The organism is Hymenobacter montanus (assembly GCF_014699115.1).
Classification (GTDB): Bacteria; Bacteroidota; Bacteroidia; order Cytophagales; family Hymenobacteraceae; genus Hymenobacter; species Hymenobacter montanus.
Genome location: NZ_JACXAD010000002.1, coordinates 57,672 through 115,342, shown reverse-complemented (window position 1 = coordinate 115,342; position 57,671 = coordinate 57,672). Strand labels below are relative to the sequence as shown.

The window sequence follows — 57,671 nt, the reverse complement described above, 5'->3', positions numbered from 1 at the left end:
AGCGCGCCCAGCTTGTGGTGCACTTCCTCCAGCTCCGACTGCACATTGGAAGCCGCTACCACCCCGGCGCCGGCCTGGAAGTACAGCTGGTTACCAGTACTCAAAAAGGAGCGAATCATGATGGCGTGGTTGAAGTTGCCGTCGAAGCCCAGGTGCCCGATGCAACCGCCGTAGTAGCCCCGGGCGGTGGGCTCCAGGCCGTCGATAAGCTGCAGCGCCCGGTGCTTGGGCGCACCCGACAACGTGCCCGCCGGGAAAGTGTCGGCGACCACTTGCAGGGTATCGGTGCCGGCATCAAGCTCCGCCGTCACGTGGCTCACGAGGTGGATGACATGCGAGTAAAACTGAATTTCGCGCAGCGTGCGCACCCGGACCTGGGTGCCGTGGCGGGCCAGGTCGTTGCGGGCCAGGTCCACCAGCATCACGTGCTCGGCGTTTTCCTTGGGGTCGGCGGCCAGGCGCTGGGCGGCGGCGGCATCGGCCGCGTCGTCGCCCGTGCGGCGGTAGGTGCCGGCTATGGGGTAGAGACTGGCTTCGCGGCCCTGCACCAGCACCTGGGCCTCGGGCGAGGAGCCGAAGATTTTGTAGTCGCCGTAATCAAAGTAAAACAAGTACGGCGAGGGGTTGATGGACCGCAGCGCCCGGTACACGTTGAATTCATCCCCCGTAAAACCTTGCTCAAAACGCCGTGAGAGCACAATCTGAAACACATCGCCGCGTCGGCAGTGGGCCTGGCCCTGGGCCAGACGCGCCCGGAACTCGGCGTCGGTCTGGTTGCTGATCTCCTCTCCTACCGTGGCAAACTGAAACGTCGGCACGCTGGGGTTGCGCACCAGGTTTTCGAGACGGTCGAGGCCGTCGGTTTCGGCGGCTTGCCCGGTTACACCGTGTTCAAACAGGTACAGCTCCTGCCGGAAGTGGTTGAAGGCAATTACGTAGCGGTACACGCCGTAGCGGATGAGCGGCACGTCGCCGGCGGGGACCTTGGCTGCGTCAAAAGTTACGTCCTCAAAGCTCTGCACGGCTTCGTAGCCCAGGTAGCCAAACAGGCCGGTGCTGATGAAAGGCATTTTCGCGGCGGCCTCGTCGGGCACGAAAGCGGCAGCGAACTGCCGCAGCTCTTCCAGGGCTTGGCGCGGGGCGCTCAGCTGAGCCTGGGTACGGCGCCCATCGGGAAACGACTGCCGCAGTTCGCCCCCGCGCCGCAGCTCAAACGTGCCCAGCGGCTCGCATACCAGGTAGCTGAAGGCGTTTTGCTGGCCGTGGTAGTCGGCACTTTCCAGCAGCAGGCAGTTGGCGTATTGGTCGCGCAGGCGCAGGTACAAGCCCACGGGCGTAACGGTGTCGGCGAGCAAGCGGCGGTGGCGGGTGGTGAGGTGGTAAGACACGGGAGCGAGGAATAAGCAATAAGGCAAAGCCGACGGCGCAGCCAGGGATAAAATGCAAAAAGCCCGGCGAGCGGCCGGGCTTTCGTGTTCAAAGGTAAAATCAAGGGTGACTTCACCAGGCGCACAGACAGTCCGGTCCGAATTTTCGGAGCTGCCACCACCAAGCCTGCGAAGTACGAAGAGAAGCCATTACAGAAAAGCGTTGGATGAGAACGCCCCGCAAAGATATAGCATCATCTTTAAAATTCCGGCAAGAGATTCATATTTTTACTGCGAGCCTGCTAACGTAATGATCATAAATGAAAAAATTCACCAGAGCAGAGATAGAAGCACTTATTAACACGGTTGGTACGGAGGACGACGGCACTCTCGGGGCGAGTATTGATTTAGCTGGTGCGGATTTGAGCCACGTGGATTTGTCTGGTTTAAATCTGAGCCGGGCCAACTTAGATGATGCCAGGTTATGTCATACCCTCCTTCGCGAGTGCAATCTGCAGGGCGTTAGTTTGGTGGGGGCCGACCTGTCGGGGGCGATCTGTACCGACGCCAATATGAGAGGAGGGTGGCTGAGGTGGATGACGTGCCAGGGAACAGACTTTACGGGCGTTGACTTTAGCTTTGCCCTGCTGACATCCACCGATTTGAGCACGGCTACTTTTGGTAACAACAATTTTAGGGGAACGGAATTAAGCGGTTTGACGCTCCCACCGGGAGGCGTGGCAGGCATCAGCTAGTTTTTAATGCGTCGAGACGCTCTCTATTACTTGGCTCTGGCCGCCCGACGAGTCTCTTGGGCTGCTGCCCCAAATAGAAACTGGTACGCGGCCGGGAATTCACGTTGCCAAAACCATTCGCGGTGCTGCCCATCCGCCGGGGCGTGAAACGATATGTTGGGCGCGGGTACCCCCTGGGCCCGCAGTTCCGCGCGCCAGGCCGCCATCAAGGGCAGCATGGTTTCCGATTCCTTGGGCCCGCACACGAAGTAGAACCGGGCAGTTGGGGCCGCCGGGTGGGTTTTGGCAAACACCTTCAACGAATCGTTGCACACCCAAAAGGCGGGCGAGAAGACCCCGATGCGGCCATACACCCGCGGGTATTTCAAGGCCGCGTACACCGATATCAGGCCGCCCAGGCTGGAGCCGGCCAGGCCCGTGTGCGCGGCATCGGGCTTGGTACGGTAGTGCGCATCGATGTAGGGCTTAAGGGTGAGCGCCAGAAAGTCGACGTACGCGCCCCCTTGCCCGCCGGCTTTCAGCTCTGCGTTGCGCCAGGGGATGTATTCATCGGCGCGGTATTGGTTGCCGTGGTCCACGGCGACTACGATGCTGGGAACCGGGCTCCGACCAGCACCCGGAAGGTGGTCGAGGGTTTCGTCGACGCCCCACTCGCCGCCGAAGCTGGTGGCCTCGTCAAATACGTTCTGGCCGTCGTGCATGTACAGCACCGGGTAGCGCTGCTGGGGATTTTGGCCATAATCGGCGGGCAAATACACCCACACCCGCCGCGTGCGGCCGAGCTGCGGCAGGCGAAAGGACTCGCTGATAACGTGTACCCGCGGGCTGGCCGTGGGCTTTCTGAGCGCGGGGGCACCGGGTTCAGCCCAGCCTGCTATTTCGTGCGTAACCGCCGCTGCTTGTCGCAGGTCGGCTTGGCGGTTGCCTATGGGCTGCTTGTCGGGTCCGGCTTCCACCTTTGCCCAACTGCCCCGCGTGAACTTGTACTCAATGGCTCCTAAGCCGGCAGGCAGGCTGATGTGGTAGGTGCCGTCGGGGTTCCTGGTCAGGGCGTACGCGGCGCTGTGCGGGTTCCAACCATTAAAAGATCCCGCCACAAAAATGGTATCTGCGGCGGGGGTGTTAGGCGGAACTCGAGTAATGCTGAGTACAGTTTGCGCCCCCGCCGGCCGGGCCGCTCCCCCGGTTAGCAGAACCAACAGCAAGAGGCGATTCACGGCGTTCATCGGGCGCGTACTCAGCGAATAGTTTCGCCGGTGCCGGCGTCACGCTCCGCCGCGCTTAATTTGCGCAAGGTGTACGCGGCTCGCACCGAATCGATTCCGGGCAACCCATTGGCTTGAAAATTAAGCGCCGCTCCTTTTTTCTGGGGGCCTTTCACAAAGTGCCGGTATTCTTCGGCCGGTTCGAGCACGACGTAAAGCAGCCCCGGCGACGGCACCTTCAGCCGCGAGTAGAAGCAGCGGCCGTCGCCGGCGGGGCGGCGCGTTTCTTCTGCCACGAGGCTGGTGCCTAGCAGGCGGTACTTGGAAGCGTCGGTGCCTGGCAAGGGGAAGTTACCCAAGCCGTCGACAAACACCTCCCGCCGCTCCATAAGCTGTTCGAGATTCAGGATTTTGAGGAGGCGCAGGTTTTCCTCGGCCATAACGAGTTGCTGCACCGACTTGCCCGGCTCGGGCTCCTGGTAGTACACCAAAACCGGTTTCTTCAGCTTGACTTTTCCCACATACGACGGCGCCTTGGGGCCTTCGGGCTCGCTGCTGGTCGGCACGGTAGTAATGGGCGTGTACTCCGGTGGCGGCTTCGGGCTCCCTTTACCCGTTGGCGCCGAGTTACCGCGGCCCGTCGGAGTAAGTTTGCGAGGGCTGGGCCGGGACTGAGCTACGGCACTGGCCAAGGTAGCGGCCAGTAGCACGATAACGAGTAGTAAGGTCTTTTTCATTTCCTAGAGAAAAGCCAAAAGTAGCGAGCAAATATTGGCTCCGCAAGGTGCATTCACGCCGGCGGAGCAACCGTATTACCCTTGCCAGCGGCCCTGTAGAAGCATTTGGCGGCCTTTCCGGTCAAGGTCACGGCTGGAAAGGCCGCCGGGAAAATAAAGCCCTGGCTTACCGTCGGGATAGCAGGCCCTACCCGGGGCTTGGGACCAATAAGCGGCAAGGACTGTCAGTTATTCCTTTACAACTACAACCTCGCAACTCATTCGAGGGGTTACTGATCCTAACACATGTAGTTATCTTACCCTGAGGCACTCCCCTCTCTGCTAACTACCCGCGGCTAATCTGGTGCGCCATACCCATCACAAGCGCAAGACGGCAGTATTTGATAGTTCTTTATACTCATAATTTATAATTTACGACCAGTTTTAGCACCGAGTCCGTTGCTCATCCGCGGCCAGAAAGAGCTAGATTTTTTTCACTCTTACAGGTTTTTATTGTTCAATATATACTACTACCATTCACTATCATACCTGGCAAATATCCCTGGTTTAAGCTCTAAACAACCGTAGAATAACTCCTTAGTGAAGGTCAGTTCTGGGTTAGGCTTTTAGTACTTTAAAAGCCCGACAACATCTGGCTTTAATGCCGGTTCTTTCGGTATATTGCAGCCGCTTTTTTGCGCATTTTTAACTTTTTCGCACTACCCTCACCTCTCACCCCATTTTGTTTTCCATGAAACATCACTATCTAGCGAAATTATTGTTTCTGCTACTGTTCGCGGCCTTTGGCTTCCCCTCAGGGGCCTTTGCGCAAACCGGCTCCGTTAGCGGCCGGGTAACCGACGGTAAGAAGGAGGGCATTCCCGGTGCTACTGTGCTTATCGATGGTACTACGCTGGGTAGCTCGTCTAATGTAGACGGTACTTATAGCATTCAGAATGTACCGGCCGGGGCGAGAACCCTGGTTTTTTCATTTGTGGGCTACAACACGGTCCGCCTTCCGGTGACCGTGGTGGCCGGTCAAAACGTGGAGATATCAACCAGCTTGATTGAAAACACGACTCAACTGTCCGAAGCGGTTGTCGTGGCCTACGGCACGCAGGAACGCCGGGAGGTAACCGGCTCGATATCCACCGTCAAAGCCGACCGCATCGCGAACAACTCGGTGCCGAGCTTCGACGCCGCATTACAAGGCCGCGCTGCGGGCTTGCAAGTGGTGCAATCGAATGCCGCCGCCGGCTCGGCCGTTCGCATCCGGGTGCGCGGCACAGCTTCTATTACCGCTTCGGGCGAGCCGCTGTATGTTATCGACGGCGTACCCGTCGATAACTCCGACATCAGCGACCAGGACTTTAGTCGCAACAGCGTAAAAGCCAACAACCTGAACCCCTTAGCAGCCATCAACCCCAACGATATCGAATCGATTTCGGTGTTGAAAGACGCTTCGGCGACTGCCCTGTATGGTTCGCGCGGCGCCAACGGGGTGGTGCTCGTAACCACCAAGCGCGGCAAGACCGGTAAAACCACGTTTAACGTGAGCTATTACACCGGGGTGAGCGAGGCCACCCGCAAGCTCCCCCTCCTCAACGCCCAGGAGTGGCTGCAACTTTACAACGAAGCACGGGTAAACGACGGCTTGGCGCCACTGGGCCCGAACGAAACCGTTTCCGTCAATGGCATTGGGTTTACCCCTAATTCGGTGGCTGGCGTCAACACGAACTGGGTTGACGAGGCCCTGCGCACCGGCTCCGTGAACGATGCCTCGGTATCGGCTTCGGGGGGCAACGAGAAAACCCGCTTCTTCGTGGGCACGGGCTACCGCCAGGAAAAAGGTATCCTGAAAGGCAATGATTTTCTGCGGCTCAGCGGCCGCATCAACCTCGACCACAGTGCCAACGAAAAGCTGGACCTGGGCACCCAAATCAACCTGAACTACGTGGATAACGACCAAGTGCCGACCTCCTTCAACGGCGGTATTGGCACCGCCCAGTCCTCGGCACTACCCATTTTCCCGGTTTATAACCCCGACGGCACCTTCTTCGGTACACAATTCGGCAACACTGGCACCAACATCGTGGCCCAGCGCGAAAATACTTACGTGTCGAAGGGCCTGCGTACGCTAGCCAATCTCTACGCCCAGTATAAAATCGTAAAGGGCTTGACCTTCCGCTCGGAGCTGGGGCTGGACCTGTTCAACCAATTGGAGCGCCGCTACGAGTCGCCGGTCAACCGCTACTTTACCGGCGTCGACGCCAGCGGCAACAACCTGCCCCGTATCGGGCTGGGGACCACCAGCGAACGCCAGTCGAACCGCTTCAACTACAACAGCAACAACCTGCTCACTTACGAGAAGTCGCTAAACGAGGAAAACCAGTTGAAAGTGCTGCTCGGGTTCAACGCGCAGAAATTCAACAACCATGATCTGGCCGCCAGCGCTTCGGGCTCGGCCGTGGGCTTCGTGAACCCATACTTCACGCAAGGCCTCAACAACCTGGCCTTCGCGCCCGGCGCCCCGGCCGGCGGCGGCCAGCCGGTTACGGGCACCAGTAGCCGTGACTACTACACCTTCCTTTCCTACCTGGGCCGGGTGAACTACGTATTTAAAAACCGCTATCTGCTGGAAGCCAGCGCCCGTATCGACGGCTCATCCCTGTTCGGCCCGAACAACCGCTATGGCTTTTTCCCCGGCGCGTCGGCCGGCTGGATTATCAGCGAAGAGTCCTTCATGGAGAATCTGTCGGTTGTTAGCTTCCTGAAGCTGCACTCCAGCTTCGGTATCACCGGCAATGCCAACATCCCGAGTTTTCAGTACCTGGGACGCTACCAGCAGACGGGCAACTACATCGGCCAGCCCGCCAGCGGCCGTAGTGTGTTGGAAAACCCCGACCTGTCGTGGGAGAAAAACCGCGCCGTGGATCTAGGCCTGGATTATGGCTTCCTGCAAGGCCGCATTTCGGGTACCATTGCCGTGTACCAGAAAACCAGCTCCGACCTCCTGCTGAGCCGCAAGGTCCAGGCTTCGGCCGCGGGTTTCAACCCCAGCAATGAAGTTCTGAACGTGTTTATCAACTCCGGCGTGGTGGTTCGCAACCGCGGTATTGAGTTCGACGTGACTTCTAAAAACCTGGTGGGCCCTCTTACTTGGACGACCAGCTTCAATATTGCTCACAACTCGAACATCGTGACCAATAACGGCGGCTTCGACAGCCCCGACTTTTTTGGCCAGGGCGAAGGCGATACCCGAATTATTCAGGGCCAGCCCATTGGCATTTCTTACATACCCCGCTACGCCGGGGTGGATCCCGCAACGGGCGACGAACTGATTTACGACAAAAACACGGGCGAGAAAATTAAGCTCACGGCGGCTAGCCAGGATGTTAACCGCGTGGCCATTGGCCATCCGTTCCCCAACTACACGGGCGGCCTGGAAAACATCTTTGGCTACAAAGGCTTTGACTTCAGCGTGCTGCTCACCTTCTCGCAGGGTAACCAGATCTACGATGACGGCGCTAAATACCAGCAAGGTGGCCGGCTCGGCTCCTGGAACCAGCGCCGCGAGGTGCTCAACCGCTGGCAGAAGCCGGGCGACATCACCGAAGTCCCCCGCGTATCACTAATAGAGGGCGGCCGCGCCGATCAGAGTAACTCCTCGCGCTACCTCTACGATGCGTCGTTCCTGCGCGTGCGCACTGCCTCTATCGGGTACACCCTGCCGGCGGCCATCTCTGGGGCGGCCCACATCGCCTCGGCCCGCATTTTCGTGAGCGGCCAGAACCTGTTTGTGTTCACCAAATACGCCGGCTGGGACCCCGAGGTAGTGCGCTACAACTTCAGCAACGGCCAGGGCAATACTTCCTTCGGGGCGCCTTACCTGCCCACGCCGCAGCAACGCGTCGTAACGGCGGGTGTGAACCTAAGCTTATAAGTTTTCCTTTGTCTGACTTCCGACTGACTTTCTTATGAAAAAAATATTTCTGCTGGCCCTGGGCCTTAGTACGGGCCTGCTCACGGGCTGCAAAGACTTCCTGGACCTGAAGTCAACCAACAGCCAGCCCGACATTGAATTTCTGAAAAGCGCCAGCAACGTCGAATCGGTGCTGGTGGGCGCCTACGCCCAATTATGTGACACTAAATTTCTCGGTGGCGAGGTAATACGCACCAGCGAGGAATACGGCGATAACATCGACCTGAGCCGGGTGACGGCTGGTGGCGGAGCCGGTGCCCAGTTTACCACCCGCGGCTTCAGCCTGTTTAACTCGCAGGGCCGCGACCTCTGGAACAAGGGCTACACGGCTATTGCCCGGGCCAATACGGTTATCGCGGCCATTGATCAGAATACGTTTGCCGCCGACCAAAACGTGAAAACCCGGCTCAAAGCCGAAGCGTTGTTCGTGCGGGCCGTGGCCCATTTCGAGTTGGTACGGCTGTTTGCTAAGCCTTACACAAGCAATGCTGGCACGGAGCCGGGTATTCCGCTTCGCATTACTTCCGTTACCACGGAGCAGGCTGCTGATCGGACTCCTCGCAGTCCGGTAGGGGTTATCTATAATCAGGTTATCGACGACCTGAAAGCGGCGGAGGCTGCTCTGCCGTCCAATAACGGCAATCGAGCCACTAAATGGGCCGCCAAGGCTTACCTGGCCCGGGTGTATTTCAACAAGGAGGATTACACCAACGCCTTTACTTATTCGGATGATGTTATCAGGAATGGTGGCTTCAACCTCGGCTCTTCTTCCAACCCGACGGCCGTAACCATTCCCTTCCGACAGGCTGGCGACACCAGCCCCAACGGCACGCCCGTTATCTTCCAAGCGGTTGGTACCCCGACGAACGATGTGAGCGACATCGCCCGGAACAATTTCTTCAATACCAATTCTGAGTCGGTCACCCTGCCGCTTAGCGCTTCCTTGAGCGACTTGCTGCGCAACCAGGGCGGCCGCCGCGATTTGCTGCTGGTGAGCCGGCCAGCCTCTACGCTGCCCTTCTCGCTCAAGTACCAGGGAGGAAACCCCATTAATATTCCAGTCATCCGCCTGGCAGAAATGCACTTGACCCGTGCCGAATCGGCCGTGCGGAAGGGCGCTTTCGTGCCCGCCGAAGTTCGCGCCGATTACAACATCCTGCGCACCCTGGCCGACGTGCCCGTTGATGCTATCACCACGAGCCAGGCCGCGTTGCTCACGGCCATTCAGGATGAGCGCCGCATTGAGCTGTTCACGGAAAATGACCGGTTCCATGAATTGCGCCGTCTTAAGCAGAATATCCGGGGCCTGCCCTACAACGACTCCCGGATGCTGCTGAAAATCCCGGACATTGAAGTTCAAGCAAATCCAGACATCGTACAGAATTAAGACAACCTGGTTTGCCGTAAGTTGAGTGGCTTCCGGTGAACGCGTTGGTCGTTTTTCCTCTTGTGCGTAGCACCGTTAAACAGCAATCAAATGAATAAGAAATTTTTTCCATTTTTAGGGGCCCTCGCCTTGCTTGGCGCGGCTTCTTGCCAGCCCGAAGAGAAATTTGGGGAAATCGGCCAAGCTTTTGCCACCGCCGAAGGCACCATCGGTGATTTTCAGCTCACGCAAGTGGTTCAGGTCGACAACGATGCCGTCGACAATAACTACCCGGCCGAGGTGCAGCGGATGGACCTGACGAGTGACTATCCTTTCAACCAGGTCGTGTTCTCGTTTCAGGCCAATGGTAATGAGCCGTCTAACTTCGTGGTTACGAACCCCGGCAACGCCCCCGTTTTCCTGGCCAATGGTACCTGGAAGTTCGACGATTCGAAAGGGCCCCGTAAAATCATTATTTCCCAGGCCAATGGCCGCCGCGACACCCTGCAGTATGGGCAATCGTATCGGGCCGCAGATAACAGACTCGGCTTGAAGCTATTGCGCCGCAATGGGCCTAAGACTCTGGTGACTTACGAGTTGAACTTCGTACGCAAATAATCTCCACCCTTGACCAGCATTTCCATGAAGCGCTACTTCTTTCTTTTATTTCTCCTGCTGACCTGTACCCAGGTGGTTTTGGCGCAGGGGGTTGTCACGACCCGGCCAACCGTATTCACGGCCAAGGACCGAGTAGTTATTACGGTTGACGTGACGGGCACCCCAGTTGAAGGCATTAGCCCGCTCTATATCTGGGCGTTTATTCCCGGCGGTGGCGGCGATGCCATTACCAATGGCCCGAACTTCAACTCTTCTCTCCCGGCGGCTAGAATGACCCAGGACCCCACTAACCCCAATAAATGGTCCTTTACGGTAAGCTCTTCCGTTGATTTTTTTGCCAAGCCGGCAGGGGCTGTCACCGCCTTTGGTTTCCTGGTTAAGAACCAAGACGGCACCAAGCAGACGGCTGACTTCACGCTGCCTGTAAAGCCCTTGGAATACATTGCCAAGCGCGTCGAAACCTTCCCCTCCAATTTCAGTGAAGCCGACGTGGTGACTATCAAGTATAACCAATCCAAGGAGACGGTAGATGCGCTTAAGTACGTAGATGCGTCGGCAACCCCTCAAGTTCTGTATACGGGCAACCTATTCATCTACCTGGAAGCCCGCGCCAAGAACGCGGCTGGTGTTGAAACCGTGTACCGGACGGCAACCAGTGTGAACACAGTAGACGTCTCGGTCGACACCTACAAGATGAGAAACACAAGCCCAGGCATCTATACGTTCCGGCTCATTCCGCGGCGACTGTTCACAGGGGTCGGCCTGCAAGCCAACGAAACCATCACGGATATTACCGTTAACATCCGCAAAGAAAATGCTGCTCAGGCACGCCGGGGTCAAACAGGCCCCGTGGTCCTGACGCCTTTCACGGCTAACTAATCAGTTTGGCTTACTAGTTGCCTTAGGGCATAAAAAAACGCCGGAGGGTATCCGGCGTTTTTTTATGCCCTAAGGCAAGCATAACGGCTCGTAAAGCCATCCATAGCTAATGTAGCACCGTCAGGATTACTTTAAGCATCCCGTACAGAAGGCCGTATGGGGTTCTCTTAGTAGGAACATAACGCAAACCCAGCACTGGGTCTAAACAACGTTTTTTCCTTATTAGCTGGCCCAGGATCTGTTCTAGCACCGAACGCCCTAACACCAGCTACAATCAGTCGAACTTCACTTCCAGGGCATAGAAAGCCGGCTTCTGATCGATATCAATGGCGCTTAACTCGTCGTACCGCGCGGCGAGCGCCAGAAAAGAGGAAAGCCTAAATGGTAACCCAAGCGCGTAGTTTTGAATTACACCTACGCTATCTCATTTTATCGAAAAACCGTAACCTACTCTTTTTCATAATAAGAGCTATCGTCACCCCCATTTCGATAGTAGATAACTATTTTGTTAAACCTTCTCTTTATTGGTAAAAAAGCCGCAACTGTGCCCACACCAAGAATTTCCTGGGGCATATGTTTTTCATCTTCGTCCATAAGATATTCATATAATATTATCCTATCTGCAGCACATTTCCATTTATTAGAATTATGAAATAATAGACGTTTGCCCATTTTTGAATAAAGCACTCTCGTGTACTTCCCACCAGGTAATATTCTGAGGGTGTCCACATTATTACTAAGGCCTTTCATCGTGTAAATGCCTATAATGTCTTCTTCGCTCACATTGCAAGAGCTGATAAAGAACAATATGACTATCGCAAACGTAAGTTTTAAAGCTCTCATTTTACTTTTTTCAGACGGTAGCACCCAGAGATAGGTTTGGCGTGTCGCGGATTGAGGTGGACCAAGATTATTTAAGCGGTATATTTATTCCATCACCATCAGGTCAAAGAGTCCAAGAAGAGACTGATTTACTGTCCGCAGCCAATACACCAACTTTGTCACCAACGGTATAAAAACTGTATTCTGCACTGCCCAACATCTGAGCAGTCATATTTGCACCAACTCACAAGGCGTGGGCAATGTAGCTCAGTGTTTAGCTACGCCTCTAGGAATACAGCACAGCTACGGCTATCACATACAGTTCGTCGGGATTCCCAAGAAAAAAGGCCTGTAAATACAGGCCTTTTTTCTTGGGAATCCCGAGATAACTTACTCAACCACTACCTTCTGAGTAGCTATATAGTTACCGGCCTGTACTTTTAGTACATAAGTACCGGCGGCGAGTTTAGCCCCTGCGAGGCTTAGTTCGTGCTGGCCTACAGCCTGCCGGCCCACGTTGAATTGGCGAACTTCCTGACCGAGCAAATTTTTGAGTGAAATCTCCACATCCGAAGCGCGGTCGGCTACCGTGTAATGGATTTTAGCGGCATCGCTCATTGGGTTGGGGGCTACCTGTAGGTTTAGCTTAGCGGCATCCTGCGCATTCCGGACACTGGTTACTACCGTGGTACTCACGAACTGCGTACCGGGCAGGGTTACGAAGTTGGGGCTAGCCCCTAAATTGCTGGTATTGCCGGTTACTTCCGGAATAGCGTCAGTGGAATAGTAATCACCTTTCTGGTTGCTCTGAACAGCAAAGAGCTGCAATACATCACCCGGCAGGATGTTCATCGAGGCTTTGTCAAGCTCGATCTCCCAGCCTTCTATCCCCGTGTGTAGTGGCGTGGCAGGAACCGGGCCCACCAGAAAGAACACGTTCTTAAATGCCATGCGGGTTAACTGCAACCCGCCCGTCGTAGAGGCCGGAACCGCGAGGGCCGTACCCGTTATGGGCAGGTCGCCAGTGACCTGGTCAGTAGCCAAACCACCTGCGACACGGGTATAGTCGATAATGCTGCTAGCCGAGACGGTAGCACCGCCTTTCACCCCAAAGCCATAGTCGACCTCAAAGTCCATCTTGGGGTCGTTGATCTCAAAAGAAGTACCCGTCAGGCTGCTCACCGGCAAGGTGGTATTTGCTGCGACCCCAGTTTTGCGGGGCTGGTTCAGGTATATTTGAAAGGAATTCCCGTTCTGCTCCAGCGCACCGGTCAGGGCGATGTAATACTTGGTCGCCGTATTGCGCACGTAGAGCTTCACTAAACCGTGGTCGCCAAACCCGTGGGGGCCAGAATACATCCCAAGCTGAACGTAGCCTTCCGCGGGCAATACCTGGCCGTCGAGCGTAACCTGAGCATTAGCATTCAGGGCAGCGGCCGACAGTAGAGAAAGCGCTGTTATAGTAAGTAGTTTTTTCATGTAACCTAAAGGGGAATGGGTGAATGTAATAGTACAAATATGGTGACTTTGTCCGAACCAGCAAATCCGTATCAGAAAAAGCGAGCAAATTACCCCCATCAGCCAAAATTCTCTAAGAATCATCATTATAATCTGTAAAATTCAGATTGTCGGAAAATTATTTTTCCGCTGGATCAGCATTTAGCACTGCGCCCGATTACTCGGCTATTTACTACTTTCGTCCTTACTCTCAACCAATCCTATCCTTATGATTCTAATTGCCGACGGCGGCTCCACGAAATGCAACTGGTGCCAGCTCGACGATGCTCACCAGCGCGTGTACTTCAACACCGAAGGGTACAACCCCGACTTTATGAACACCGAGGCCATCGCGGCGTCGCTGGCCCAGAACCTGCCCGCCACCTTACCGCGGGAGCAGGTGAGCGACGTGTACTTTTACGGGGCGGGCGTGTCCTCGGCGTCGAAGGCGGAAATAATCGCGGCGGCCCTGCGCCAGCAGTTTCCGCAGGCCAAGGCGCACGTAACCGAAGACTTATTGGCGGCGGCCCGCGCCCTGCTGGGGCGCCAGGCCGGCTTTGCCGCTATTCTGGGGACCGGTACCAACTCGTGCCTGTACGACGGCGCGAAAATCACTTACAACGTGGATTCGCTCGGTTATTTCCTGGGCGATGAAGGGTCGGGGTCGTTCTTCGGCAAGCGGCTGCTGCGCGACTACCTGCGCGGGCTGCTGCCCGATGGGCTCCAGGACGTGTTTCGCGAGACCTACTCGCTGGGCTCCCGCAACGACATCTTGGATCGGCTTTATAATCAACCCCTCCCCAACCGCTTCCTGGCCAGCTTTGCCAAGTTCGCCTACGATCATAACAACGTTGGCTACTGCCGCACCATCGTTTTGGAAGGCTTTGAGGCGTTCTTCCAGAACCTGGTGCGGCACTACCCCCGCTTCCAGGAGTATTCATTCAATTGCGTGGGGTCGGTGGGCTACAATTTCCGCGACGTACTGACGCAAGTGGCCCGCAGCTACGGCATGGAGGTCGGCAAAATTATCCGGTCACCCATTGATGACTTAGTAAAATACCACGAGGAGGGCTAATCCGAAAGCCCGGAGGTAGCACAAAAAGGCCCGCCTAAATTATTAGGCGGGCCTTTTTGTGCTACCTCCGGGCTTGTTTATTCTACTACCAGCCGGAGGTTCTGCTGCTGGTTCTCAGCTCGCAGCTGCACGATGTACACACCGGGCGCGAGCTTGCTTAGCGGGAGTTCGCGGGTATGCATCCCGAGCGCTTCACGCACCGCGGGGAGCACCAGCACACTTTGACCCAATACGTTGCGCACCGTTAGCTGCACGGACCCGGTAACGGGCAACTCGTACTCCACGGTGGCGGTGCCGCGGGCAGGGTTAGGGGCCACGCGCAAGTGCAAGGCGCTGGCGGCCTGCTGCCCGGCGCGGGCTCCTAATACTACGACCCGCTCCACCCGGCGGTCGGTGTACACGGCATACTCGCCGGGTTGCAGCAAAATAAGCTCGTTGGGGTTAGTTACCATGATGCTTTGGTCCCTCAAGTAGTTGTACCACCTGCCGGTGCTTTGGAAAGCCGGGTTGATGGTGGCCGCCGTGACGCCAAAATTACCGATGATGGTGACATTCAGGCTCGGATCGCTGAGGTGTATAGACTTGGTGAGGCCGCTCAGCTGCTGCGTATACGTACCGGTTCTGAACACGGGCTGCGTCTTCTTCAGGTTGATCAGGTTGCGGTACACGTTGTAGAGGTTGCGGCGATTCACGTTGTTGTAGTAGTTCCAGAGAATGGGCTTGTTACCCACCCGGCCATTCTGCTCGATGCTGATATCGTAGCCTAATTCGCCGAACTGCCAAATCATTTTGGGTCCCGGCACGGTGAAGAAGAACGCGGCGGCGGCTTCGTTGCGGGCCAGGGCCGTGTTGAGGTCGCGCACGTTGTACACGGGGTTGGTCTGGTTGCCAAAGGTGAGATTTTTATACATGAGGCGCTCCTCATCGTGGCTTTCCATGTAAGTCACCAGGTTGGGGTTAAGCCAGTTACGCGCTCTGTAGTAGCCGCCGCTAAAGTCCGAGCCATCCACATAGCCCATGGTAGCTTGGTTGTAGTTGTAGTTCTGGTTGCCCCACAGCATCATGCCGTAGTCAGCCAGGACCTTTTCCTCCGCGTTATCGGCGAAGTGCTCTAAAATGCAGTACACATTAGCATCAACGGTTTTCATGAAGTCATAATAATCCTTCCAAATGTCGATGCGCGACTGGTCGTAAGCGCTCCAGGCCCCTACATCAGAAGTATTACGCTGGGTGAAGCCCTTGGACAAGTCGAACCGGTACCCGTCGATGCGGTATTCCCGCAGCCAGAACTCCATGACCCGCTTCGAGAAATATTTGGTAAACGCGCTTTCGTGGTTGAAGTCGTAGCCCACGTTGAACGGGTGGGTAGCGTCGACGTTAAACCAAGGGCTGTTGGGGGCGGGCTTGCCGTTCTGGAAATACAACTGCACCATGGGCGACTGGCCGAACGAGTGGTTGAGCACCATGTCGAGCACCACGGCGATGCCGCGCCGGTGGCACTCGTCGATAAGGCGCTTCAGCTCGTCCTTGGTGCCGTAGTATTTGTCGGGCGCGAAATAAAAAGACGGGTTGTAGCCCCAGCTCTCGTTGCCCTCGAACTCGTTAATGGGCATCAGCTCGATGGTATTCACGCCCAGGCGCTGCAGGTAGTTAAGCGTGTCGCGCAGGGTTTGGTAGTCGTGGCGGGCCACGAAGTCGCGCAGGTGCAACTCATAAATCACCATGTCGCTGCGATTGGGCCGGGTAAAAGCAGTCGTTTGCCACTGGAATGGGGTCTGGTTGGTTTGCAGCACCGCCACGTTGCCGGTAGTCTTGCCCACCGGGTAAGGCTTTAAGTTGGGGTAGGTAATGCTGGGGATGAACGCATCGTCATTGGCTTGCAGAATCTTTTCCGAATATGGGTCTGCCACGCGTAGAGTACCATCAACCAGGTACTGATAAGCGTACTCGCGGCCCGGGGTGAGGCCGTTAATCTGCACCCACCAGCGGGTGCCGTCAGGCGTGCGGTTCATGTAGCTGCCGTTGTCGGTCTGCCAGTTGTTAAACTCGCCCAGCACGTAGATAAACTGCTTGTTAGGCGCCGTTAAGTTCAGAATCACCGACGTGCCCCCGGCGAGGTAGGTAATTCCATCCTTGGCGCCGGCTGGCAAAGGGGCCGTAACCACCGCCGGGCGCACCACGAAGATGAGAGAGTCGGAGGCACTCATGACGCCATTATCGGCGGTGAAGCGCACCACGTTACGCCCGACTTGAGCAATGGTTACCGCAGTAGTGAGGGTGGTAACATTGGCCTGCTGGGCCACCTGCGTCCCATTGAGGCGAAACGTGAGGGTCGACGCCACCGAGCCCACCCCCGTGACGTTAATATTGTCGTTGAGGTTGACGAACAACGGGTTGCCGTCCGCGTTCGGAGCCGGGTTGGTAATCCGGGCCGCGAGTCCAGCCGAGGCTACATCCACGAAGATGTCGGCCCCGCCGGCCGCGCGGCCCACGATAGAACCATTGGCGTTTTTGAAAATCATGCCCAACCGCAGGATGGTTTCGTTGGCGGGCACGGGGTAGAACGTCCGGGGGGTGAAGGTGATGCGGTACAGGTTGGGATTGGCGCCGTCGCGGGTCATCAGCGCGGCCGGGTCGGCCTGCCCAAATACGGGGCTCTTCACGTACCGCCAGGTAGTGTTGGTAGCACTCAGGTTAGTCACCGTGCCGGTCCAGATATAGACGTCGCCGGTAAAATCCCTTAGGGCAGCATTGCCCAGCCGCGCGTCAAAAGTGATGGTGACGGGGGTATTTTCGGTGAAGAAAACGGGCTGCGTAGTCACTACTTGCGCTTGGGCCGTCCAAGTTAGCAGCGTCAGCAGTACCAGGATTAAGCGTCGAAATTTTTGCATTGAATAAGGAGTTGATAGTAAGAGAGAAGAAGAGCAGCAGCGTCAGCGGTCACGGACGCCGTTCGGCTGGCAATAGACTTGCAATATACAGTACTACTTCCTTCAACCCACACCGTCCAGCGTATCTTTGCCGTCCATTTCGGCCCGCATGAAGTCTGTTTTCCGATTTTTTATTTTGCTGCGGCACTGGAATTTAACAAGGATAACGGCGGTAGTTATTCTGGCCGCGCCCCTCAACAGCCGAGCCCAAGCGTCCACCGAACCCGACCGGGCCACGGACCGCAGCGCCCGATCCGCGCTGCGGCCCGATTCTACGGCGCAGCAAAAACGCCGTCTGCGCTGGCTGGTGGGCGGTTCGGCCCTGGGCTACGGGGCCATCTATACGGGCCTGAGTACGGCTTGGTACACCGGCGAGCGGGTACCCCTGCACTGGTTCAATGATCTGCCCGAGTGGCAGCAGCTCGACAAGTGCGGCCATTTCTGGGGGGCGTTTCAGGAGAGCCGCGGGGCCGTCGACATGCTGCGCTGGGCCGGCCTGAGCGAGCAAAAAGCCATCTGGTATGGTTCCTTCGTGGGCTTCGTCGTCCAGAGCCCGATAGAGCTTCTCGATGGCCAGGACCCAAACTACGGGGCTTCGGCTACCGACTTAGCGGCGAATTTTCTGGGCTCCACGGCGCTGCTGGTGCAGCAGCTGGCCTGGCACGACGTGCGCATCATGCCCAAGTGGTCGTTTCACCTTACCGATTACGCACAACAGCGCCCCAACGTGCTGGGCCGGACCGCGCCCGAACGCTGGCTTAAAGACTACAACGGGCAGACGTACTGGCTCTGCACCGACGTGGGCGCTTTTCTCAAGCCCGGCAACCGCTGGCCCCGCTGGCTGCAACCGGCCGTGGGCTACGGCGGCGAAGACATGGTGTACAACGACGACGGCACCAACGCCGCGGCCGGGCTGCGGCCCTACCGCCAGTTTTACTTGTCGCTGGACGTGGATTTGCGCCGCATTCCCACCCGCAGCGCCTTGCTGAAAAAAGTATTTTACACCCTCAGCATTTTCCACCTGCCCGCCCCCGCGCTGGAATACAACGGACGTACCGGCTTCGGTTTTCACGGGCTCTACTTCTAAGATCCTGTCGTCAGACCCATATAGGCAGGGTAAATTGTAGGGCTGGCGTGCGTCGGCGATGCGCTACCGACTGGTAGTGCTGAAAGTTATTCGGAAGCCGCTTCGAACGAAACAGAATTTGTGCTTGGGGGCTTAAGTAACCCAGGGAAGTCAACCGCGCTGGCTACGAAACGTACTTTTGCCAATTCGGAGCCCAAAAGCTTCGTAAAAAAAGATAATGGATGGACTACTAACCATCTTTTCCCACCCATCAGAATTCGTCAAATCTGTGATTTATGAACGTAGGAGATAGAGTACGCCTGCTTACCGGCACCGAAGAAGGCATCGTCACCCGCCTGCTCGACAGCGAGCTGGTAGAAGTGGCCATCGACAATGATTTCACCATTCCCGTTTTGCGGCGGGAAGTGGTGGTAGTGGCGCAGGACGAGGGCAAGAACTTCGACCGGGCCGCCCCCGACTACGGCCCCGGTCAGGTGCCCGGCAAAAATGCCAACGCCAGCAAAAAAGACAAGAGTAAGCGCCCGGCTCCGGTGGGCGGAGCCGCCAAACCAGCCCCGCCCTCCCTGCAGGAGGCGCTGGCGGCAGTAGCCTCCAGCGGCGCGGGGGTCGCCAAGCTTGGCGGGGCCACTCCCGCCGGTAAGCCGGCCGCCGCGGCCAAGGGGCTGTTCCTGGCCCTGGTGCACCAGTCGCCGGAACTGCTGGGCGTCACGCTCATCAACAACACCGAGGCGGAGGTGCTCTACACGTACGGCGAGGAAACCAGCGCCCGCCCCTACCGCGCCCTGGCTGCCGACAAGCTCGGACCAAAATCCAGCACCAAGCCCCTCGCCTTCCTGCACATGAAGGACTTTGAGACCTGGCCCGCCGTTATCTTTCAGCTCCTGCCCTCCCGCCCGAACGGCGATGCTGCGTACGAGCTGCTGACCAGGCGCCAGGGGTTCAAGGCCAGCACGTTCTATTCCAGCAAGCGCCCGGCCCCGGTTATTCAAAAAGAGGCCTACCTCTTTCAGTTAGATGAGAAAGCCGCCGCTGCCATTGCCCCCGAGCAGCTGGCCCAGGAAACGCCGGCCCCGACGTCCGCCCCGGCTAAGCCCACTGGCGTGGACGCCGCAGCGCTGAAAGCTCAGCTCAGCGGCGATGCACCGGCCAAACCGGCCGCCGCCACGGCACCGGCCCCGGGCGGGGCGGTGGTGGCCCCACCCCACGAGTTCGACCTGCACCTGGAAGCCCTGCGCCCCAACAACCCGGAAGCGCTGTCCAACACGGCCATCCTGCGCCTGCAACTCGATGCCTTTGAGGATGCGATGAGCCGCGCCCTGGCCACGAACATGCACGAAATCGTCTTCATCCACGGCATGGGCAATGGGGTGCTCCGCAAGGAAATTCACCGCCAGCTGAGCCGGAACAAAGACATCAAGTTCTTTGAGGATGCGCGCAAGGAGAAATTCGGCTTCGGGGCCACGCTGGTGCGGCTGAAGTAAGAGTGGTGCTTGGTTGTTGGTGCTTGGTGCCTGGCAGGACACCGTTATTTTTACGTTTTACTTATTTCATGCACCTTCGTTTTCCTCTCCTGCTCGCCTCTCTGTTTACCTACGCGGCCCTGGCCCAGCCGCTGCTGGTGCCGCGCAACTTACAGGCCACCTACGCCAAAGGAACCCGGGCTGAAACGGGTTTGCCCGGCCCCAACTACTGGCAAAATACGGCCGACTACGACCTGCAGGTCACCTTCGACCCTGCTACCCGCCGCGTGACCGGCACCGTAGCCATCAGCTACCAAAATAACAGCCCTGATTCGCTGCGCCAGGTGTGGTTTAAGCTCTACCCTAACCTTTACCAAAAAGGAGCACCGCGTGCCAAAGCTTTCGCGCCGGAAGATATTGGCGAAGGCGTACAAATAACGTCGCTTACCATCAACGGGGCGGTATTTAACGTCAATAAGCTCAATATTAACGCAACCAACCTAACCGTGCCCCTGCGTCGGGCCATCGGCCCGCGCCAGACGGCCACCGTACGCGCCACGTATGCGTACACCCTCAACAAAGGCTCGCACCAACGCACGGGCGAGGTAGAGCCCGGAGCAGCGTTTGTAGCGTACTTCTTTCCGCGCATCGCGGTGTACGACGACATTGATGGCTGGAACAAACACCCCTACACCGGCGACCAGGAGTTTTACAACGACTTCTGCAACTTCCGGGCGGCCATCACCGTGCCCCGGAACTTCGTGGTGTGGGCCACCGGCGACCTGAAAAACGCCGGTCAGGTGCTAACCCCCAAATATGCCCAGCGCCTACAAGAGGCCGAGCGCCAGGATGCCGTCACCGCCATCATCAGCGCCGAAGATGCCAAGCGCCGCGACGTTACTACGCCTAACGCACAAAATACCTGGCGCTTTGAGGCCCGTAACGTTCCGGATTTTGTGTTCGCCACTGCCGACCACTACGTGTGGCAGTCCACCAGCCTCGTGGTGGACCCCGCCACCCAACGCCGCACCCGCGTCGATGCCGTGTACAACCCCAAGCACCAGGACTATGTCGAGGTAATCGACTTCGCGCGCAAGACCGTGGAGGCCATGAGCTATACCTTTCCCAAGTGGCCCTTCCCCTACGCCCACGAAACGGTGTTCGACGGCCTCGACCAGATGGAGTACCCCATGATGGTTAACGACAACCCCACCGCTACCCGGGCCGATGCCATCGAGCTGACCGACCACGAAATCTTCCACACGATGTTTCCTTTTTACCTGGGCATCAACGAAACCAAGTACGGGTGGATGGACGAGGGCTGGGCCACCATCGGCGAGTGGCTGATTTCGCCCATCATCGACCCCAAGCTCGACGATGACTACGGCGTGGCGACCTACGCCGCCGCCGCGGCCACCGAAAGCGATTCGCCCATCGTCACGCTCAGCACCCAGGAAAACGGCCTGCCCTTCTTTCTTAATTCCTATCCCAAACCCGGCCTGGGCTACCTCTACGTGAAGGATTTGCTGGGCGATGAGCTATTCACCAAGGCGCTGCACACCTACATCCGGAACTGGAACGGCAAGCACCCCATGCCCTACGACTTTTTCAACAGCATGAACGCGGGCGCGGGCCGCAACCTCAACTGGTTCTGGCAGCGCTGGTTTTTCGATACTGGCTACCCGGATCTGGCCCTGGCCAACGTCGATAAAACCCCAACTGGCTACGACATCGTGGTGCAAGCCAAAGGCAGCAAGCCCGTCCCCATTGACCTAACCGTCACCTTTGCCGATAACACGACCCAGAAGCTCCACCGCACCATCGGCGTCTGGGAAACGGGAGTTACTTCCGTTACCGTACCCGTTGGCACCAAGCAGGCCGTGAAGCGCGTGACGCTGGGCAGCACGCTGGTTCCGGACAGTTTCCCGAAGGATAACGTGTGGGAGGGGAAGTAAACTCAAAAGCACCCCTAATACAATTTTTTCCTTATGAAGCCTTATTTATTTTTATTAACTACTATTACTCATAAAACAACCATTTCCCATGAATCATTATCTGGCTTAGACCTAATAAAGACGCTCATACCTGTATTGCTATTCTTCGCAGGCATTTTATTTAATAGACTGTTAGAAAGAATCAGAGAGCGAAAAAGACTTAATGATTTAGAAGAATACTTCATCACTGTTTGTCAGCTAGTAAATAATGCCGCTAATCGTCAAGTCAAAGCAATATTAGAGACCGCAAAAGTCATAAAGCAATTCAAAGCAAAGAACTTTATGATTCCACAAGTACCAGCATTTAATTTAGACGAAATACTTGCCATCAGCAAGACTGACTTGTATAAAATATTCGTAAGAAATCGAAATGGAAAACCCATTGATAATATCCAAAAATTTCATAATTTGATTAACTGTATTCACTTCTATCATTCTGCAATAAAAACAATTGCGCGAACGGATGATGAAACGCTTAAAATAGTTTCTTCTTTTAGGGAAAAGTGGAATTCAAGCCTATCATTAGCTATGAACGAAATCAACCATATGATACTCAAAGCAGAAATAGACAATATTAAACCTGGTCAAGATTCATTCCTGGATGAGATACAGACTATAATTAGAGCACGCAAGGCAAAGAGCGTAACCTTACAACAAGAAGACACAATTGATAATATCCACAATGAATTTGTATTACCAATTTTGCGTATACTGTTATCACACAAGAACGAACGTTCGATTAAGCTATTACCTTTCTATACTAACATGAATAGTGAATTTGTCAATCTACAGAAATTTAGAGCTTCTAAATCATCTTATTTAGCCAATACTGCTAGGTCTCTACAACATGTTCGCATGGATTTAAAGAAAATTCTTAATACTTATAAAGATGTAAAGAGGAAATCTCAGCTCATTTGATTATAACGTTATAATGGGCCGCAATTCATGCCTTCGAGCACGCTACACCATCACGTCTCCAACCCTTTTCTGCGTACCTTTGCCCCAGTGATGGGTCGCCCCACCGCGGCGCCAGACGCAAGGATGGCGACGAGGAAAGTCCGGGCAACGCAGAGCACCCTGCTTCCTAACGGGAAGGACTGGCGCGCGTAATGCAACCCAGGACAGCCAGTGCCACAGAAAATTACCGCCCGGCGGTAGTCGTCAGCTGCTCATTATCAGTTGTTAGCTCAGGCTGGCGAACTGGCAATGGGTACTTAAAAGCTGACCACTAGGCCGGGTAAGGGTGAAAAGGTGCGGTAAGAGCGCACCAGCGGGCGGGTGACCGTCCCGGCTGGGTAAACCTCAGGGGTTGAAAGACCAAATAAGCTGGTACGCCGGCTCAGCCTGCGGGCCGGGCCGGCACCGGGCGGCTCGTCCGGCGCCAGCGGGTAGGTTGATGGAGCCTTTCCGCGAGGACTGGCCTAGATAAATGGTGGGGACGCGCCCCCAGGCGCGGACAAAACCCGGCTTACAGACCCATCACCTCGTTTCAAACGGCCGCCCGCGCAACGGGCGGCCGTTTTTTATTGTCCATTCGTGGGCAAACCAGGGGCGGCCGGCCATTCGACACACGATTCCGTCGGCCCCTTCGTTACTTTGACCTTTCCATCCATCCAATTCGTTTGCATGCCCCGTATTCTCATCATCGACGACGAAAAAGCCATCCGCAACACGCTGAAGGAGATTTTGGAGTTTGAAAGCTACACCGTCGACCAGGCCGAAGATGGGCCCGCCGGCCTCGACATGCTGATCCAGCAACGCTACGACGTGGTGCTCTGCGACATCAAAATGCCCAAGATGGACGGCCTCGAAGTGCTCACCCGGGCCCAGGCCATGGGCACCGACGCGGCCTTCATCATGGTGTCGGCCCACGGCAGCATCGAATCGGCCGTGGAAGCCACCAAAAAAGGCGCCTACGACTTCCTTTCCAAGCCTCCGGACCTCAACCGCCTGCTCGTGACGGTGCGCAATGCCCTCGACCGCACCAAGCTGGTGACCGAAACCAAAACGCTGAAAAAGAAACTCTCCGTGGCTAAAGGCTCGGAAATGGTGGGCTCCTCCCCGGCGCTGGATGCCGTGCGCAAGGCCATCGAAAAAGTAGCCCCTACCGATGCCCGGGTGCTCATTACCGGCCCCAACGGCGCCGGCAAGGAAATGGTGGCCCGGCGGCTGCACGAGCTAAGCCAACGCGCCCAAGGCCCTCTGGTGGAAGTTAACTGCGCCGCCATCCCCTCGGAGCTGATTGAAAGCGAGCTGTTCGGCCACGAAAAGGGGTCGTTTACCTCGGCCGTGAAGCAGCGAATCGGTAAGTTTGAGCAGGCCGACGGCGGCACGCTCTTCCTGGATGAAATCGGCGACATGAGCCTGTCGGCCCAGGCCAAGGTGCTGCGGGCCTTGCAGGAAAATAAAATCACCCGCGTGGGCGGTGAAAAAGAGATTTCGGTGAACGTGCGCGTGCTGGCCGCCACCAACAAGGACCTGATGCAGGAAATTGCCGACCGCAATTTCCGCGAGGACCTTTACCACCGCCTCTCGGTGATTTTAATCCAGGTCCCGCCCCTGAACGACCGCCGCGAAGACATCCCCGACCTGATTCAGAAGTTCCTCAACGACATTGCCGCCGACTACGGCAACAAGCCCAAAAAGATCGACGCCGCCGCGCTGGAGTATCTGAAGGGGCTGGATTGGCGGGGCAATATTCGCGAGCTGCGCAACGTGGTGGAACGCTTGGTCATCATGAGCGACGAAACTATCTCGGTCGGCGATGCGCAGGCATTTGCCGGGAAGTAAGCAGTTGTTTTTGCGAGGCGTATCGGTTTGCTATCGCTGCTGCCAGACCCCTTGGTGCGCGGACTGCTTGCTATGACTGACCGATACGCGAGGAGCGGCAAATCACCCTGTCCCTGCGTGGGCAGACGCCCCGCTCAGCTTACCAGTTGATTGCACCCGCGCACGTCCGAGTTATCCAGCCGGCCCAGTATTTCAAAGGAGCCATCGGGGTGCATGCGTGCCAGGTCCTTGGTTTCGATAAACGCACAGGAGTCCACGTTAGCCAAGTCGATGACATTGATGGCGCCGTCGGGTCGGTATTCGGCCACGGAAAACGGGTCGGAAGGCTCGCGAAGCAGCACCCGCAGCGGAGCGGGGCAGTGAAAGCGGCCATCGCCCAAAGAATAGGCCTGGCTGAGCAGCTCGGTCATCCCGTACTCCGAATGAATGCCCGCCGGGCCGAAGGCCAGCCGTAGCTCCTGGTGCAGCTCTTCCCGAATCATTTCGCGCCGGCGCCCTTTCATGCCGCCGGTCTCGAGCACGGTGAGCCCCTGCAGCTCCGGGGCGGGGCCCATCTCGGCGGCGAAGTCCAGCAGGGCGTAGGTCACGCCGATGAGCATCACGCGCCGGCCCGCCACTTGCCGGGCCTGCGCCAAGGCCGCCCGCAGGGCCGCGTGGTCGTGCAGGAAAAACGCGGGCTGAGCCTGGCCCGATTGCCGGGCAAAGTAGTCGACCATGGCCACCAGCGACGACTGCCCCTGCTCGAGGTACGAGGGCAGCAGGGCCAGAAACGTCCAGCCGGTGAGCGGCCCGTAGGATTGCTCGAAAATGCGGGCGGCATTCGCACGGTACAGGGCCGGGTCGCGCACGAGGTGGCGGCTGCGCTGCTGCAGGGTCGTGCCGCTGCTCAGGAATACTTCGCGGGGCTCCCATTCGGCCGGAGCAGTCCGCACCTCCTGGGTCTTGAACAGCTCGATGGGTAAAAAGGGAATGTCCGCCAGCCGGGTTACGGCGGTGGAGCGGCCTAACCGAGCCAGGTACTCGGCGTAGGGCGGGCAATGCACCGCTTGGTGCCGAAACAGGGCGAGCGCGGCCGCCTCGAAGGTCGCGGTGGTTACTTCGGGCAGCTGGCGCAGAAACGTAGTGCGGAAACTCATGGGCGGGTAGCCGGGTTAGTACGGCGGGCCGAACCAACTAGCCCGGCCATTCGTTCAGAAAAATGTACTTTAGGGCCAGTTCGGCCGTTGTGCTCCTGAATATTCACTTCCGGATTCTCACTTCTTGCATTTATGAGCTTGTTTCGTACCCTGAGCGGGGCTGCCCTTGTTTGTTTAGCTGGCGCCAGCGTTAGCAGTTGCCTCAACGCCCCCGACTACCCTATCGAGCCGCAAATCGACTTCAAAGAAGTTCAGGTGACGCGCGTCCCGGCTAGCGGTGGAAATCTGGCAGTTACGACGCTTAAGTTTGTTCTCAATTTTCGCGACGGCGACGGTGACTTAGGCTTATCCCCCGATGATATTGAAGTAGCGCCCTGGAATGCCCGCACTGGTGGTCCTAACAACCGCGGGTATGGCCTGAACTACTTTATTCAGCCATTTCTGAAAGACCCGGTTACCGGGCAATTTGTGCGCTTCGTTATCGATTCGCCGGGCGAATACGACAGCCGGTATCCACGCCTCGATGGCGCCGACGCCAAGCCGGCCCCGCTCAAGGGGGAGTTACGCTACGAGCTCCCCCTTTCCATCGACCGGACTTTTCTTCGATCCGGCCAGGTATTTCGCTTCGAAATCAGCATTATGGATCGGGCTCTGCACCAAAGTAACACCATCACGACTTCCGAAGTAACGCTTTAGGGGCTGCCAACCCTGAAAAGATGGTCCCGCGGCGGCTTCGCTCAGCGGGACCATCTTTTTACTACCTGGCCACATGCGCAGGGGCTACCCATATATTTCCGCAAACCGCTCGGGCTCGGCTTCGCTCATCAGCTCGTACACGATGTCGAACACGTCTTCCGCGTTGGGCTTGCTGAAGTAGTCGCCGTCGGAGCTGTAGGCCGGGCGGTGGGGCTGCGCGGCCAGGCAGCGGGGCTGCGCGTCCAGAAAGCGGTAGGCTTCCTGCTCGTCCAGCACGTGCTGCAGCATGAAGGCCGTGGCCCCGCCGGGTACGTCTTCGTCGGCGAATACCACGCGGTTGGTTTTCCGCAGGCTGTCGGCAATCAGGTGCTGCACGTCGAAGGGCAGTAGAGTTTGCACGTCGATTACTTCGACGGAAATGCCTACTTCGGCCAGTTGCCGGGCCGCCTCCAGCACAATCCGGCACATCGAGCCGTAGGTAACCACGGTTACGTCGGTACCGGATTGCAACACTTCCGGGCGGCCCAGGGGCAGGGTGAATTCGCCTACGTTGCTCGGAATCCGCTCTTTCAGCCGGTAGCCGTTCAGGCACTCAATCACCAAAGCGGGCTCGTCGCTACGCAGCAGCGTGTTGTAGAACCCGGCAGCCTGAGTCATGTTGCGGGGCACGCACACGTGCATGCCGCGGAGGCTACCCAGAATCATGCCCATTGGCGAGCCCGAGTGCCAGATGCCTTCGAGCCGGTGCCCGCGGGTACGCACAATGAGGGGGGCTTTCTGCCCGCCCTTGGTACGATACTGCAGCGAAGCCAGGTCGTCGCTCAGAATCTGCACGGCGTAAAGCAGGTAATCCAGGTACTGAATTTCGGTGATGGGCCGCAGCCCGCGCAACGCTGCGCCAATGCCCTGCCCCACGATGGTACACTCGCGAATGCCCGTATCAGTAATGCGTAGCTCGCCAAATTTCTCCTGCAAGCCGGCAAATGCCTGGTTCACGTCGCCAATCTTGCCGACGTCCTCGCCAATGGCGAAGATGCTGGGGTCGCGCTCGAAGTTGGCGGTGAAGCAGGCTTGCAGCACCTCGCGCGCATCCACGAGGGGCGCGGCCGCGGCAAAGGTGGCGGGTACTTCTTCGATATTGCCGACGGCGAGCTCGCTCTGGCTGAATAGATTTGAGTTGTAGCGGTCAGCGTTTTCGGCCAGCAGCTGCTCCAGATGACGTTGCGCGGCCCGCCGAGCAGCGCTGCGCTTCTCGTTCCGGACCTGGCGCAGCACCCGACGGAGGGTGCGTACGATGTCGGCACGGATGGGGGCTGGGTTCGCCTTGAGCTGCTCAACCAGCTCGTGCAACTGGTTTTCGGTGCCCGTGTCGGCCACCAGCTTGTCGAGCAGGGCCACGGCCTCGTCACGCTCGGCTTTGATGGGATCGAAGAAGGCGGCCCAGGCCGCGACGCGGGCCGTTTTGATGGTAGCCGCGGCGGTTTTTTCGATGTCATTCAGCTCGGTTTCGGTCGCGTGGCCCTCCGCCAGCAGCCACTCGCGCAGCTTATGCAGGCAGTCGTGGGCTTCTTCCCAGCTCAGACGATCTTTGCTCTTGTAGCGCTCGTGCGAGCCGCTGGTGCTATGTCCCTGGGGCTGGGTGAGCTCGGTGACGTGGATGAGGGCCGGTACGTGCTGCTCGCGGCACAGGGCGGCGGCGCGCTGGTACGTATCCACCAGAGTGGGGTAGTCCCAGCCGCGCACCACAAAAATCTCGAAGCCCGGCTGGCCTTCGCCGTCGCGCTGCAAGCCGGCCATCAACTCCGAAATGCTCTGCTTGGTGGTCTGGTACTCGGCGGGCACCGAGATGCCGTAGTGGTCGTCCCACACGCTCACCAGCATGGGCACTTGCAGCACCCCGGCCGCGTTCAGGGCCTCGAAAAACATGCCCTCCGACGTGCTGGCGTTGCCAATGGTGCCGAAGGCTACCTCATTGCCGTTGTTCGACAGGTTGGTGAAGGAATGCAGCTCGGGGTTTAGCCGAAACAGCTTGGAAGCGTAAGCCAGGCCCAGCAGGCGCGGCATTTGCGCGCCCGTGGGCGACACGTCGGCCGAAGAATTCCGGGTTTGGGTAAGGTCGGTGAGCAGGCCGTCTTCGTCGAGCATGCGGGTGGCGAAGTGGCCGTTCATGGCCCGGCCCGCCGTGGCGGGCTCGGCTTGCACGTCGGGGTTGGCGTACAGCTGGGCGAAGTATTGCTCCCAGGTGAGTTGGCCAATGGCCACCATAAAGGTTTGGTCGCGGTAGTAGCCGGCCCGGAAGTCGCCGTTCTGGAAAGCGCGCGCCATGGCCAGTTGGGGCACCTCCTTGCCGTCGCCAAAAATGCCAAATTTGGCTTTACCCATGAACACCTCCTTCCGGCCGGCCAGGGAAGCGTGGCGGCTTTCCCACGCCAAACGGTAATCGTGCAGGAAATCGGCCTTAGAAAGAGGTGCGGATAGCGCAGGCAAAGCGGTTTCGGCAGTGGGCATAACGTAATTAAACGGAGGGTGGGAATTAGCTGGTAAGGAGCGGGCGGCCGGAGCCGTGGCGCAAAAATAGGGAATCGAGGCCGGGTCGGTGGGGCCAGCGGGTTTAGGCGTATATTTGGGTGATGAAGGGCTGGTTGTTTGGGCCTAATCGGACTGCGCGCCGCTCTCCTTTTTATCCTTGTAACGCCGCCGGGTAGCCGTTGCCCGTACCCGGCTGGTAGCTCAGCTGTTAAGATTATGAAAAAACTCCTGACTCTTGGCCTGCTGGCCTTTGCTTGTACGGCTCGCGCCCAGGGCGTGCTGCAATTTGAAACCGACAACCACGACTTCGGCAAGGTGCCCGAAGGGACGATGGCAACTTACGTGTTCAAATTCAAGAACACTGGCAATCAGCCGATAGTTATTGCCAACGTGCAGGCCAGCTGCGGCTGCACCACTCCCGACTGGACTAAGACTCCGGTGTTGCCTGGTAAGTCGGGCATGGTGCAGGCCGTGTACAACAGCGCCGGCCGGCCCGGCGTCTTCAACAAAACGGTGACCGTGACCAGCAACGCCACCGAGCCCAGCAAGGCGCTCAGCATCAAAGGCACGGTGCTCACCAAGGAAGAAGTGAAGGCCAACCTGACCCCGGCCCAGCTGGCGCAGTCGCCGCACCTGGTGCTCGACCGGAGCAGCCACGATTTTGGCAAAATGGAGGTTGGCCAGCAGCCCATTGCCCGCTTCACGGTGAAAAACACGGGCAAAACGCCGCTGGTGCTCGGGGCCCTCACCTCTGCCTGCTACTGCGTAAGCTACCGGACCCCTCCCAATCCCATTGCCCCCGGCCAAAGCCAGGTGGTTGAGCTGCTGTACAGCCAGCGCCAGCTCGGAGAAGTGAGCAATGTAGTGACCATCACCTCCAACGACCTGAGTGGCGACGCCAAAATCACGCTCCGAGCCACGATTGCGCGCGACCTCAGCGGCAACAGCATGGTGAAGGAAAGCGGGACAGCGGTTCCATTCAAGTAAGGGTCGTAGCCATTAACGGACCTGAAAAGTTCACGCATCCGTACAGGTTGATGATGAAGGCTCCGCCGGTTTGGCAGGGCCTTTTTCTTTGGTTAAATTTTGAGGGTATGATTTTCAACTACCTTCTTTAACGAATGGAAACTCTCCCGCCCCCCGCAGCTCCGGCTGCTGAAGCCGCTTACGAGGTCCCGGCTCAGACCCGCATTGGCCACGTCCATTTGCAGGTTACGGACCTTGACAAAGCCCTGGGCTTCTACCGCGACATCCTGGGCTTTAAAGTCATGCAGCGATACGGCAATCAGGTAGCGTTTATTTCGGCCGGCGGCTACCATCATCACCTCGGGCTCAACACCTGGCACAGCTTGGGCGGGCCGCCCGCCCGACGACACGGGGCGGGCCTGTACCACACCGCCATTCTCTACGCTACCCGGGCCGAATTGGCCGGGGCGCTTCGGCAGCTGGTGGCCGCCAACTACCCCCTCACCGGCTCGGCCGACCACGGCGTGTCGGAAGCCCTCTACCTGGACGACCCCGACGGCAACGGCGTGGAGTCGTACTGGGACCGGCCCCGGGAGCAGTGGCCCACGGCGCCCGATGGCCAGGTGCAGATGTACACCCGCGCCCTGGACCTGGCCGGGCTACTGGCGGAGTAGGGCGTGGTACTACGCCGGGGCGGGCAACCGTTTTGGTTATTTTGCTTGCGTATTGGCGGGCCAGACGCAGCAAAGGCTGCGCCCTAGTGCCCTATCTTTGCGGCTCGACTTTTAGCCTTGCTGAATTAACCTCCACTCCCACCCCTCCGCTCCATGATAATCGGCGTTCCTAAGGAAATTAAAAACAACGAAAACCGCGTGGGTCTGACGCCCGCCGGCGTAGCTGAACTGCGCAAGCACGGGCACACCCTGCTGGTGCAAAGCACTGCCGGCGAAGGCAGCGGCTTTACCGACGAGGAGTACCAGACTGCCGGTGCTACCCTGCTCCCCACCATCGCCGATGTGTACGAGCAGGCCGAGATGATTATCAAAGTAAAAGAGCCGATTGCGGAAGAGTACCCGCTCATCAAAGAAAAACAGCTGCTCTTCACCTACTTCCACTTTGCCAGCGGCGAGGAGCTCACCCACGCCATGATAGCGCGCAAGGCCATTTGCCTGGCCTACGAGACCGTGGAGCTGAGCAACCGGGCCCTGCCCCTGCTCATCCCGATGAGCGAAGTGGCCGGCCGCATGGCCCCCCAGGAGGGCGCCAAGTACCTGGAGAAACCGCTGAAGGGCCGGGGCATTCTGCTGGGCGGCGTGCCCGGCGTGAAGCCCGCGCACGTCCTGGTGCTGGGAGCCGGCATCGTGGGCACCCAAGCCGCGAAAGTGGCCGCCGGCCTCGGCGCGCAAGTGACCGTCATGGACATCAACCTGAACCGCCTGCGCGAGCTCGACGACTTCATGCCGAAGAACGTAGTGACGCAATACTCGAACGAGTACAACATCCGGGAAGCCATCAAAACCGCGGACCTCATCGTGGGCGCGGTGCTTATTCCCGGCGCCAAGGCCCCGCACCTCATCACCCGCGACATGCTGAAAACCATGCGCCCCGGCACCGTAGTAGTCGACGTGGCCGTGGACCAGGGCGGCTGCATCGAAACCTGCCACCCCACCACCCACGAAAACCCGACCTTTATCATCGACGACGTGGTGCACTACTGCGTGGCCAACATGCCGGGCGCGGTACCCTACACCAGCACGCTGGCGCTGACCAATGCGACCCTGCCCTACGCCGTGAAACTCGCCAACCAGGGGTGGCAGGAAGCCTGCCGCCGCGACGAGGCCCTGCGGCTGGGCCTGAACGTGGTGCATGGCGAAGTAGTGTACAAAGGCGTAGCCGACGCCTGGGGCCTGCCCCTGGCCAACGTAGAAACCGTGCTGGAACCGGCGGCCGTGTAAGCGGAGCAAGGAAACCTTAGAAAAAGGTAGGGAGCATAATTTCATGTGCAGCCGTTTCCCTTTTCTGCTGGGTTGCCTGCTAGCTTGGTTCATCATTAGTAGCAAGCCTTCACGGGCGGGTGGGCTCTCTGCTTTTAGAGAGCCCACTCCTTATGGCCATACCCTGGATTATGATGGGACATCCTCTTACATGGTATGCCTATACGAATTTAATGTCTGCTTTACGCGGTTCTACTTCTACAAGGGACACACCATCAGCACCTTAGGAGACAGCCTGTTTTTCGTAGTAAACGAACGAAACGGAAGCGTGCAGAGATTCGGAGCTAAGGCGGACTTCGAAGACTACCTAAACAGCCATCAGTTGAAGCCGGGATTAATGACCCGATGGTATGATAGCCGCTATGATGAGACCGTGAATGCGCCATTTTGGGCCGTCGTTTTCTGGATATTTGCCCCTGTACCATTAGTGCTTCCCATAGGCTATATCCTGTGCCTTGTCATTCTGGTAAGAGGGCGGGGCCGAAGCTGGCGGTGGTTGCAGCTAAGCTATCTGATAGGCTGGCCCATTTTATTTATATTAATTTGCTTTTCAAGCGTGTTAACGGAAAGTCTCTAACAACATATACCATCGCTCGGTCAAGCTACTTCTTTTCTCGTGTCAGCCATTCCTTGGGCCTGCTGATTGCGGCAGCCTTGCTGTTAGGCGCATGCGAGCAGGCTGCCACGAAAGGACCAGGAAACGTAGAAGCACCTCATCATAAAACCGTTACGAATAATAGAGGCCAGCCTACCCAACGAGATTCAGCCACGAAAGGGCCGGCAAACCTTGCCCCAGGGAACCCTCCCCTTGTTACGGCTACTATAGAACGACCCGCCCGACGAGATTCACTAATCATATTACCGCTCGAAGCAAGCACGCGATTTGGGAGGTTGTATCCGGTATATCAGTTTAGTCCGCAAACAGCCGCTATTGTTATCGACGAACTGGGTGATGAAGCATCAGATTATAACGCTGTAACAGATTCATTCTTCAGCGGGGGAAAAGCCTTCTCCAATAAATATACCGTAGCAGATACCAATGGTATTACAAGCCTGTATAGCACGCCATTTTTAACGCAGAAGTATGGCGACATGATTGGTAAATCTTTTTACGTCATTGGCACAACTGGTGCCGCAATGGCTAGTGTCAAGGATGTTGCTTGTCATATTGATGAATGCAACCCACCTATGATTGTGTTATTGTTGAATGTGAAGCCACTGGCGATCTGCGGGATCCCCCTTTTTGCAGCAAGCAGCCGTATTGCATTACAGCAGGGGCCCTTTACCATGCAGGAGGGCAGGTACGACAAACTCAATGCATCTATCAATAGGCATTATCGTAGCGAGCAGGACTATGCCCATCTTGATAACGGCCAGGTAACAATCGTTGGCAATGCGGGCGACTATTATTTTGGCTATCGGGATTCACCAAAGGCTTGGGTTAAAAACATAGCCGATCATGGTGGGATTACTTTCCCGTACCGGATTATTTATAAGCCGGACCAAGGTGGCCGCGATACTGTCTGGCAACATCTGGTAGACCATTTTGGTATGGCTTGCGATTAAACCTCAACTTCCATGAAGCTGGTGCACAACACCCGATTACGTCCGATAAGAATTCCACTGTCACCCGTTCGGTTGGGTAATACCTGTCGATTGTGCTTACCCAATTGGTGATAGTCACCGGAGCTTCGACGTATTGGCCCGCTCCTTTAATCCTCTCTTGCTTTACATTATTGGTCTAATAATGGCGGATAGCTTGGGGGCTACAACCGGCTGAGCGGTGTGGAGCCCCGATGTCTGCCAGGACCCCAGCGCTTTTTGCTACTCCGGCAAACTGCCCGCGGTTAGCTAAAAAATTATCCTACCGGGCTGCTCACGGCCAGCCCAGGAATTACCGGGCGTCGCTGGCAACGACAAGCTTTCATTCTCAATCTATCTCCATGTTTCCTTCGCCTGCCATTCGCCTGCTGGGGCGCCGTTTTGCTTTGCTGCTGGGCGTCTACACGCTGCTACGCCTGGGGTTTTACCTGTTCAATTTCAGCACTTTTCGGGGTATTGAGCTGGGGGCGGTGCTGCTGGCCTTCGTCCACGGGTGGCGGTTCGACATTTCGGCCCTGCTGTGGCTGAACCTGCCGCTGGTGCTGCTCTCGCTGTTGTTGCCCGCTTCGGCGCGGCGCGGGCAGCAGTGGCTACGCGGGCTGTTTGTGCTGCTCAACATTCCCGGTTTTCTGCTCAATGTTATCGACTGGGAGTACTTCAAATTTATTGGTCGCCGGCTCAGCAACGAGTGGCACACGATTGGCGACGACTTGCAGCGCCAAGCCGGCCAGATCGGGGCCCACTACTGGTACCTGGCGGTGCCGCTGGCCGCGCTGGTATACCTGCTCTGGCGGCTGTGCCCCATGCCTCGGGCGGCCGAAGCCGCCCCGGCTAACCGGCCCCGCTGGGCGCAGCGGTTGGTGGAACTTGTGCTGGTAGCCGGACTGGTGGTGCTGGGCTTGCGGGGTGGCCTGCAGCTAAAGCCTTTACGCACCGGCGCGGCCTTCGAGCAGCAGCCGGCCGTGCTGGGGCACCTGGCCCTGAATAGCACCTTCACCGTCCTCAAATCGATAGAGGAAGTCCCGATGGAGCGCAAAAACTATTTTGCCACCGATGCGGCGCTGCGCCCTTTTCTGGGTGCCGGGTCCCTGCCCGCCCGCGCTACCGGGGCCGGGCCCGACAACGTGGTGCTGCTGCTGCTCGAAAGCTTCGGCTCGGAATACACCGGCGGGGAAAACGGCGGCCGGGGCGGCTACACGCCCTTCTTCGATTCGCTGGCCGCCGCTCCTGGTGCGCGGCTGATGCGGGATAACTACGCCAACGGCCGCCGCTCCATCGAGGCGCTGCCGGCCGTGCTGGCGGGCTTGCCCTCGCTAATGGATCAGTCGTTCATCACCTCCAGCTTCCAGACGGCCGAGCTACACGGCCTGGGCGAAATACTGGGTCGCCACGGCTACGCCACGGCCATGTACCACGGGGGGATTAATGGCACGATGGGCTTCGACATGTTTGCTGGCATGGCGGGGGTGCAGCACTACTACGGCCTGAACGAGTACCCCGGCAGCAGCAACAGCCCCGATTACGACGGCCACTGGGGCATTTTCGATGAGCCGTATCTGCAGTACTTCAACCGGCAGCTCAGCGCGACCAAGCAGCCGTTTTTCGCGACGCTGTTCACGCTCAGCGCGCACGAGCCCTTCACGGTGCCGGCCGGCTACCGGGGGAAGTTACCGGCTGGTACGCAGCCCATTCACCCTACCATTGCCTACACCGATCTGGCCCTGCAACGCTTCTTCCGGGCGGCCCGCCAGCAGCCGTGGTATGCGCACACGCTGTTCGTGCTCACGGCCGACCACACCTCGCAGTCCGACCAGCCCGGCTACCAGAACCCGCTGGGTTACCACAAAACGCCCCTGCTGTTTTTTCGGCCGGGCCAAAGCTTGCCGGCCACCAACCCCGGCCGCATCACTCAGCAAGTAGATGTGCCGGCTTCGGTGCTCGACGTCCTTGGGCTGCAACAGGAGCAACGGTTTTTGCTGCCCTTCGGCTCCTCGGTGTTCGACCCGGCCCGGCCCGGGCGGGCCCTTTTCCGCGAAGGCGACTCGTACTACCTGGTGCATTCGGATTTTGTGGCGGAGCTAAGGAATGATAACTCCGTTCAGCTCTACCCCTACCAAACGCATTTTATGCCAAGCCAGCCGGTGGCCAACCCAGACCCGGCGCTGGTGCAGAAATACGGCAATGAGCTGCGCGCCTGCGTGCAATTCTATGTGAACGGGCTGCTGGATAACCGGCTGTACAAGTGACTCAACCAACTGAGCACTTCCCTGAATGGCGGGTAAATCCTTTCGTTTGGCGAGCGAAACTAATCGAAGCAATGGCCCAGCCGATGACCTAGCTTCAACCAGTAACGGGTGCGACAGGTGAGCCGGGCTGTCAGCGCACTCGGGCGGCCCGGACGTTTGCGTGCGCAACAAACAATCTGCATCAATAAAATAAATCATTGATTAGCAGAAGTATATTGTAAAAACAGGGCGCATTTGGAAAAAATATTTCTAAAAACGTAACCCTTCCTGCCCAGTTCCGTTGAGGTTCTGGTAAAAGCCTTGTTATTTGCTTATACATCTTATTGTTCACCTTAACCATTAGTACATTGAAAAAGCAACTTGTTCTCGTCGCACTATTGCTCACCGTTGGTGGCTATTCCGCAAGTGCTCAAACCAGCATCAGCACTCAGACTAAGTCTACGGTTACTCCCGCTACTCCCGACGCTACGGCACCCGCCGCAACCCAAGCCCCGGCTCCGGCAGCCACCTCTATCGTCGAGTCGACCACGACAACGGTACAACCCGCTGCTGTGGACCTTAATATGCAACCCGCACCGGCTGACGATAAAATGAAGGAGAAGGAAAAGGGCAAAAAAACCAAAATCAAGTCGAAAAACTAATTCCAGATCACCTTCTGGTATCCTTCAAAGCCCGACCGCAAGCAGTTGCGGCCGGGCTTTTTGTTGCATAAACGGCTGCCCGTATACGGGCAGCCCATATGGCTCGGGCAGCGGTGCGCTACAAGTGTATAGCAGCGGCGAAGGCCGGAATCTCGGCTAACCGCTCGTTGGTGCGTTGCGCAAAATCGACTCGCCAACAGTAGTGCACCAGCCCGTTGGTGAGCAGCAGCAGCGGGGCCCCAATGGTTTGGTTATAGGTGGTGGCCTGCCGGGCCACGGCGGCGTCGATGACTACGGAGGACGCCTTGCACTCGACCAGCAGCAAGGGCTTGCCGTCCGGATTCAGGGCCAGCAGGTCGGTGCGTTTCTGGCGCTGGTTGTAGCGCAGGCCCCGTTCCAGGGCCAACAGGCCCCGGGGGTAGCCGAGGTGGTCGGTGAGGTAGTGCACCATGTGCTGACGCACCCATTCCTCGGGCGTCAGGACAACGTGCTTACGCCGCAACCCATCCCAGATTAGGGGTTGGTTCGTGGGCGATTGCGTAAGTTTGGCCTCGAAAGGCGGCAGGTCCAGCGCTTGCATCACCTCCAAAAGTAGTGCTTGGTGCTTTGTGCCCGGTGCTTGGTGTCCTTCGCCTGGTGCTACTGAATGACAAACCGGGAATTACATCAGCCAACCCCGGGCTGACAAGGCCCCTGGCCAAACACCACCAAGTACGAAGCGCCATTAACTAAGTGCCTTATTATGAAGACCAAAGAAGAAATCGTTAACAACTGGCTGCCGCGCTACACCGGGGTGCCCCTGAGCGATTTTGGGCAGTACATCCTGCTCACTAATTTCAGCAATTACGTGTACATGTTCGCCGAGCAGTTCGATTGCGAGGTGCGCGGCCTCGACAAGCCCATGCAGACGGCTACGGCCCAGGGCATCACCATCATCAATTTCGGCATGGGCTCGCCGATGGCGGCCACGGTTATGGACTTGCTTTCGGCCATCAAACCTAAGGCGGCCTTGTTCCTGGGCAAGTGCGGCGGGTTGAAAAAGACCAAGCTCGGCGATTTGGTGCTGCCCATCGCGGCCATTCGCGGCGATGGTACGTCGGACGACTACCTACCCAAGGAAATCCCGGCTCTGCCCTCCTTCCGCCTGCAGCGGGCCGTATCGTCGATGATTAAAAAGCACGAGCTGGACTACTATACCGGCACCGTGTACACCACCAACCGCCGGGTGTGGGAGCACGATGCCGAGTTTAAGGACTACCTGCGCCGGGTGCGCGCCCTGGCCGTGGACATGGAAACGGCTACCATTTTTGTGGTGGGCTTCATGAACGACATTCCCCACGGGGCCCTGCTGCTGGTGAGCGACAACCCGATGACGCCCGAAGGCGTGAAAACCTCAGAGTCAGACTCGAAGGTGACTACGAATTTTGTCCGTCAGCACCTGGCCATTGGCATCGAGTCGCTGCAGGAGCTGCAAAACTCGGGCGAGTCGGTAAAGCACATGCGCTTCGAGTAGGCGCGCAGCGGAACCACTAGTGGTGCCCCGAATTCCGCGCAGCGGTTCGTGGCACCACTAGTGGTTGAATAACAGCGGGGGCTTCGTTCTGAAAGTAGTGGTGCCACGACTAAAAAGTCGTGGCACCACATCGTTCTGGGCTGCCTCTCTTACTTAACGAGCTACCATTTACATTATTGAGCAATGGGTTCTTTTACCTCTTCCTGGGGACGAAAGCTGGGGGTTGCCCTGCTGGCCTTCGCGGTGCTGAACGGCTGCCAGGGCCGGCGCGAGCCGGTTGATTTGCTGGTGACCAACGCCACGGTGTACACCGTGGACTCTACCTTTTCCCGAGTGGAAGCTTTTGCGGTGACAAAGGGGCGTTTCGTGGCCGTAGGCACGGCCGCCGATCTTAAATCGCGGTTCGCCGCAGCCCAGGAAGTTGATGCACAAGGACAATTTATCTACCCCGGCTTTTACGACGCGCACTGCCATTTCTACCGCTACGCCCTGGCCCTGCCTAGTGCTAACCTGGTCGGCACGACGTCGTGGGCGGCCGTCATCCAGCGGCTTCAGGAGAATCGGCGGAAATACCCGGGGGCAGCCTGGCTTACCGGGCGCGGCTGGGACCAAAACGACTGGCCCGGCCGGCAGTTCCCCACCAAAGACACCCTGGACCGACTGTTTCCGGACGTGCCGGTGTTCCTTATCCGGGTGGATGGCCACGCGGCCCTGGTCAACCAGAAGGCCTTGGACCTGGCCGGCGTCACGGCGCGCACGCCCATTAGCGGCGGCACCATTGCCCGCGATGCCCAGGGCCGCCTCACCGGGCTACTGGTTGACAACGCAACCCGGTTGGTGAGCCGCAAAATTCCCGAGCCCCCCCCCGCCGAAGCCGCCCGCCTGCTGCGGCAGGCCCAGCAGCAGTGCCTGGCCCTGGGCCTCACCAGCCTCGCCGACGCCGGCCTCGACAAGGCCGACATCGACCAGCTGGCCGCCTTACAGCAGCGGGGAGAGCTGAAGCTGCGCATCTACGCCATGCTGAACCCCACGCCGACGAACCGCGCATTCTACCTGAAGAGCGGCCCGGTATTAACTGACCAGCTTACGATTAACTCATTCAAGATATACGCCGACGGGGCCCTGGGCTCCCGCGGGGCCTGCCTGGTGGCGCCCTACACCGACCGGCCCAAAGAAACCGGCTTCCTGCTCTCGACCGAGCGGGAATACCGCGCGCTGGCCCAGGAGCTGGCCGCGTCGAAGTTCCAGATGAATACCCATGCCATTGGTGACTCGGCCAACCGCATCATCCTCAATATTTACGGCGAGGCCCTGCACGGACAAAAAGACCGCCGCTGGCGCATCGAGCACGCCCAGGTCATCACGCCGGCCGACATGCCCAAGTTTGCGCAGTTCGGCATCGTGCCCTCGGTGCAGCCCACCCACGCTACCTCCGACATGTACTGGGCTGGCGAGCGGCTGGGGGCGGGCCGGCTCAAAACCGCCTATGCCTACGCCGAGCTGCGCAAACAGTACGGCCAGGTAGCGCTGGGCTCCGACTTTCCGGTGGAAGACCTCAACCCGCTGTTCGGCTTTCACGCGGCGGTGGCCCGGCAGGACGCGAAGAATTACCCGGCTGGCGGCTTCCAAATGGAAAATGCCCTCTCCCGCCCCGACGCCTTGCGCGGTATGACGACCTGGGCCGCCCACGCCGGCTTCGAGGAGAAGCGCAAAGGCCAAATCAGACCCGGGCTGCTGGCGGATTTTGTGGTGCTGAACACTGATTTGCTGACCGCGCCGAACGAGCAGCTGCGCGGGGCTCAAGTGCTGCAAACCTGGATTGGCGGGCAACGCGTGTTCGTGCGCAAGTAAGCAGTGTGCACAGGCCTGCTGGCCCTTACGATAACGCCGCTTAGGGGGCGCTGAACACCCGCTTAGGCCAATGCCGCTGGCCAGAACACCTAAAACCCGCCGGGCTCGTCGGCACTGGGACCGTAGAGGCCGGGCACGGGGATGTCGAGCAAGCGCAGATACACCGAGAGTTGACCGCGGTGGTGGATGCTGTGGTTAAGCCCCATGATACGAAGCGCGGCGCCCCGGGGGCGCTCCATGAGCACCTGTTCGCCCCGCCGGAGCTGGAAATTGTGGGTTAGCTGTTCGTCGTAGCTTTCCTGCAGGGCTTGGCGCAGGGTTTGGCTGTATTGGTCGAAGCGGGCCAGCAGCTCTTCCCTGCTGGTGGGCGTGGGGCCGGGCTTGGGTGCGTTAGGGTCGAGGAAGTCGCGCGAATCGGCTTGCACAAACAGGGTTTTGAAGGCCAGCAGGTTCACGACGTGGGCGGCCAGCTTGCCCAGGGGCATGCTCTTGGGGTGGGGCGTGTAGTCGGCCTTGTCGTAAGGCACGCGCTCGAGAACCTTGCGGGTGTTGGCCAGCTCGTGGTCGAGCTCAGCCAGGATGTTTTGCTGCAGCGAGGAAGTGTGCATGGGGTAGGTTTGGTAGGTAATAACGCGGCCGGGCTTGGGCCTTGCTGGAAGAGACGCTGAGCGACGCGTTTTACTTTGTGGCGGCAGGCGTGCTGGCCACGGCCGAAGCGGGCGGGGGGCCGGGGAAGGCAGTCGACAGGGTGTCCTCGCGCAGCTTTTTGCCGCGCAGCGTGAGCAGAAAGATGAACCCCAGAACGAAGAAGATGATCAGCGATAAAATGCTGTTGCGCATTGAGCCCGTGATTTGGGCAATTACGCCAAACACCGCTGTGCCGATAACAATGCTCAGCTTCTCCGTCACGTCAAAAAAGCTAAAGAACGCCGCGGAGTTGGGCGTATTCTCAGGGATAATTTTTGAATAAGTGCTGCGGCTCAGGCTCTGAATCCCCCCCATCGTAAGGCCAATGACGGAGGCCAGGGCATAGAAGCTCCAACCGGCTTGCACGAAGTAGCCGGCTACGCAAATCAGCCCCCAGATAGCGACCGACCAGCTCAGGGCCCGGGTGTTACCGATGCGTTCGGAAAGCTTGGCGAACAAATAAGCTCCTAAGATGGCTACTACTTGCAGCAGCAGGATAGTAACAATAAGCGCCGTGCTTTCCAGGTGCAGCTCTTTATCGCCGAAGATGGTGGCTACGTACATCACCGTTTGCACGCCCATGTTGTAAGTAAAATAAGCCAGCAGAAACTTCTTCAGGTTGGGCAGCTGCTCAAGTTGGTTCCAGACCTTGCCTAACTCGCGAAAGCCGTTTAGCACCCAGCCGCCTTCGGCCCGGGGAGCGTTGGCGGGCCGACCGGTATCGGGCGGCAGCGTGAAGAAAGGAATCTGGGCGAAACCCGCCCACCAGAGGCCGGTGAGCAGGAAGCTCAAGCGAGTAGCAAATCCTTTCTCGATGCCCAGCTCCTGGTTGAACGTCACCAGCAGCAGGCAAATGACCAGCAGAATCACCGAGCCCACGTAGCCCATCGAAAAGCCCTTGGCGGAGAGTGAATCGAACTTCGCCTCCGAGCTGATGTCGGGCAGGTAGGAGTTATAGAAGACAATACTGCCGCTAAAGCCAACCGTGGCCGCGATAAACACGAACGTCGACAGTGTGAGCGTGTCCTTGGTGAAGAAGAACAGCCCCGCGCAGCTGGCGGCCCCGATGTAGCAGAATATTTGCAGAAACAGCTTCTTACGCCCGGAGAAGTCGGCCAACGAGGTCAGAAATGGGCTGACCAACGCAATGAGCAAGAAAGAAAACGAAATGGCGTAGGTGAGCAGCGATGAGCCCGGAACCTGGAAGCCCATAAAATCGACAATATTGCCCGGGGCCGAATTGATGTCGGCCGTGACAGCGCCCCAATAAATGGGAAAGATGCTGCTCGTAATCACGAGCGGGTACACCGAGTTGGCCCAGTCGTAGAACGTCCAGCCGGTAGTAATGCGCTTGTTGTCTTTTTCGATGCCGAGCGGTGCGGCGGGGGTACTAGTCGAAGGCTGAGCCATGAGAAGCGACGAAGATTGTAGGTTTGCGCCGGGCAAGGTAACGGGTTTTTAGGGTTCAGGTTGGATAGAGAATAAACCCGTTCCCATGTTTCGCTACCATAGTGGCAAGTAGGAATGTTGGCCCATACCATACCGGCGCATTCTTGCAGCAGGTAAAGCGGTGTTCTGAGTAATAGTATTTGATTGCCGGGTACGACCAATTACTGCTGAGGCTGAACCCCTGGCACGGTGGCGTCGCCGGGCTTACCTACTCCAGCCAGGTATCAGGGCAATAAAAAAGCCCGTTTCCGGCTTGGAAACGGGCTTCTGCTGAGAGGATGGGATTCGAACCCACGATGACCTTTTGAGCCATACACACTTTCCAGGCGTGCTCCTTCGACCACTCGGACACCTCTCAAGGTTGGCGGTTCGTGGCACAAAGATATGACAAGGCCGCTGGCCGGGCAAGTGGAACGTGGCCTTCGCTGCACCGGGCAATGTGGGAGGCCGCCTTCAAGGCTGCGTTGGTGCCGCGCCAGTAGTCCTTGTATTCGGGCATTGTTCCACCGGTTGAACCAAAGGCTTCACCCTACGACGTGATTTCGCCGCGCAGGCTCTGCATTAGCAGCTCGCGTGTGGGCTGCTCCCCCAGCCCGAGGCCCAGCACGAACATGAGCTTGGTAACGGCCGCTTCGGTCGTGATGTCGTCGCCACCCACGATGCCCAGCTCGGCGAAGCGGGCGCTGGTTTCGTACTTGCCCTGCACTACGCGGCCCTCCTCGCACTGGCTCACGTTGAGCAGCCACACGCCCCGCTGGCGCGCCTCGGCCAGGCACCGCAAAAACCACGGAGCCGTGGGCGCGTTGCCCGAGCCGTAGGTTTCGAGCACGCAGCCCCGCAGGCCGGCAATGCCCAGCGTAGCACCCACTACCGCCTCGGTAATGCCCGGGAAGAGCCGCAGCACGGCCACGCCGGTTTCCAGGGTCGTGTGCACTTTCAGGGGGGCGCCCGGCAGCAGGCGGATGCTTTTATCGTCGAAGTCGAGGCTGATGCCGGCGCGGGCCAGGGGCGGGTAGTTCTCGCTTTTGAAAGCGGCAAACTGCTGGCTTTCGACCTTCTTGGCCCGGGTACCCCGAATGAGGATGTCGTTGAAGAACACGCACACCTCCGGCACCCGCACAGTACGGGCGCGGGGGTGGCAGGCCGCCGCTATCTCCAGGGCCGTGATGAGGTTGCGCTGGGCATCGGAGCGGCTGGCGCCGACGGGCACCTGCGCCCCGGTGAAGACCACCGGCTTGCCCAAGTGCTCGAGCACGTAGCTGAGCGCCGCCGCCGAGTACGCCATGGTGTCGGTGCCGTGCAGCACCACGAAGCCCTCGAAATCGGCGTAGTGCTGGCCGATGAGCTGGGCCAGAAACAGCCAGTCGGCCGGCGTCACGTTGCTGCTGTCGATGGGGGCCGGCAGGCTGAGCAACGACAGGCGAAACGGCAGGCGGGCCAGCTCGGGCATGCTGCGGTCGAGGCGCCCCAGTTGCATGGGCACCAGCTCGCCGCTGCCGTTGACGGCCATGCCCACCGTCCCGCCCGTGTAGATGATGAGCAGCCGCGGCGCGGCAGCATCGGCCGAGTCGGCGCGGGTGGGCAGGGAGAGCAGCGGCAGGTTAGCGGCGGGCATGGGTGGGAACTCAGGGGCTGGAAGTGGCGAGAATAGCAGCTCTTCTCCTTACGCGGACAAGGAAATTGGCGCTCTTGGACGCAAGGTAGGCCCGGTTGTTTTTTCGGCCATAAGCAGCCCTGCGCGGTTGCCATCCGTATTGCTTGCGGCCCATCTATTTTCTTTCGCTATGACTTCACTTTCGCTATGACTTCAACGGACCAGCCCTCCCCCAAACCAGTTACCGACATCGTGCTCATTGGCGCGGGTATTATGAGCGCCACCCTGGGCGTCCTGCTTAAGGCTCTTGACTCCACCCTCAGCATCGCCGTGTACGAGCGCCTCGACGCCGTGGCCGCCGAAAGCTCCGACGCCTGGAACAATGCCGGCACGGGCCACTCGGCCTTCTGCGAGCTGAACTACACCCCGGAACGGCCCGACGGCTCCATCGACATCTCCAAGGCCGATAAAATCGCTGAGCAGTTCGAGGTGAGCAAGCAGTTCTGGGCCTCGCTCGTGCAGGAAGGGCCGCTGCCCGACCCCACGTCCTTCATCCATACCATTCCGCACATGAGCTTTGTGTGGGGGGCCGCCAACGTGGAGTACCTGCGCAAGCGCCACGCCGCCCTGCTGCACTCGCCCTTGTTCCAGGGCCTGGAATTTAGCGAGGACCCCGCCCAGATTGCCGCCTGGATTCCGCTGGTGATGGAAGGCCGCGACCCGGCCACCCCCGTGGCGGCCACGCGCATGGCCATTGGCACCGACGTCAACTTCGGCTCCCTCACCCGCTGCCTTTTCAAGCACCTGAAGGCCCAGCCGGGCGTGGAGTTTCACCTGGGCCACCAGGTCGAGGACTTTCAGCGCAAAAGCGACGGCATCTGGCGCCTTAAAATCGAAGACCTGGCGACGGGCGACCGGCGCATTGCGCGCGCGAAATTCGTGTTTATCGGGGCCGGCGGGGGCACGCTGCCGCTGCTGGAGAAAACCGACATTCCCGAGGCCAGCGGCTTCGGCGGCTTCCCCGTGAGCGGGCAGTGGCTGAAGTGCCGCAACCCCGCCGTGATTGCCCGGCACGAGGCCAAGGTGTACGGCAAGCCGGCCGTGGGCTCGCCGCCCATGTCGATGCCCCACCTCGACACGCGCCAAATCAATGGCCAAAAGGAGTTGCTGTTTGGGCCGTACGCGGGCTTTAGCACCAAGTTTTTGAAGAAGGGCTCCTACAGCGACCTGTTCCGGTCCATCGAATTGGGTAACATCCGGCCGCTGCTCTACGCCGGTGCCCGCAACCTGGGCCTTACCCGCTACCTGATTGGCCAGGTGCTGCAATCACCGGAAGACCGCACCGCCGCCCTGCGCGAATACTATCCCAGCGCCAACCCCGACGACTGGCAGTTGGAAGTGGCCGGGCAGCGCGTGCAGGTCATCAAAAAAGACAAGAAGCAGGGTGGCGTACTGGAGTTCGGCACCGAGATGGTGACGTCGGCCGATGGCTCCATCGCGGCCTTGCTCGGAGCCTCGCCCGGCGCGAGCACGGCCGTAGCCATCATGCTGGACCTGGTGCAGAAGTGCTTCGCCGAGCGGGCCGCCACGCCCGAGTGGCAGGCCCGGTTGCGGCAGATGGTACCCTCATTTGGCCAGCGCCTGGCCGATAACCCCGCCCTGACCGCCGAGGTGCGCGAGCGTAGCCACCAGGCGCTACGGCTCGATGGCGGCCAGCAGACGAAGGAGAGACAATAGAATGAAGCCGCCTATCTGTAAACTCGTCCGGAGTACTTAAAGATCAGGCAATAACCTACGGCACAGCTGTTCCGTGCAATGCAAAAGCCCTCCCGGCAGCTTGGCCGGGAGGGCTTTTTGGTGGTTAGTCGACCGGGCTTTGGCGCTGAAGCCCACCTGAAGATCAGCTCGAACAGGGTGGCGTTGCTAGTGGACGAAGGGACACCCCCAAGGCCGGGAAAGCCCAGGTTGAACTACGCTGGGGCCTTGCGCTTGCGCTGGATATTCTTCTTGCGCTGGATATTCTTACAAGTGAATCACCTCACCGTAGGCGGCGGCGGCAGCTTCCATCACGGCCTCCGACATGGTTGGGTGGGGGTGCACCGACTTGATGATTTCGTGCCCCGTAGTTTCCAGCTTGCGCGCGACGACTACTTCGGCAATCATTTCGGTCACGTTCGAGCCGATCATGTGAGCGCCGAGCCACTCGCCGTACTTCTTGTCGAAGATGACTTTTACGAAGCCGTCTTTCACGCCGCCGGCGCTGGCTTTGCCCGAGGCCGAGAAGGGGAACTTGCCCACCAGGATGTCGTAGCCTTTTTCCTTGGCTTCGGCCTCGGTGTAGCCCACGCTGGCAATTTCGGGCGAGGCGTAGGTGCAGCCGGGGATGTTCTGGTAGTTGAGGGGCTCGGGGTGATGGCCGGCAATTTTCTCCACGCAGATGATGCCTTCGGCCGAGGCGACGTGGGCCAGCGCCGGGCCGGGCACAATGTCGCCAATGGCGTAGATGCCGGGCACGCTAGTCTGGTAGAAGTCGTCGACGATGACGCGGCCGCGCTCCACTTTAATGCCCAGCTCCTCGAGGCCGAGATTCTCCAGGTTGGTGGTTACGCCCACGGCGCTGAGCACCACGTCGCAGTCGATCTGCTGCTCCCCCTTGGCGGTTTTGATGGTCACTTTGCAGCCTTCGCCGCTGGTGTCTACGGCGGTTACTTCGGCGCTGGTGAGCACGTTCACGCCGATTTTGCGGAACGACTTTTCCATCTGGCGCGACACTTCCTCGTCTTCCACCGGCACGATGCGGGGCAGGAATTCCACTACCGTCACCTCCGAGCCCATAGTGCGGTAGAAGTAGGCAAACTCCACGCCGATGGCGCCCGAGCCCACCACCACGAGGCGCTTGGGCAGCTGCTCGAGGGCCATCGCCTTGCGGTAGCCGATGATTTTCTTATTGTCGACCGGCATGGTCGGCAGCTCGCGCGAGCGGGCCCCGGTGGCCAGGATGATGCTCTTGGCTTCGACCGTTTCCTTGCCGCCGTCGGCCTTGGTGACTTCCACTTTGCCGGGGGCCAGCACTTTGCCGGTGCCCATCACGACCTCGATCTTATTCTTTTTGAACAGGAAATTGATGCCCTTGCTCATGCCGTCGGCCACGCCGCGGCTGCGGCTGATTACAGCCCCGAAGTCGTAGCCGATGCCCTCGGCCTTGAGGCCATAGTCGCCCGCGTGGTTGAGGTACTCGAACACCTGCGCCGACTTGAGCAGCGCTTTGGTCGGAATGCAGCCCCAGTTGAGGCAGATGCCCCCCAGCGACTCGCGCTCAATAACGCCCACTTTCAGGCCCAGCTGCGACGCGCGAATGGCGGCCACGTACCCGCCGGGGCCGCTACCGATCACGACCAAATCAAATTGCAATGCCATACTATGTATTTTGTACTGTGAAAATCAAATGTTTACAAAAACAAAAAAGCCAAACCAAGGCTACTTTTGAAGTAAATTCAGGGACTAGCTACCTTTAGAAAACCAGCTACTTAGCGGCTTTTGAGCAATCTTAGAAATGTTCCACTACTGAATCAAAGGGGCTTTCCCAAAGACGGGCAAAGGTACTGTTTATGGTGATTTACCGCATGAACACGATCGGGGCAGCAAAATTGGTATCTATAGGCGCCCATTCAAAGTATTGGCCAGAAAAGAGCAGAACGTACCGCTACTTCCGCCTGATAAATTAGCTGAATTAAAAGCGCTACCACCCACCGGCTGTGTACACGGAAGAAATACGAATCAGTCTCCTGGTTAGCGGTATAAGCCTGCTTACAGAGGCCAGATTACGGCATTGCGGCGCTAATATCCAAGGTAGAGAATCATGTTAGCGACGAAGCAAATGGCAAACAGGTAAGTATCCCCTTATATCGGGAAGGATTCAGACCCACCATCACCGGGAATGAATTATTTCACATATATCTTCGAAGAAGATAAATTCAACTCGCCTGAGAATGTTAAATATCAAAAATCGAATCTGAATCATGAATAAATATGAAAGGTTGCAGACAGAGCTGGAAACAGCCGGAGAAGGAAAAATGAAAGTTTTTGGGAGCTCTATGCTCCCCATTCTTAAATCAGGCTCCTTACTCACTTTTCGAAGACAGGATACTTATCAGATAGGTGATGTCGTCTTTAGCAAGGTAAAGGGCAGGTACATTGATGCCCATAAAATAGTGTCAATCGATACCAATAAAGGCTACCTGATTGCCAATAATCATGGTTTTGAGAATGGCTGGACCAAGCGGGTATTCGGTAAAGCCGTAGTTGCCGAATTTGCTGGTCAGGTGAAGGAGCTTTAAACAGCTATCCTAAGCTACTGTCACTATGCGTCATATATGACTTTTGCTCAGCACCCTTACCTGTTGGCAGGGTCGACGTAGCGGCTGTAATTGACGCCCTGGGCCGCGCCGCTATGCCGACTTGCTCTCACAGCCTACAACAAAGTCTGGCCCGATACATGGTAGCAGCGAATTCTGCCCGGGGACCGTATAAGCCTCGGTTACAGTGCACGTTGCCTTAACCTTACCTTGTTGCTTTCATGAAATCATTTTTTCGCCCTTTGCTGGGGGCTCTCGGCCTTTGGGCTGGGCTAACCAGCTGCGCTACCACCGTCACGGAGAAGGAAAAATCCTCCGTGACCAGCCTGCCCGTGGCCTCGTCTACGGGGACGCCCGATTCGACGGGAGCGACGACAGTGCCGAATGGCCGCGGTGCTACACCCCCAACTTCGGCCCCGGCCGCTGCTCCGGGGGCCGTACTGGCCGCCAACGCCGCGCCGACTGCTACTCAGGCTTCGGCCGAACGCGAGAAAGAGCGAAAAATGACGGCGGCCGACTACCGCAGCATGCTGGCCAGCGCCGAGGCCCTGCTCAAGGCCAACCCCAGAAATCCGGCCGCCCTGCTCCAGCGGGCCAAGGCGAAAAGCTACCTGAAGCAATATAAAGCGGCCCTGCCCGACTACACGGCCGCCCTGCGCTACCAGCGTAACAACCCCGACGCCTACTACAACCTCGGCGTAAACCACCTGATGCTCAAGAAATATAAGGCGGCCGCCACTGACTTCTCCGGCGCTCTCAAGTACCGGCCTAATGACCGGGAATCCTTCTTCGGCCGGGGAGTAGCCAAGATGCAGATGTACCAGTACAAATCGGCCGTGGGCGACTTCACCAAGGCCATCCAGCTCGACTCCGCCTACGCCGACGCCTGGGAGTACCGGGGCATCAGCTACTCGTCGTTCGACAAGCTGGCGGAAGCCCGGCGCGACCTGGAGCAGGCCACTAAGCTCAACCCGGAAGCAGTCAAGAGCCTGCGCCGCTATGTGGGCAACGACGGTCAGGAGCCCATCAAGCCCCCCGTTACCCGCACGGTAGCCCGACCCGCACGGCGCCGCTAGCTTACCGGCCCGCTTCAGGGCCCGGCGGGGAACCTCACCCCCAGCCCCTCTCCCCAGGAGAGGGGAGCCAGGCGACTGGGATATCGAGCTTACGAAAGGCTCTGATCCAACTGGCGCCAACTGGCGGCAGTCTTAAGGCAACGCCGTTGCCGTGACTGCCAGACCTTAGAACGGGGGCAGTCTCCCGACTGCCGCGTCGGGGCGTCAACGAGTTCTATGGCTACGGCAGTCGAAAGACTGCCCGCATGCTGGTGGCTCGCTGCGCATGACTGCTTGTTGGCGCTGCATTAGCTTGCATTCCCTGCCTCAGTGGCTATTTTTCGCCAAATAGCCACCCCCCGAAACCCGGCAGCCCTGCTCCAGCGGACCAAGGCGAAAAGCTACCTGAAGCAGTATTTAGTTATCAAATACTGCGGCTTCCGACGTATTTTGCCTTCAATTGATTAACCAACCTAGTGCCTAAATTTTCAAATTCTGATTTATTTTGAGTAGATAGATAAGCGTGGCATCCGCCACTATATCTATCAATTGTCAGCCGAGCATCTTCTCGTTCACCACAATATACAATCTCGTCCGAGAACCAGAGTTGCTGAAATCCCAGCTCATGGGCTAAATTCTTTGCGGCTTCGCAAATCTGCATTGGAGGTATTATCCAGTAACCGTAATTTTTCAGGAATTTCAACTGATAATTCATGAAAGCTCTTCGCCAAAGCAACCCTTCGAGTGAGGCTGCATAAAGCTCTCCCTGCCATTCTCCTTCAATGCGCCAAACGGTAGGTTCTGCTTCTCCATTTTCACGTAAGGCAAGTTGCTGGGAGGGAAAAATATCTTCCGCAATCAGGATGCAGTCTTTTGGCGCGATCGGATCGTTCTCTTCAACCATATACTGATAGGAATCGAGAATTGTGGTAATATCCGTTTTCTCACCGGGTTCAAATAGGAAGAGGCCTCCATTGTCATGTCCCATATGGGATAGATATTCAACGTATTGAGCAGGCAAAGAACGCCCCACTAACTGCTCAAGCATTTTAATTTCTGCTGGGTTGGCGCCCCGAATCTTTAAAGGAAAAGTCGGGTCAAACGAGGATACATATTCTATCAGGGCTTCCATTGAGTTTTTCTGGGGTAAGGTTGTTTTCACTTGTATCATCTGGGTTATGATTCGTTGAGAAACCTTGTCATACCGAGCGCAGCGAAGCATCCTGCGCGGCTATTTTCCACCGAACAGCAGCCGGAAATAAAACCTGGGCTGCCGGAGCCGTTCGCGCAAGTCCAGGTCCATGAACATGGCCGACAGGGTTTCGGCTAGTGTGGGGTTGTTGGCGGCGCGGTTGGCCACGATGTTGAACAGGCTGGGGAAGTTGAGCAGCCGCTGCATCACGCGGCTGAGACGCAACTCCTGACCGAGCCGATTGTAGACGGCCTGGTCGTAATTTTTCAGGAATGCCGGGCTGCAATCGGCGGTGGTTACAGCTTGCGCGGCCCAGTGGGCGGCGTGGCGCCCGCTGACCATGGCGTGCGAGATTCCCTCGCCGCTGAACGGGTCGATAAGGGAGCCGGCATCGCCGAGCAGCAGGTAGTTGGCCCCCGACAGGGGCCGGCGCTTCGAGCCTAGCGGCAGGCCGAACCCGCGCACCGGCCCCAGGCGCCGGGCCTGGGCAAAGCGGGGCGCCAGCGTGGGGTGGGTGGCCAGAATCTCGTCGAGGCGCTGGCGGAGGTTGATTTTTTTGGCGGCCACCGTTTTCGAGAGCATCCCTACACCGACGTTGGCCTGGCCATTGGGCAGGGGGAACACCCAGAGGTAGCCGGGCAGAAAGTCTTTGATGAAGTGCAGTTCGATAAAATTATCGGGGCTGAGGCCCGCCACGTTGTCGTAGTAAGTGCGCAGGCCGGCGCAGTGGTGGTCGGGCTCGAGGGCATGGCCGGCCACTTTGCGGGCAAAGTCTGACTGGGCCCCGTTGGCCACCAGCAGCAGGCGGCAGGTGGCCAGCTCCTGGCCGGCTTTGTCGAATAGCTGCCAGCCGTCGGGGGTGCGTTCGGTGCGGGCCACGTCCACGTGTTCGCGAAAGTCAATTTCCGGGTGCCGGCGCACTTCTTCCACCAGGAAATTGTCGAAATCGAGGCGCTTGGCCACGTGGCCGGCGGCCCGGTCGGTGGCTTTGTTGAACTTGGGCTTGAAGGGAATAGCGAGGCGGCGGCCGTTGGGCGCGAAGAAATCAATCCCCCAGCTCGGCACCTGGGTGGGCGCGGCGGCCAACCGGCCGGGCAGCTCCTCACTGATGCGCCGCAACTCGCTCAACACCTTACCACTGAGGGCGTCACCGCAGATTTTGTCGCGCGGAAACGTGGCGCGGTCGAGCAGCAGGCAGCGGTGGCCGGCGTGGGCCAGGTGCAGGGCGGCGGTGGCCCCGCCGGGACCCGCGCCCAGAATGCAGATGTCGTGGTGCAGCATGTCGGGCACGAAGGTAGGACGACGTCCGCGGTGGCGGGCCGCTGAGGCGCAGCCGGGCTGGGCGTGGTCGGGAAGCAGGCGGGCGGGCCAAACCCGCGGCAAAGGCTGCGGGACACTTCTTACCTTCGCCCCCATGACCCAAACACTGACCGGAAAAGTGGCCCTCATAACGGGTGCTTCCAAAGGAATTGGCCGCGCCATCGCGGCGCATTTTGCCCAATTAGGCGCCCAAGTCGCCTTCACCTACCTCTCGTCCGTCGAAAAAGGCCAAGCCCTGGAAACCGAGCTGGCGGCCCACGGCGCCAAGGCCAAAGGCTACCGCTCCGACGCCTCCGACTACGCCCAGGCCGAAAAGCTGATTGAGGACGTACTAGCCGACTTCGGCCAGCTCGACATCCTGGTCAACAACGCCGGTATCACCCAGGACGGCCTACTTATGCGCATGTCCGAGTCTCAATGGGACCAGGTGCTGACCGTCAACCTTAAGTCGGTATTTAACCTCACGAAGGCAGCTACCAAGCCCATGATGCGCGCCAAAGCCGGCTCCATCATCAACATGACCAGTGTAGTAGGCCTTAAGGGCAACGCCGGGCAGGCCAACTACGCCGCCAGCAAGGCCGGCATCATTGGCTTCACCAAATCGGTGGCCCTGGAGCTGGGCTCGCGCAACATCCGCTGCAACGCCATTGCGCCGGGCTTCATCGAAACCGAAATGACCGATGCGCTCGACCCCAAGCAGGTGGACGAGTGGCGCAAGGCCATTCCGCTCAAGCGCGGCGGCCGGCCCGAGGACGTGGCCCGGGCCACGGCGTTTCTGGCCTCGGATGACTCGGCCTACATTACCGGCCAGGTGCTGCAGGTGGATGGCGGCATGCTGACGTAGCGAGTTAAAAGGCAGACCGTGCCAATTTATAGGCCCTGTTCCAGTTGCCGTATAACCGGAATCAGCTCCCAATCTATGTAGGGGGCTGCGGCGGATGGTACGGTCTGCTTTAACTTATTCAATACGGCCGGGCTCCTCAGCCACTCCCGGAATAGCTTACCTTGCTGGGGCATATCCTCGTATCCCGGGAGCACCTGCTTTTCCAGCACTTTTTTTTGTGCCCCACTAACAAAAGCGGCTAAACGATAACTGGAGCATTGCTTATCAGCCGCTAGCCATATCTGCAGCAGTTGCCCGAAGTCTGAATAGACGTTGGCTATAGCGGAGAAATACCCTGCAAAACCAGCATCGATGTCCGCTGATTCTTCGGTTAATAGCTTTTTCCAGAAGGCCAATAAAAATCGATGGATGACCGTCTTTTCATTATCAGGCCAGTTTTTATAATTGCCATAATTGAGTTTATCTAAGGTTACCCATTCATCAAAATCCATCGGTAACTCAGAGAGCAACTCGAACAGGCGAGGCAGGAAGTGTTTGAAGTCATTTACTCCACCCCAGGTTGTCATAGCTTTGAAGTGGTAAGTAGTAAGGTCTTCAACTGAAAGCTCACGGAGCGGCTTTGCGGCTAAGGTCTGATTCCATCGATCCAGCATCAGCTTTTGATACACCGGGCTACCATCCATAGCAGGGTCAAGAGGGTATTTGGCAAACATTTGATAGAGTTGCTCAATCGATTCGGACAGCTCTGCCTTATAATTATCAGTCTGGCTGCTGGTCTGGGTCATGTGATTGGCCATTTACTTTCTGCCATAAAATATACGGTTGTAGATCGCGCTGCCATGACGGCGCCACTCAAACTTTCTTTGGCTGCTTTGCTGATCTTTCCGTTTACCCACGCCTAGCTACTACGTTCAACCTTTTTCAAAGCCGCTGAAGTCGATGCAAATCAAAGAGCTCTATGCCGTTAGTGACGAGCCCCGCTATCAGGATTTCTTTTTACAGGGCCTATTGGCTCATCCCGCCTGTTTCCGTATCAGCCCGGATGAGGCGATGGAACCGTTTCCTACTGCCGGAACCGCCGATAGTTTCACGCTGGCAATGGAGGAAGAAACAACTGGCCAGCTATTAGGAGTGGTCAGTTTCAAACGCGCGGAAGCCAATCGAGCTAAGCTACGCCACCGTGGGTTGCTATTTAGAATGTACGTCGACCAGCAGGCTCAAGGGAAGGGAGTAGGAATTCAACTTATCCGGGCACTTTTGGCCAGGGTACGCGCCTTGGGAGACGTGCGCCAGGTCAACCTGACCGTCATTGCCAGCAACACCCCCGCCCGGCAGTTGTATTTAAAGTTAGGGTTCATTCCCTTTGCCCTTGAGCGGAATGCCGTGGCGCACGAAACGGGCTACTTGGATGAGGAAAGTATGGCGTTGGTATTCACGGAGTCAACCCCAGCCGAATTTTCAACCATCATTCCGTGAACCGCTGGCTCCTCTTCGCCTTACTCTTAACCGGCCTCGGCCTCGCCGCTTACCCGCGCCTGCACCGCCGGCTGGTCCGCTTCCAAAGCCACCGGGCCGCTGAAGCCGCCACCGCCCAAGTCGCGCCCCAGATGCGCGACGGCGACCTGATTTTTCACACCTCGCAATCGGCCCAGAGCCAGGCCATCCAGCTGGCCACGCATTCGGCCTGGAGCCACTGTGGCATCCTGTATCAGCAGGCGGGCCGGTGGCAGGTGTTCGAAGCCGTGCAGCCGGTGAAGCTGACGCCGCTGGCCGATTGGGTGGCGCGGGGCCAGGGCGGCCACTTCGTGACCAAGCGGCTGCGCGACGCGGCCACCGCCCTCACCCCGGCGGCGCTGACGCACCTGAAAGCGGCCGGGCAGCCCCTGCTGGGCCACTCCTATGATTTGTATTTCGGCTGGTCTGATGACCGGATCTACTGCTCCGAGCTCATCTGGAAGGTGTACGAGCGGGGCCTGCACCGCCGCCTCGGGCAATTGCAGCAACTCAGGGATTTTGACCTCAGCCACCCCGTCGTGCAGGCCAAGCTAAAGGAGCGGTACGGCGACCAGCTGCCGCTGAATGAAACCGTTATTTCGCCGGTCAGCATCTTTAACAGTCACGAACTGGTTACCGTGCTCAACCGTTGAACCAACGGCGGCAACCGTCACGGGAGCTGATGGCCTTTCGGATAGCAGCCCGTTGTTTTACTTATCTTTCTTGCCATGTCAACCATCACGCTCACGCTCGACGACGATTTTCTGGCCCAGGCCGAAGCCTACGCGCAGCGCACGGGCACCGATTTATCAGCTTTGGTAACCGATGCCTTGCGACCGATTGTAGAGCAACCAGCCAGCGGCAGTAAGCCCATTCCCCCGGAGTTAGCAGCCTTATATGGTTGCATTAGCCTACCACCTGGCTATAACTACAAGGAGCATCTGGCGGAAGTATTTAATGACCGGGGCGACCAATGAAGCACTATTTTCTGGATACCAACGTAGTGCTGGACTTCCTGGCTCGGCGCGAACCGTTTGCCGAAGCCGCACTAGAGATTTTTCGGGCTGGGCTGGAAAAAAGGGCCACGCTGTACGTGGCAAGCTTGTCCTTCAGCACCGTGTATTACGTGCTGCGCAAGCAGGCGAACCGACAGTTGGCGCGAACGTTAGTGGCCAATCTGGAGCAGTTGGTAACGATAGTGGCCGTCGATGCCGTGGCGGTACAGAAGGCCATTACCGGGTCTTTCCTTGATTTTGAAGATGGCCTTCAACATTGCGCAGCGGCCTCAGTTCCGGCAATCGAAGTCATTGTCACGCGCAATGCCGCCGACTTCAAAACCGGCACACTGCCCGCCCTGACACCCAACCAGGCCTTAGTCCATCTTTCTCAACCTTAATTTGTGAGGCGTGGCCCGGCCCAGGGCTTGACGCTGGCTGTTTACATTTATCCATTTGCTGACCACTCACTATTCCGCCTGGTTCATTCCCCTCTGCCTGCTCGTCGGCGCGGGCTACGCCGCCCTGCAATACTCGGCCCAGGCGCCCTGGAGCCCGCGCCTGAACTATGCCCTGGCCGCCCTGCGTCTCGCGGTGGTCAGCTTTCTGTGCTTCCTGCTGCTGGCGCCGTTCGTTAAAATCACCACCACCCGCACCGAGGCGCCCACCGTGGTGCTCGCGGTCGACAACTCGCAGTCCGTCGAGCTGTTTACACCCAAGCCAGTGCTGAGCCAGGCCACCACCGGCCTAGCCCGACTCGCCGAAACCTTGCGGGCTAAGGGCTTCACCGTCGAAACCCGGACGCTTACGCCTACCCCCGGCCGCCCCGCCCGGCTCGATTCCCTGCGCTTCGCCGCCCCCGCCACCGACCTCGACCAGCTACTGGCCGGGACCCGCGAAGCCTACGACGGGCGCAACCTGGCCGGCGTGGTGCTCGTTTCCGATGGCCTCGTGAACCAGGGCCGCAGCCCCGTGTACTCGGCGTTTAACTTTCCCATCTACGGCGTGGCCGTGGGCGACACCATTCCTAAGAAAGACCTGCGCCTCACCGGCCTCACCTATAACCGCGTGGCCTTTAGCGGCAACCGGTTTCCCATTGAGGCCGAGCTGAGCTTCGTGGGCTTCGCGGGCGGGGCGGCCACCGTGGAGCTGCGCGACGGCAACCGGGTGCTCGACAGCCGCCGCGTGGCCATGCCGGCCGGCCGGCGGCGCGTGCGCACGGCCTTCGAGATAACCGCTCCCGCCCCGGGCAAGCGCCGCTACGAGGTGCGGGTGGTGCCCCAGGCCGGCGAGTTCACCGAGCTGAACAATGCGCGCACAGCCTTCATCGAAATTGTGAAAGGCAAGCTGCGGGTGCTGCTGGCCGGGGCGGCTCCCCACCCCGATTTAAAAGCCCTGCGGGCCGCCATCCTGGCCAACGATAACTTCGACCTTACCCTGGCCCTGCCCGGCGTGGCCCCGCTCAAGGCCCCGGCGGATTTCGACGTGGCCATTCTGCACCAGTTGCCGGCCCAGGGCGGGCTGGGCAACGAAATCCTGGCCCAGGTGAAGGCCCGGCGCACCCCGGCCCTCTACATCATCGGGGCCCAGTCGGATTTGCCGGCTTACAACCGGCTCGGCACGGGCCTCACCATTCAGCCGCGCGGGGCCCAGACCGACGAGGTGACGCCGCTACCCAACCCCGGCTTTGCCCGGTTCGCCACCGACGAGGAATCGGCCCGGCGCTTTGCGGCTTATCCACCCGCGCCGGTACCCTTCGGCGACTTGCGCCTCGGGGCCGGGGCGGAGGCGGCTTTGTGGCAGCAGGTGGGCCGGGTGCCCACCCAGAAGCCCCTGCTCGTCTTTGGCGGCCCGCCCGACGCCCGCCAGGCCACCTTGCTGACCGATGGCAGCTGGCAGTGGCGCCTGAGCGAAGCAGTGGAGCACGACGACCGGCCCGAGGCTTACGACCGCCTCATCATCCGCACGCTCCAGCTGCTCACCCAGAATGCCAACAAAAAGCGCCTCGACGTGTACCCCACCCAAGATGCCTTCGGTACCCAGGACGACGTGACCCTCGGCGCCGAAACCTACAACGCCGTCTTCGAGCGCCTCTACAACCAGAAAATCGACCTCACCCTTACCGACGCGCAACAGCAGGTTCGCCGCTTCAGCTTTGCCAACCCCGAAGATGGCTCGCCCCTGCACCTGGGGCCCCTGCCGGCGGGCCTCTACCGCTACCAGGCCCGCGCCACCCTCGGCGGGCAGGCCCAGCAGGACGTCGGCGAGCTGGTGGTGCAGGCGCAGCCGCTGGAAGCCCTGGAATCGCGGGCCGACCACAACCTGCTGGCCCAGTTGGCGCGGCGGAGCGGCTCGCGACTTTACTACCCGACGCAGTTCGATAAGCTGGCGCAGGATATTCTGCAGGCCAACTATAAGCCGGTAATTTCCGCCGAGGAAGACTTGAAGGACTTAATCAACCTGAAGTGGATTTTCTTCGTGATTCTGGCCTTTTTGACGGTGGAATGGGCCGTGCGGAAGTATTCCGGCAGCGTGTAGCAGAGCGCGGGAGCTTTGGGCAGCGCCAGGTTCTCATTCTGAAACATGGGTTTCATCCGGGTGTTTGAGGGCCTGACTTTGGGCTGGGCCCAACTCCCATCCAGGAATGCGTAAGCGGGTAGAGAAGTAAGCCCCGGCTCTTGCCACTGTTGGTGCTGGTATTATGTACTGGACGCAAAATGATTCACTTATGAAATAATATATTCATTATCATCATAATAATGACGGTATTGCGGCACCATGCAGGCCTCATCTTTCAATAACCCGATGCTGGTCGGAGCTGGTACGATGGGCAAACCTTGGCCTCGGATAAAGTAGCCGGGCCCGCTCTGCGTCCTCCCTCCTACTTTCTTTATGCAGCAAGATGAAAATTAAAGCGATTATTACCGGGGCCACCGGCATGCTGGGCGAGGGCGTCCTGCTCGAATGTC

The 57,671-nt window shown here is 58.5% G+C and carries 46 protein-coding genes, 1 tRNA gene and 1 other RNA gene (2 of these 48 cut by a window edge); 31 read left to right on the top strand and 17 right to left on the bottom strand.

The window, feature by feature from the left end:
- Positions 1-1,388, bottom strand: partial view of an anthranilate synthase component I family protein gene (locus tag IC235_RS02215; RefSeq protein ID WP_191003535.1) — the 5' portion only. Its footprint begins 37 nt before the window's first position; only the first 1,388 of its 1,425 coding nucleotides appear in the window; the start codon lies at positions 1,386-1,388; its stop codon lies off the left edge, out of view.
- 299 nt (positions 1,389-1,687) lie between these two features.
- On the opposite strand from IC235_RS02215, the gene IC235_RS02210 reads away from it, so the two are divergent.
- Positions 1,688-2,122: a pentapeptide repeat-containing protein gene (locus tag IC235_RS02210; protein WP_191003534.1), complete on the top strand. Its 435-nt coding sequence runs from the start codon at positions 1,688-1,690 to the stop codon at positions 2,120-2,122.
- Positions 2,123-2,148: 26 nt separating this feature from the next.
- Here the strand turns inward: IC235_RS02210 and IC235_RS02205 are convergent, their stop codons facing one another.
- Positions 2,149-3,339, bottom strand: coding sequence for an alpha/beta hydrolase-fold protein (locus IC235_RS02205; protein ID WP_191003533.1), 1,191 nt, complete (start codon positions 3,337-3,339; stop codon positions 2,149-2,151).
- Between the two features lie 20 nt (positions 3,340-3,359).
- The gene (locus IC235_RS02200) at positions 3,360-4,064 is read right to left on the bottom strand and encodes a hypothetical protein (protein WP_191003532.1); all 705 of its coding nucleotides are present in this window, start codon (positions 4,062-4,064) and stop codon (positions 3,360-3,362) included.
- Between the two features lie 730 nt (positions 4,065-4,794).
- On the opposite strand from IC235_RS02200, the gene IC235_RS02195 reads away from it, so the two are divergent.
- The 4 genes from IC235_RS02195 to IC235_RS02180 all read left to right on the top strand — a co-directional run bounded on the left by IC235_RS02195 (position 4,795) and on the right by IC235_RS02180 (position 10,888).
- Positions 4,795-7,986 (top strand): SusC/RagA family TonB-linked outer membrane protein, encoded by a 3,192-nt coding sequence (locus tag IC235_RS02195; protein WP_191003531.1) that lies wholly within the window; start codon positions 4,795-4,797, stop codon positions 7,984-7,986.
- A gap of 34 nt (positions 7,987-8,020) precedes the next feature.
- A complete protein-coding gene (locus IC235_RS02190) occupies positions 8,021-9,412 on the top strand; it encodes a RagB/SusD family nutrient uptake outer membrane protein (protein WP_191003530.1) in 1,392 nt (463 codons plus the stop codon).
- A 90-nt stretch (positions 9,413-9,502) separates the two neighbouring features.
- The gene (locus tag IC235_RS02185) at positions 9,503-10,009 is read left to right on the top strand and encodes a DUF5004 domain-containing protein (protein WP_191003529.1); all 507 of its coding nucleotides are present in this window, start codon (positions 9,503-9,505) and stop codon (positions 10,007-10,009) included.
- 24 nt (positions 10,010-10,033) lie between these two features.
- On the top strand, positions 10,034-10,888 hold the full coding sequence (locus IC235_RS02180; RefSeq protein WP_191003528.1) for a hypothetical protein: 855 nt from the start codon (positions 10,034-10,036) through the stop codon (positions 10,886-10,888).
- A gap of 447 nt (positions 10,889-11,335) precedes the next feature.
- On the opposite strand, the gene IC235_RS02175 is transcribed toward IC235_RS02180, so the two are convergent.
- The gene (locus tag IC235_RS02175; protein ID WP_191003527.1) at positions 11,336-11,671 is read right to left on the bottom strand and encodes a hypothetical protein; all 336 of its coding nucleotides are present in this window, start codon (positions 11,669-11,671) and stop codon (positions 11,336-11,338) included.
- A gap of 429 nt (positions 11,672-12,100) precedes the next feature.
- Positions 12,101-13,189, bottom strand: coding sequence for a T9SS type A sorting domain-containing protein (locus tag IC235_RS02170; protein WP_191003526.1), 1,089 nt, complete (start codon positions 13,187-13,189; stop codon positions 12,101-12,103).
- 247 nt (positions 13,190-13,436) lie between these two features.
- Here IC235_RS02170 and IC235_RS02165 point away from each other — a divergent pair, with 247 nt between their 5' ends.
- Positions 13,437-14,282: an N-acetylglucosamine kinase gene (locus IC235_RS02165; protein ID WP_191003525.1), complete on the top strand. Its 846-nt coding sequence runs from the start codon at positions 13,437-13,439 to the stop codon at positions 14,280-14,282.
- Positions 14,283-14,359: 77 nt separating this feature from the next.
- On the opposite strand, the gene IC235_RS02160 is transcribed toward IC235_RS02165, so the two are convergent.
- Positions 14,360-17,173: a DUF4961 domain-containing protein gene (locus IC235_RS02160; RefSeq protein WP_191003524.1), complete on the bottom strand. Its 2,814-nt coding sequence runs from the start codon at positions 17,171-17,173 to the stop codon at positions 14,360-14,362.
- 148 nt (positions 17,174-17,321) lie between these two features.
- On the opposite strand from IC235_RS02160, the gene IC235_RS02155 reads away from it, so the two are divergent.
- The 6 genes from IC235_RS02155 (at position 17,322) to IC235_RS02130 (ending at position 24,543) form a co-directional block, all read left to right on the top strand.
- Entirely contained in the window at positions 17,322-18,299 is a 978-nt protein-coding gene (locus IC235_RS02155) for a DUF2279 domain-containing protein (RefSeq protein WP_191003523.1), read from the top strand.
- Between the two features lie 275 nt (positions 18,300-18,574).
- Entirely contained in the window at positions 18,575-19,780 is a 1,206-nt protein-coding gene (locus IC235_RS02150; RefSeq protein ID WP_191003522.1) for a Smr/MutS family protein, read from the top strand.
- Positions 19,781-19,848: 68 nt separating this feature from the next.
- Positions 19,849-21,714, top strand: a complete 1,866-nt coding sequence (locus tag IC235_RS02145; RefSeq protein ID WP_191003521.1) for a M1 family metallopeptidase — start codon at positions 19,849-19,851, stop codon at positions 21,712-21,714.
- A 33-nt stretch (positions 21,715-21,747) separates the two neighbouring features.
- On the top strand, positions 21,748-22,671 hold the full coding sequence (locus IC235_RS02140; RefSeq protein WP_191003520.1) for a hypothetical protein: 924 nt from the start codon (positions 21,748-21,750) through the stop codon (positions 22,669-22,671).
- Positions 22,672-22,758: 87 nt separating this feature from the next.
- An RNA gene (gene rnpB, locus IC235_RS02135) (RNase P RNA component class A) lies at positions 22,759-23,240 on the top strand.
- A 139-nt stretch (positions 23,241-23,379) separates the two neighbouring features.
- On the top strand, positions 23,380-24,543 hold the full coding sequence (locus IC235_RS02130) for a sigma-54-dependent transcriptional regulator (protein WP_191003519.1): 1,164 nt from the start codon (positions 23,380-23,382) through the stop codon (positions 24,541-24,543).
- A 134-nt stretch (positions 24,544-24,677) separates the two neighbouring features.
- On the opposite strand, the gene IC235_RS02125 is transcribed toward IC235_RS02130, so the two are convergent.
- On the bottom strand, positions 24,678-25,679 hold the full coding sequence (locus tag IC235_RS02125; RefSeq protein WP_191003518.1) for an acyl-CoA synthetase family protein: 1,002 nt from the start codon (positions 25,677-25,679) through the stop codon (positions 24,678-24,680).
- A 132-nt stretch (positions 25,680-25,811) separates the two neighbouring features.
- Here IC235_RS02125 and IC235_RS02120 point away from each other — a divergent pair, with 132 nt between their 5' ends.
- Positions 25,812-26,375 (top strand): hypothetical protein, encoded by a 564-nt coding sequence (locus tag IC235_RS02120; RefSeq protein WP_191003517.1) that lies wholly within the window; start codon positions 25,812-25,814, stop codon positions 26,373-26,375.
- Between the two features lie 84 nt (positions 26,376-26,459).
- Here the strand turns inward: IC235_RS02120 and IC235_RS02115 are convergent, their stop codons facing one another.
- The gene (locus IC235_RS02115; protein ID WP_191003516.1) at positions 26,460-28,883 is read right to left on the bottom strand and encodes an alpha-ketoacid dehydrogenase subunit alpha/beta; all 2,424 of its coding nucleotides are present in this window, start codon (positions 28,881-28,883) and stop codon (positions 26,460-26,462) included.
- A gap of 237 nt (positions 28,884-29,120) precedes the next feature.
- On the opposite strand from IC235_RS02115, the gene IC235_RS02110 reads away from it, so the two are divergent.
- The 6 genes from IC235_RS02110 (at position 29,121) to IC235_RS02085 (ending at position 36,353) form a co-directional block, all read left to right on the top strand.
- On the top strand, positions 29,121-29,891 hold the full coding sequence (locus tag IC235_RS02110) for a DUF1573 domain-containing protein (protein WP_191003515.1): 771 nt from the start codon (positions 29,121-29,123) through the stop codon (positions 29,889-29,891).
- Positions 29,892-30,025: 134 nt separating this feature from the next.
- Entirely contained in the window at positions 30,026-30,544 is a 519-nt protein-coding gene (locus IC235_RS02105) for a VOC family protein (protein ID WP_191003514.1), read from the top strand.
- 153 nt (positions 30,545-30,697) lie between these two features.
- Positions 30,698-31,825, top strand: a complete 1,128-nt coding sequence (ald, locus tag IC235_RS02100; protein WP_191003513.1) for an alanine dehydrogenase — start codon at positions 30,698-30,700, stop codon at positions 31,823-31,825.
- Between the two features lie 489 nt (positions 31,826-32,314).
- Positions 32,315-33,430 (top strand): hypothetical protein, encoded by a 1,116-nt coding sequence (locus IC235_RS02095; protein ID WP_191003512.1) that lies wholly within the window; start codon positions 32,315-32,317, stop codon positions 33,428-33,430.
- A gap of 377 nt (positions 33,431-33,807) precedes the next feature.
- Entirely contained in the window at positions 33,808-35,712 is a 1,905-nt protein-coding gene (locus tag IC235_RS02090) for an LTA synthase family protein (RefSeq protein ID WP_191003511.1), read from the top strand.
- A gap of 347 nt (positions 35,713-36,059) precedes the next feature.
- Complete coding sequence (locus tag IC235_RS02085; protein ID WP_191003510.1) at positions 36,060-36,353, top strand: hypothetical protein; 294 nt, start codon at positions 36,060-36,062, stop codon at positions 36,351-36,353.
- 118 nt (positions 36,354-36,471) lie between these two features.
- On the opposite strand, the gene IC235_RS02080 is transcribed toward IC235_RS02085, so the two are convergent.
- Entirely contained in the window at positions 36,472-36,933 is a 462-nt protein-coding gene (locus tag IC235_RS02080; protein WP_191003509.1) for a type I restriction enzyme HsdR N-terminal domain-containing protein, read from the bottom strand.
- Between the two features lie 162 nt (positions 36,934-37,095).
- Here IC235_RS02080 and IC235_RS02075 point away from each other — a divergent pair, with 162 nt between their 5' ends.
- Entirely contained in the window at positions 37,096-37,866 is a 771-nt protein-coding gene (locus IC235_RS02075) for an AMP nucleosidase (RefSeq protein ID WP_191003508.1), read from the top strand.
- A 183-nt stretch (positions 37,867-38,049) separates the two neighbouring features.
- Complete coding sequence (locus IC235_RS02070; RefSeq protein WP_191003507.1) at positions 38,050-39,717, top strand: amidohydrolase; 1,668 nt, start codon at positions 38,050-38,052, stop codon at positions 39,715-39,717.
- Between the two features lie 89 nt (positions 39,718-39,806).
- On the opposite strand, the gene IC235_RS02065 is transcribed toward IC235_RS02070, so the two are convergent.
- The 4 genes from IC235_RS02065 to IC235_RS02050 form a co-directional block, all read right to left on the bottom strand.
- Complete coding sequence (locus tag IC235_RS02065; protein ID WP_191003506.1) at positions 39,807-40,325, bottom strand: DinB family protein; 519 nt, start codon at positions 40,323-40,325, stop codon at positions 39,807-39,809.
- A 70-nt stretch (positions 40,326-40,395) separates the two neighbouring features.
- Positions 40,396-41,814: an MFS transporter gene (locus IC235_RS02060; protein ID WP_191003505.1), complete on the bottom strand. Its 1,419-nt coding sequence runs from the start codon at positions 41,812-41,814 to the stop codon at positions 40,396-40,398.
- 309 nt (positions 41,815-42,123) lie between these two features.
- A tRNA-Ser gene (locus IC235_RS02055) sits at positions 42,124-42,211 on the bottom strand.
- A 171-nt stretch (positions 42,212-42,382) separates the two neighbouring features.
- Complete coding sequence (locus tag IC235_RS02050; RefSeq protein WP_191003504.1) at positions 42,383-43,468, bottom strand: asparaginase; 1,086 nt, start codon at positions 43,466-43,468, stop codon at positions 42,383-42,385.
- Positions 43,469-43,654: 186 nt separating this feature from the next.
- Here IC235_RS02050 and IC235_RS02045 point away from each other — a divergent pair, with 186 nt between their 5' ends.
- Complete coding sequence (locus tag IC235_RS02045; protein ID WP_191003503.1) at positions 43,655-45,184, top strand: malate:quinone oxidoreductase; 1,530 nt, start codon at positions 43,655-43,657, stop codon at positions 45,182-45,184.
- Positions 45,185-45,469: 285 nt separating this feature from the next.
- On the opposite strand, the gene lpdA is transcribed toward IC235_RS02045, so the two are convergent.
- The gene (gene lpdA, locus IC235_RS02040; RefSeq protein WP_191003502.1) at positions 45,470-46,864 is read right to left on the bottom strand and encodes a dihydrolipoyl dehydrogenase; all 1,395 of its coding nucleotides are present in this window, start codon (positions 46,862-46,864) and stop codon (positions 45,470-45,472) included.
- A gap of 602 nt (positions 46,865-47,466) precedes the next feature.
- Between lpdA and IC235_RS02035 the strand changes: the two genes are divergently transcribed.
- The gene (locus IC235_RS02035; RefSeq protein WP_191003501.1) at positions 47,467-47,784 is read left to right on the top strand and encodes a S24 family peptidase; all 318 of its coding nucleotides are present in this window, start codon (positions 47,467-47,469) and stop codon (positions 47,782-47,784) included.
- A 239-nt stretch (positions 47,785-48,023) separates the two neighbouring features.
- Positions 48,024-48,878, top strand: a complete 855-nt coding sequence (locus IC235_RS02030) for a tetratricopeptide repeat protein (protein ID WP_191003500.1) — start codon at positions 48,024-48,026, stop codon at positions 48,876-48,878.
- Between the two features lie 403 nt (positions 48,879-49,281).
- Here the strand turns inward: IC235_RS02030 and IC235_RS02025 are convergent, their stop codons facing one another.
- Positions 49,282-50,028 carry an SMI1/KNR4 family protein gene (locus IC235_RS02025; protein WP_191003499.1) on the bottom strand — a complete coding sequence of 249 codons (747 nt, stop codon included), beginning with the start codon at positions 50,026-50,028 and terminating at the stop codon, positions 49,282-49,284.
- A 60-nt stretch (positions 50,029-50,088) separates the two neighbouring features.
- Positions 50,089-51,432 carry a geranylgeranyl reductase family protein gene (locus tag IC235_RS02020; protein ID WP_223847034.1) on the bottom strand — a complete coding sequence of 448 codons (1,344 nt, stop codon included), beginning with the start codon at positions 51,430-51,432 and terminating at the stop codon, positions 50,089-50,091.
- 31 nt (positions 51,433-51,463) lie between these two features.
- On the opposite strand from IC235_RS02020, the gene fabG reads away from it, so the two are divergent.
- Positions 51,464-52,213, top strand: coding sequence for a 3-oxoacyl-[acyl-carrier-protein] reductase (fabG, locus tag IC235_RS02015; protein WP_191003498.1), 750 nt, complete (start codon positions 51,464-51,466; stop codon positions 52,211-52,213).
- 26 nt (positions 52,214-52,239) lie between these two features.
- Here fabG and IC235_RS02010 read toward each other — a convergent pair whose 3' ends face one another.
- Positions 52,240-53,010, bottom strand: coding sequence for a hypothetical protein (locus tag IC235_RS02010; protein ID WP_223847033.1), 771 nt, complete (start codon positions 53,008-53,010; stop codon positions 52,240-52,242).
- Positions 53,011-53,152: 142 nt separating this feature from the next.
- Between IC235_RS02010 and IC235_RS02005 the strand changes: the two genes are divergently transcribed.
- The 6 genes from IC235_RS02005 to IC235_RS01980 all read left to right on the top strand — a co-directional run.
- Complete coding sequence (locus IC235_RS02005; protein ID WP_191003496.1) at positions 53,153-53,689, top strand: GNAT family N-acetyltransferase; 537 nt, start codon at positions 53,153-53,155, stop codon at positions 53,687-53,689.
- Positions 53,686-54,360 carry a YiiX family permuted papain-like enzyme gene (locus IC235_RS02000; RefSeq protein WP_191003495.1) on the top strand — a complete coding sequence of 225 codons (675 nt, stop codon included), beginning with the start codon at positions 53,686-53,688 and terminating at the stop codon, positions 54,358-54,360. Before IC235_RS02005 ends, IC235_RS02000 begins: the two co-directional genes overlap by 4 nt.
- 75 nt (positions 54,361-54,435) lie before the next feature.
- On the top strand, positions 54,436-54,684 hold the full coding sequence (locus IC235_RS01995; protein ID WP_191003494.1) for a DUF6364 family protein: 249 nt from the start codon (positions 54,436-54,438) through the stop codon (positions 54,682-54,684).
- Entirely contained in the window at positions 54,681-55,103 is a 423-nt protein-coding gene (locus IC235_RS01990; RefSeq protein ID WP_191003493.1) for a type II toxin-antitoxin system VapC family toxin, read from the top strand. Before IC235_RS01995 ends, IC235_RS01990 begins: the two co-directional genes overlap by 4 nt.
- A gap of 55 nt (positions 55,104-55,158) precedes the next feature.
- Positions 55,159-57,240, top strand: a complete 2,082-nt coding sequence (locus IC235_RS01985) for a VWA domain-containing protein (RefSeq protein ID WP_223847032.1) — start codon at positions 55,159-55,161, stop codon at positions 57,238-57,240.
- A gap of 364 nt (positions 57,241-57,604) precedes the next feature.
- Positions 57,605-57,671, top strand: the 5' portion of a protein-coding gene (locus IC235_RS01980) for an NAD-dependent epimerase/dehydratase family protein (protein ID WP_191003492.1). It continues 623 nt past the right edge of the window; the window shows 67 of its 690 coding nt (coding positions 1-67); the start codon lies at positions 57,605-57,607; the stop codon falls past the right edge of the window.

Coding starts and splice junctions, on each gene's coding strand:
- IC235_RS02210 (WP_191003534.1), top strand. CDS start 1,688: ATGAAAAAATTCACCAGAGCAGAGATAGAAGCACTTATTAACACGGTT.
- IC235_RS02200 (WP_191003532.1), bottom strand. CDS start 4,064: ATGAAAAAGACCTTACTACTCGTTATCGTGCTACTGGCCGCTACCTTG.
- IC235_RS02195 (WP_191003531.1), top strand. CDS start 4,795: ATGAAACATCACTATCTAGCGAAATTATTGTTTCTGCTACTGTTCGCG.
- IC235_RS02190 (WP_191003530.1), top strand. CDS start 8,021: ATGAAAAAAATATTTCTGCTGGCCCTGGGCCTTAGTACGGGCCTGCTC.
- IC235_RS02185 (WP_191003529.1), top strand. CDS start 9,503: ATGAATAAGAAATTTTTTCCATTTTTAGGGGCCCTCGCCTTGCTTGGC.
- IC235_RS02180 (WP_191003528.1), top strand. CDS start 10,034: ATGAAGCGCTACTTCTTTCTTTTATTTCTCCTGCTGACCTGTACCCAG.
- IC235_RS02170 (WP_191003526.1), bottom strand. CDS start 13,189: ATGAAAAAACTACTTACTATAACAGCGCTTTCTCTACTGTCGGCCGCT.
- IC235_RS02165 (WP_191003525.1), top strand. CDS start 13,437: ATGATTCTAATTGCCGACGGCGGCTCCACGAAATGCAACTGGTGCCAG.
- IC235_RS02160 (WP_191003524.1), bottom strand. CDS start 17,173: ATGCAAAAATTTCGACGCTTAATCCTGGTACTGCTGACGCTGCTAACT.
- IC235_RS02155 (WP_191003523.1), top strand. CDS start 17,322: ATGAAGTCTGTTTTCCGATTTTTTATTTTGCTGCGGCACTGGAATTTA.
- IC235_RS02150 (WP_191003522.1), top strand. CDS start 18,575: ATGAACGTAGGAGATAGAGTACGCCTGCTTACCGGCACCGAAGAAGGC.
- IC235_RS02145 (WP_191003521.1), top strand. CDS start 19,849: ATGCACCTTCGTTTTCCTCTCCTGCTCGCCTCTCTGTTTACCTACGCG.
- IC235_RS02140 (WP_191003520.1), top strand. CDS start 21,748: ATGAAGCCTTATTTATTTTTATTAACTACTATTACTCATAAAACAACC.
- IC235_RS02130 (WP_191003519.1), top strand. CDS start 23,380: ATGCCCCGTATTCTCATCATCGACGACGAAAAAGCCATCCGCAACACG.
- IC235_RS02125 (WP_191003518.1), bottom strand. CDS start 25,679: ATGAGTTTCCGCACTACGTTTCTGCGCCAGCTGCCCGAAGTAACCACC.
- IC235_RS02120 (WP_191003517.1), top strand. CDS start 25,812: ATGAGCTTGTTTCGTACCCTGAGCGGGGCTGCCCTTGTTTGTTTAGCT.
- IC235_RS02115 (WP_191003516.1), bottom strand. CDS start 28,883: ATGCCCACTGCCGAAACCGCTTTGCCTGCGCTATCCGCACCTCTTTCT.
- IC235_RS02110 (WP_191003515.1), top strand. CDS start 29,121: ATGAAAAAACTCCTGACTCTTGGCCTGCTGGCCTTTGCTTGTACGGCT.
- IC235_RS02105 (WP_191003514.1), top strand. CDS start 30,026: ATGGAAACTCTCCCGCCCCCCGCAGCTCCGGCTGCTGAAGCCGCTTAC.
- ald (WP_191003513.1), top strand. CDS start 30,698: ATGATAATCGGCGTTCCTAAGGAAATTAAAAACAACGAAAACCGCGTG.
- IC235_RS02090 (WP_191003511.1), top strand. CDS start 33,808: ATGTTTCCTTCGCCTGCCATTCGCCTGCTGGGGCGCCGTTTTGCTTTG.
- IC235_RS02080 (WP_191003509.1), bottom strand. CDS start 36,933: ATGCAAGCGCTGGACCTGCCGCCTTTCGAGGCCAAACTTACGCAATCG.
- IC235_RS02075 (WP_191003508.1), top strand. CDS start 37,096: ATGAAGACCAAAGAAGAAATCGTTAACAACTGGCTGCCGCGCTACACC.
- IC235_RS02070 (WP_191003507.1), top strand. CDS start 38,050: ATGGGTTCTTTTACCTCTTCCTGGGGACGAAAGCTGGGGGTTGCCCTG.
- IC235_RS02065 (WP_191003506.1), bottom strand. CDS start 40,325: ATGCACACTTCCTCGCTGCAGCAAAACATCCTGGCTGAGCTCGACCAC.
- IC235_RS02060 (WP_191003505.1), bottom strand. CDS start 41,814: ATGGCTCAGCCTTCGACTAGTACCCCCGCCGCACCGCTCGGCATCGAA.
- IC235_RS02050 (WP_191003504.1), bottom strand. CDS start 43,468: ATGCCCGCCGCTAACCTGCCGCTGCTCTCCCTGCCCACCCGCGCCGAC.
- IC235_RS02045 (WP_191003503.1), top strand. CDS start 43,655: ATGACTTCAACGGACCAGCCCTCCCCCAAACCAGTTACCGACATCGTG.
- lpdA (WP_191003502.1), bottom strand. CDS start 46,864: ATGGCATTGCAATTTGATTTGGTCGTGATCGGTAGCGGCCCCGGCGGG.
- IC235_RS02035 (WP_191003501.1), top strand. CDS start 47,467: ATGAATAAATATGAAAGGTTGCAGACAGAGCTGGAAACAGCCGGAGAA.
- IC235_RS02030 (WP_191003500.1), top strand. CDS start 48,024: ATGAAATCATTTTTTCGCCCTTTGCTGGGGGCTCTCGGCCTTTGGGCT.
- IC235_RS02025 (WP_191003499.1), bottom strand. CDS start 50,028: ATGATACAAGTGAAAACAACCTTACCCCAGAAAAACTCAATGGAAGCC.
- fabG (WP_191003498.1), top strand. CDS start 51,464: ATGACCCAAACACTGACCGGAAAAGTGGCCCTCATAACGGGTGCTTCC.
- IC235_RS02010 (WP_223847033.1), bottom strand. CDS start 53,010: ATGGCCAATCACATGACCCAGACCAGCAGCCAGACTGATAATTATAAG.
- IC235_RS02005 (WP_191003496.1), top strand. CDS start 53,153: ATGCAAATCAAAGAGCTCTATGCCGTTAGTGACGAGCCCCGCTATCAG.
- IC235_RS01995 (WP_191003494.1), top strand. CDS start 54,436: ATGTCAACCATCACGCTCACGCTCGACGACGATTTTCTGGCCCAGGCC.
- IC235_RS01990 (WP_191003493.1), top strand. CDS start 54,681: ATGAAGCACTATTTTCTGGATACCAACGTAGTGCTGGACTTCCTGGCT.